Annotated in this window: 52 protein-coding genes, 1 tRNA gene and 1 pseudogene (1 of these 54 cut by a window edge); 17 read left to right on the top strand and 37 right to left on the bottom strand. The window is 65.0% G+C overall.

Annotated elements, in window-relative coordinates:
- Positions 1–687, top strand: the 3' portion of a protein-coding gene (locus tag ACLQ62_RS07190) for an SURF1 family protein (protein ID WP_411720965.1). Its footprint begins 159 nt before the window's first position; the window shows 687 of its 846 coding nt (coding positions 160–846); its start codon lies beyond the left edge, outside the window; its stop codon occupies positions 685–687.
- Between the two features lie 142 nt (positions 688–829).
- On the opposite strand, the gene ACLQ62_RS07185 is transcribed toward ACLQ62_RS07190, so the two are convergent.
- The 7 genes from ACLQ62_RS07185 to sufB all read right to left on the bottom strand — a co-directional run bounded on the left by ACLQ62_RS07185 (position 830) and on the right by sufB (position 7802).
- On the bottom strand, positions 830–2428 hold the full coding sequence (locus ACLQ62_RS07185; protein WP_411720964.1) for an ABC-F family ATP-binding cassette domain-containing protein: 1599 nt from the start codon (positions 2426–2428) through the stop codon (positions 830–832).
- Positions 2429–2492: 64 nt separating this feature from the next.
- Positions 2493–3704, bottom strand: a complete 1212-nt coding sequence (locus tag ACLQ62_RS07180; RefSeq protein ID WP_411720963.1) for a MalY/PatB family protein — start codon at positions 3702–3704, stop codon at positions 2493–2495.
- A 27-nt stretch (positions 3705–3731) separates the two neighbouring features.
- Positions 3732–4061 (bottom strand): metal-sulfur cluster assembly factor, encoded by a 330-nt coding sequence (locus ACLQ62_RS07175; protein WP_411720962.1) that lies wholly within the window; start codon positions 4059–4061, stop codon positions 3732–3734.
- Positions 4062–4070: 9 nt separating this feature from the next.
- Positions 4071–4835 (bottom strand): Fe-S cluster assembly ATPase SufC, encoded by a 765-nt coding sequence (sufC, locus tag ACLQ62_RS07170; protein ID WP_411720961.1) that lies wholly within the window; start codon positions 4833–4835, stop codon positions 4071–4073.
- Between the two features lie 4 nt (positions 4836–4839).
- Positions 4840–5163, bottom strand: a complete 324-nt coding sequence (locus tag ACLQ62_RS07165) for a non-heme iron oxygenase ferredoxin subunit (protein WP_411720960.1) — start codon at positions 5161–5163, stop codon at positions 4840–4842.
- Positions 5164–5165: 2 nt separating this feature from the next.
- The gene (gene sufD, locus ACLQ62_RS07160; RefSeq protein WP_411720984.1) at positions 5166–6377 is read right to left on the bottom strand and encodes a Fe-S cluster assembly protein SufD; all 1212 of its coding nucleotides are present in this window, start codon (positions 6375–6377) and stop codon (positions 5166–5168) included.
- A gap of 6 nt (positions 6378–6383) precedes the next feature.
- Positions 6384–7802: a Fe-S cluster assembly protein SufB gene (gene sufB, locus ACLQ62_RS07155; RefSeq protein WP_411720959.1), complete on the bottom strand. Its 1419-nt coding sequence runs from the start codon at positions 7800–7802 to the stop codon at positions 6384–6386.
- Positions 7803–8074: 272 nt separating this feature from the next.
- On the opposite strand from sufB, the gene ACLQ62_RS07150 reads away from it, so the two are divergent.
- Positions 8075–9034, top strand: coding sequence for a COX15/CtaA family protein (locus ACLQ62_RS07150; RefSeq protein ID WP_411720958.1), 960 nt, complete (start codon positions 8075–8077; stop codon positions 9032–9034).
- A 196-nt stretch (positions 9035–9230) separates the two neighbouring features.
- Here the strand turns inward: ACLQ62_RS07150 and ACLQ62_RS07145 are convergent, their stop codons facing one another.
- Positions 9231–10151: a heme o synthase gene (locus tag ACLQ62_RS07145; protein WP_411720957.1), complete on the bottom strand. Its 921-nt coding sequence runs from the start codon at positions 10149–10151 to the stop codon at positions 9231–9233.
- Positions 10152–10431: 280 nt separating this feature from the next.
- Here ACLQ62_RS07145 and tkt point away from each other — a divergent pair, with 280 nt between their 5' ends.
- From tkt to pgl, 6 genes are read left to right on the top strand one after another with little or no spacing between them, the layout of a single operon-like run.
- Positions 10432–12522, top strand: coding sequence for a transketolase (gene tkt, locus ACLQ62_RS07140; RefSeq protein WP_411720956.1), 2091 nt, complete (start codon positions 10432–10434; stop codon positions 12520–12522).
- Positions 12523–12543: 21 nt separating this feature from the next.
- On the top strand, positions 12544–13656 hold the full coding sequence (tal, locus tag ACLQ62_RS07135; RefSeq protein ID WP_411720955.1) for a transaldolase: 1113 nt from the start codon (positions 12544–12546) through the stop codon (positions 13654–13656).
- On the top strand, positions 13653–15263 hold the full coding sequence (locus ACLQ62_RS07130; RefSeq protein WP_411720954.1) for a glucose-6-phosphate isomerase: 1611 nt from the start codon (positions 13653–13655) through the stop codon (positions 15261–15263). The genes tal and ACLQ62_RS07130 overlap by 4 nt, the downstream gene beginning before the upstream one ends.
- A gap of 32 nt (positions 15264–15295) precedes the next feature.
- Entirely contained in the window at positions 15296–16840 is a 1545-nt protein-coding gene (gene zwf, locus ACLQ62_RS07125; RefSeq protein WP_411720953.1) for a glucose-6-phosphate dehydrogenase, read from the top strand.
- The gene (locus tag ACLQ62_RS07120; protein ID WP_411720952.1) at positions 16837–17799 is read left to right on the top strand and encodes a glucose-6-phosphate dehydrogenase assembly protein OpcA; all 963 of its coding nucleotides are present in this window, start codon (positions 16837–16839) and stop codon (positions 17797–17799) included. The genes zwf and ACLQ62_RS07120 overlap by 4 nt, the downstream gene beginning before the upstream one ends.
- Positions 17796–18566 carry a 6-phosphogluconolactonase gene (pgl, locus tag ACLQ62_RS07115; RefSeq protein WP_411720951.1) on the top strand — a complete coding sequence of 257 codons (771 nt, stop codon included), beginning with the start codon at positions 17796–17798 and terminating at the stop codon, positions 18564–18566. The genes ACLQ62_RS07120 and pgl overlap by 4 nt, the downstream gene beginning before the upstream one ends.
- Positions 18567–18646: 80 nt before the next feature.
- Here pgl and ACLQ62_RS07110 read toward each other — a convergent pair whose 3' ends face one another.
- From ACLQ62_RS07110 to uvrA, 10 genes are all read right to left on the bottom strand, one after another.
- Positions 18647–19006, bottom strand: coding sequence for an RNA polymerase-binding protein RbpA (locus ACLQ62_RS07110; RefSeq protein ID WP_411720950.1), 360 nt, complete (start codon positions 19004–19006; stop codon positions 18647–18649).
- A 9-nt stretch (positions 19007–19015) separates the two neighbouring features.
- A complete protein-coding gene (secG, locus tag ACLQ62_RS07105; RefSeq protein ID WP_411720949.1) occupies positions 19016–19267 on the bottom strand; it encodes a preprotein translocase subunit SecG in 252 nt (83 codons plus the stop codon).
- 70 nt (positions 19268–19337) lie between these two features.
- Positions 19338–20132 carry a triose-phosphate isomerase gene (tpiA, locus tag ACLQ62_RS07100; RefSeq protein WP_411720948.1) on the bottom strand — a complete coding sequence of 265 codons (795 nt, stop codon included), beginning with the start codon at positions 20130–20132 and terminating at the stop codon, positions 19338–19340.
- On the bottom strand, positions 20129–21346 hold the full coding sequence (locus ACLQ62_RS07095) for a phosphoglycerate kinase (RefSeq protein WP_411720947.1): 1218 nt from the start codon (positions 21344–21346) through the stop codon (positions 20129–20131). Before ACLQ62_RS07095 ends, tpiA begins: the two co-directional genes overlap by 4 nt.
- 10 nt (positions 21347–21356) lie before the next feature.
- Complete coding sequence (gene gap / locus ACLQ62_RS07090) at positions 21357–22361, bottom strand: type I glyceraldehyde-3-phosphate dehydrogenase (protein WP_411720946.1); 1005 nt, start codon at positions 22359–22361, stop codon at positions 21357–21359.
- 102 nt (positions 22362–22463) lie between these two features.
- Positions 22464–23090, bottom strand: coding sequence for a superoxide dismutase (locus tag ACLQ62_RS07085; protein ID WP_411720945.1), 627 nt, complete (start codon positions 23088–23090; stop codon positions 22464–22466).
- 105 nt (positions 23091–23195) lie between these two features.
- On the bottom strand, positions 23196–24176 hold the full coding sequence (whiA, locus tag ACLQ62_RS07080) for a DNA-binding protein WhiA (RefSeq protein ID WP_411720944.1): 981 nt from the start codon (positions 24174–24176) through the stop codon (positions 23196–23198).
- 48 nt (positions 24177–24224) lie between these two features.
- Positions 24225–25097: an RNase adapter RapZ gene (gene rapZ / locus ACLQ62_RS07075; RefSeq protein ID WP_411720943.1), complete on the bottom strand. Its 873-nt coding sequence runs from the start codon at positions 25095–25097 to the stop codon at positions 24225–24227.
- Between the two features lie 54 nt (positions 25098–25151).
- Positions 25152–27053, bottom strand: a complete 1902-nt coding sequence (uvrC, locus tag ACLQ62_RS07070) for an excinuclease ABC subunit UvrC (RefSeq protein ID WP_411720942.1) — start codon at positions 27051–27053, stop codon at positions 25152–25154.
- Positions 27054–29945: an excinuclease ABC subunit UvrA gene (uvrA, locus tag ACLQ62_RS07065; protein WP_411720941.1), complete on the bottom strand. Its 2892-nt coding sequence runs from the start codon at positions 29943–29945 to the stop codon at positions 27054–27056.
- A 58-nt stretch (positions 29946–30003) separates the two neighbouring features.
- Between uvrA and ACLQ62_RS07060 the strand changes: the two genes are divergently transcribed.
- Positions 30004–30678 carry a protein-L-isoaspartate(D-aspartate) O-methyltransferase gene (locus tag ACLQ62_RS07060; protein ID WP_411720940.1) on the top strand — a complete coding sequence of 225 codons (675 nt, stop codon included), beginning with the start codon at positions 30004–30006 and terminating at the stop codon, positions 30676–30678.
- A 7-nt stretch (positions 30679–30685) separates the two neighbouring features.
- On the opposite strand, the gene uvrB is transcribed toward ACLQ62_RS07060, so the two are convergent.
- The 5 genes from uvrB to ACLQ62_RS07035 all read right to left on the bottom strand — a co-directional run bounded on the left by uvrB (position 30686) and on the right by ACLQ62_RS07035 (position 36803).
- The gene (gene uvrB, locus ACLQ62_RS07055) at positions 30686–32752 is read right to left on the bottom strand and encodes an excinuclease ABC subunit UvrB (protein WP_411720939.1); all 2067 of its coding nucleotides are present in this window, start codon (positions 32750–32752) and stop codon (positions 30686–30688) included.
- A gap of 43 nt (positions 32753–32795) precedes the next feature.
- Complete coding sequence (gene coaE, locus ACLQ62_RS07050) at positions 32796–33404, bottom strand: dephospho-CoA kinase (protein WP_411720938.1); 609 nt, start codon at positions 33402–33404, stop codon at positions 32796–32798.
- A 13-nt stretch (positions 33405–33417) separates the two neighbouring features.
- Entirely contained in the window at positions 33418–34077 is a 660-nt protein-coding gene (locus ACLQ62_RS07045; RefSeq protein ID WP_411720937.1) for a TetR/AcrR family transcriptional regulator, read from the bottom strand.
- 184 nt (positions 34078–34261) lie between these two features.
- Positions 34262–35707: a 30S ribosomal protein S1 gene (gene rpsA / locus ACLQ62_RS07040; RefSeq protein ID WP_411720936.1), complete on the bottom strand. Its 1446-nt coding sequence runs from the start codon at positions 35705–35707 to the stop codon at positions 34262–34264.
- A gap of 175 nt (positions 35708–35882) precedes the next feature.
- Positions 35883–36803 (bottom strand): ATP-grasp domain-containing protein, encoded by a 921-nt coding sequence (locus ACLQ62_RS07035; RefSeq protein WP_411720935.1) that lies wholly within the window; start codon positions 36801–36803, stop codon positions 35883–35885.
- A 538-nt stretch (positions 36804–37341) separates the two neighbouring features.
- On the opposite strand from ACLQ62_RS07035, the gene ACLQ62_RS07030 reads away from it, so the two are divergent.
- Positions 37342–37467, top strand: coding sequence for a hypothetical protein (locus ACLQ62_RS07030; protein WP_411720934.1), 126 nt, complete (start codon positions 37342–37344; stop codon positions 37465–37467).
- A gap of 243 nt (positions 37468–37710) precedes the next feature.
- Here the strand turns inward: ACLQ62_RS07030 and ACLQ62_RS07025 are convergent, their stop codons facing one another.
- Positions 37711–37860, bottom strand: coding sequence for a DUF885 family protein (locus ACLQ62_RS07025; RefSeq protein WP_411720983.1), 150 nt, complete (start codon positions 37858–37860; stop codon positions 37711–37713).
- 125 nt (positions 37861–37985) lie between these two features.
- Between ACLQ62_RS07025 and ACLQ62_RS07020 the strand changes: the two genes are divergently transcribed.
- Together ACLQ62_RS07020 and ACLQ62_RS07015 are read left to right on the top strand one after the other, a co-directional pair.
- Positions 37986–39140 (top strand): DUF1611 domain-containing protein, encoded by a 1155-nt coding sequence (locus ACLQ62_RS07020; RefSeq protein ID WP_411720933.1) that lies wholly within the window; start codon positions 37986–37988, stop codon positions 39138–39140.
- 17 nt (positions 39141–39157) lie between these two features.
- The gene (locus ACLQ62_RS07015) at positions 39158–40873 is read left to right on the top strand and encodes an ABC transporter transmembrane domain-containing protein (RefSeq protein WP_411720932.1); all 1716 of its coding nucleotides are present in this window, start codon (positions 39158–39160) and stop codon (positions 40871–40873) included.
- A 55-nt stretch (positions 40874–40928) separates the two neighbouring features.
- Here ACLQ62_RS07015 and ACLQ62_RS07010 read toward each other — a convergent pair whose 3' ends face one another.
- Complete coding sequence (locus ACLQ62_RS07010) at positions 40929–42605, bottom strand: DUF885 domain-containing protein (protein ID WP_411720931.1); 1677 nt, start codon at positions 42603–42605, stop codon at positions 40929–40931.
- Positions 42606–42646: 41 nt separating this feature from the next.
- Complete coding sequence (gene polA, locus ACLQ62_RS07005; RefSeq protein WP_411720930.1) at positions 42647–45310, bottom strand: DNA polymerase I; 2664 nt, start codon at positions 45308–45310, stop codon at positions 42647–42649.
- Between the two features lie 57 nt (positions 45311–45367).
- Here polA and ACLQ62_RS07000 point away from each other — a divergent pair, with 57 nt between their 5' ends.
- Positions 45368–45790, top strand: coding sequence for a hotdog fold thioesterase (locus ACLQ62_RS07000; RefSeq protein ID WP_411720929.1), 423 nt, complete (start codon positions 45368–45370; stop codon positions 45788–45790).
- A gap of 307 nt (positions 45791–46097) precedes the next feature.
- Here the strand turns inward: ACLQ62_RS07000 and ACLQ62_RS06995 are convergent, their stop codons facing one another.
- The gene (locus tag ACLQ62_RS06995; protein ID WP_090712872.1) at positions 46098–46703 is read right to left on the bottom strand and encodes an ANTAR domain-containing response regulator; all 606 of its coding nucleotides are present in this window, start codon (positions 46701–46703) and stop codon (positions 46098–46100) included.
- A gap of 38 nt (positions 46704–46741) precedes the next feature.
- Here ACLQ62_RS06995 and ACLQ62_RS06990 point away from each other — a divergent pair.
- Positions 46742–46824: transfer RNA gene (locus ACLQ62_RS06990), tRNA-Leu, on the top strand.
- Positions 46825–46937: 113 nt separating this feature from the next.
- Here ACLQ62_RS06990 and ACLQ62_RS06985 read toward each other — a convergent pair.
- Positions 46938–47261 (bottom strand): annotated as a pseudogene (locus ACLQ62_RS06985) (UDP-galactopyranose mutase); the annotation flags it as partial.
- A 141-nt stretch (positions 47262–47402) separates the two neighbouring features.
- On the bottom strand, positions 47403–47879 hold the full coding sequence (locus ACLQ62_RS06980) for a DUF6194 family protein (protein ID WP_411720928.1): 477 nt from the start codon (positions 47877–47879) through the stop codon (positions 47403–47405).
- Positions 47880–47948: 69 nt separating this feature from the next.
- On the opposite strand from ACLQ62_RS06980, the gene ACLQ62_RS06975 reads away from it, so the two are divergent.
- Positions 47949–48413, top strand: a complete 465-nt coding sequence (locus ACLQ62_RS06975; protein WP_411720927.1) for a hypothetical protein — start codon at positions 47949–47951, stop codon at positions 48411–48413.
- Positions 48414–48432: 19 nt separating this feature from the next.
- Here ACLQ62_RS06975 and ACLQ62_RS06970 read toward each other — a convergent pair whose 3' ends face one another.
- From ACLQ62_RS06970 to ACLQ62_RS06945, 6 genes are all read right to left on the bottom strand, one after another.
- Positions 48433–49530, bottom strand: a complete 1098-nt coding sequence (locus ACLQ62_RS06970) for a fatty acid desaturase family protein (protein WP_411720926.1) — start codon at positions 49528–49530, stop codon at positions 48433–48435.
- Between the two features lie 123 nt (positions 49531–49653).
- The gene (locus tag ACLQ62_RS06965) at positions 49654–49965 is read right to left on the bottom strand and encodes an ATP-dependent DNA ligase (RefSeq protein WP_411720925.1); all 312 of its coding nucleotides are present in this window, start codon (positions 49963–49965) and stop codon (positions 49654–49656) included.
- 113 nt (positions 49966–50078) lie between these two features.
- Positions 50079–50945: a hypothetical protein gene (locus ACLQ62_RS06960; protein ID WP_411720924.1), complete on the bottom strand. Its 867-nt coding sequence runs from the start codon at positions 50943–50945 to the stop codon at positions 50079–50081.
- A 100-nt stretch (positions 50946–51045) separates the two neighbouring features.
- Positions 51046–51561 carry a CinA family protein gene (locus ACLQ62_RS06955; RefSeq protein ID WP_411720923.1) on the bottom strand — a complete coding sequence of 172 codons (516 nt, stop codon included), beginning with the start codon at positions 51559–51561 and terminating at the stop codon, positions 51046–51048.
- Between the two features lie 48 nt (positions 51562–51609).
- Entirely contained in the window at positions 51610–52587 is a 978-nt protein-coding gene (locus tag ACLQ62_RS06950; RefSeq protein ID WP_411720922.1) for a DNA topoisomerase IB, read from the bottom strand.
- A 32-nt stretch (positions 52588–52619) separates the two neighbouring features.
- On the bottom strand, positions 52620–53495 hold the full coding sequence (locus ACLQ62_RS06945; protein ID WP_411720921.1) for an SDR family oxidoreductase: 876 nt from the start codon (positions 53493–53495) through the stop codon (positions 52620–52622).
- 193 nt (positions 53496–53688) lie between these two features.
- Between ACLQ62_RS06945 and ACLQ62_RS06940 the strand changes: the two genes are divergently transcribed.
- The gene (locus ACLQ62_RS06940; RefSeq protein WP_411720920.1) at positions 53689–55182 is read left to right on the top strand and encodes an FAD-dependent oxidoreductase; all 1494 of its coding nucleotides are present in this window, start codon (positions 53689–53691) and stop codon (positions 55180–55182) included.
- An 8-nt stretch (positions 55183–55190) separates the two neighbouring features.
- Here ACLQ62_RS06940 and ACLQ62_RS06935 read toward each other — a convergent pair whose 3' ends face one another.
- Both ACLQ62_RS06935 and ACLQ62_RS06930 read right to left on the bottom strand, forming a co-directional pair.
- Positions 55191–56033, bottom strand: coding sequence for a Ku protein (locus ACLQ62_RS06935; RefSeq protein ID WP_411720919.1), 843 nt, complete (start codon positions 56031–56033; stop codon positions 55191–55193).
- 33 nt (positions 56034–56066) lie between these two features.
- Complete coding sequence (locus ACLQ62_RS06930) at positions 56067–56609, bottom strand: DUF6328 family protein (protein WP_411720918.1); 543 nt, start codon at positions 56607–56609, stop codon at positions 56067–56069.
- Positions 56610–56777: 168 nt separating this feature from the next.
- On the opposite strand from ACLQ62_RS06930, the gene ACLQ62_RS06925 reads away from it, so the two are divergent.
- Positions 56778–56945, top strand: coding sequence for a hypothetical protein (locus ACLQ62_RS06925; protein WP_411720917.1), 168 nt, complete (start codon positions 56778–56780; stop codon positions 56943–56945).
- Positions 56946–57001: the final 56 nt, after the last annotated feature.

The following is a 57001-nucleotide window of genomic DNA, read 5'->3' as shown; positions in this document are numbered from 1 at the left end:
GATCCGATTCCGCTCGACAACGTCCTGCCCTCCACCGATGCCTGGGACGACGACCTGGAATGGACCCCCGTCACTGTCACCGGCAGCTACCTGGTCGAAGACCAGGTCCTCGTGCGCAACCGGCCCCGTAACGGGCAGCCGGGTTTCGAGGTGCTCACTCCGCTGCAGGTGTCGGACGGCAGCGTCTTCATCGTCGATCGGGGATGGCTTCCGACCGGCAATGCGCAGGATCTGCCCGACGTTGTGCCCGCCCCACCGACCGGTGAGGTGACGGTGACGGCACGCCTGAAGCCGGGTGAACCGGCCCTGCAGGGACGAAGCGCCGCTGAGGGCCAGATCGCGACCGTTGAGCTGTCCCAGTTCGACGACCGGCTCGATACCCCGGTCTACACCGGTGCATACGGGTTGATGGCATCCGAGACGCCGGCTCCCGTCGACGCGCGTCCGCTTCCGGCGCTCAAGCCGGAACTCGACGAGGGGTCACACCTGTCGTATGCCCTGCAGTGGATCGTCTTCGGCCTGCTCGGGTTCGCTTTCCTCGGCTACGCGATCCGTGAGGAATACCGTCACCTCAATGCCGACGACCCTGCAGAGCAGGCTCGCGCGGCGGAGCGGGAACGAAAGCGCGTCGCGAAACGCTCGGACGCCGACGTGGAGGACGACATCCTCGACGCATCCGTTCGCTGACCACATCGTCAGGCCAGCTCGATGAGTTCCAGGTAGTCTGTGCTTCCGGTGGTCGGCTACACCGTCGCGGAGGACTCAGGCCAGCTCGATGAGTTCCAGGTAGTCGGTGCTTCCGGTGGTCGGCTACACCGGCGGGGAGGACTCAGGCCAGCTCGATGAGTTCCAGGTAGTCCTTGTTCCAGTGGTCCTCCACACCGTCGGGCAGGATGAGGACCCGCTCCGGGTTGAGCGCCTGAACGGCACCCTCATCGTGGCTGACCAGGACGACAGCGCCCGTGAAATGTGCCAGTGCGTCGAGGATCTCGGCGCGGCTGGCTGGGTCGAGGTTGTTCGTGGGCTCATCCAGCAGAAGCACGTTCGCCCCGGAGACGACGATCATGGCGAGTGCCAGTCGCGTCTTCTCTCCGCCGGAGAGCACTCCGGCCGGCTTATGTGAGTCGTCACCGGTGAACAGGAACGATCCGAGGACCTTGCGTGCTTCGGTCTCGGTGATGTTCGGTGAACTCGACACCATGTTCTCGAGCACGCTGCGCTTGACGTCGAGCGTTTCGTGCTCCTGCGCGAAGTAGCCGATCCGAAGACCGTGGCCTGGTTCGACCTGCCCGGTGTCCGGTTTGTCGACGCCCGCGAGGATCCGCAGCAGCGTCGTCTTCCCGGCGCCGTTGAGGCCGAGAACGACGACCTTGGAGCCGCGGTCAACGGCAAGATCGACAGCGGTGAAGATCTCCAGCGAGCCGTAGCTGCGCGACAGGTTCGACGCCATCAGCGGTGTCCGGCCGCACGGAGCTGGGTCGGGGAAACGCAGTTTGGCGACCCGCTCGACGGTGCGCACCTCGTCGAGCCCCGAGAGCATCTTCTCGGCACGCGCGACCATCTGGTGCGCTGAGGCAGCCTTGGACGCCTTGGCGCCGAATCGCGCAGCCTGGAGCTGAAGCGACGTCGCCTTCTTCTCAACGTTGACGCGTTCCTTCTTGCGTCGTTCCTCGTCGGCTTCGCGCTGGCGCTGGTAGTTCTTCCAATTCATGTTGTAGACGTCGATGACCTGACGGTTGCCGTCGAGGTAGAACACCTTGTTGACGGTCTCGCCGACGAGTTCCACGTCGTGGGTGATCACGATGAACCCGCCGGTGTAGGTCTTGAGGAACTCACGAAGCCAGGTCACCGAGTCGGCATCGAGGTGGTTTGTCGGTTCGTCGAGGATCATCGTGCGGGCGTCGGAGAACAGGATCCGGGCGAGTTCGATCCGTCGGCGCTGGCCGCCAGACAGAGTCTTCAGCTGCTGGTCGAGGATCCGGTCCGGCAGGTTGAGGTTGCTCGCGATCGACGCGGCCTCCGCTTCGGCCGCATAGCCGCCGAGCATCTGGAACCGCTCTTCGAGGTTGCCGTACTTCTTCATCGCGGCGGCGCTGATCGCGGCATCCGTCGACGCCATGCCCATGGTGGCTTCCTGCATGCCGAGCACCAGGCTGCCGAGCCCGCGGGCGTTGAGAATGCGAGTCCGCGCGAGCTCCTCGGGGTCGCCGGAGCGTGGGTCCTGCGGAAGGTAGCCCAGTTCGCCTGAACGTTCGACTTTGCCGTTCGATGGCTGAAGTTCTCCGGCGAGGACCTTGGTCAGCGTGGTCTTGCCTGCGCCGTTGCGGCCGACCAGGCCGATCTTGTCGCCGTCGGAGACGCGGAAGTTGACGTCGTCCATGAGAACCCGTGCCCCGACGCGAATTTCGAGATCGTGCACACTCAGCAAAGCAGGTCCAATTCTTGACGGCGCGCCAAAAAACGGCGCAAAACAAAGGGGTCGACCCAACAGTCTACGTTGTCGGGGCTGGAAGCTCGCCCGGACCGGTTCGGGCACCGGGCTCTGCGGCGCTCGCTCCGGGTGGGATGGAGGCGATCCGTCGGATCGCCTGCTCGAGCAACTCAGGGGAGCAGGCGATGTTCATCCGCGCGAACCCGGCGCCGGGTTCACCGAAGCCCGGCCCCGGGCTGAGGGCGACTTTCGCCTCTCGGAGGATCCGTTCGGCGGGATCGCTCCCCCACCCGCGGCCCCGGAAGTCGAGCCAGGCCAGGTAACTCGCGTCGGGTCGGCGCCAGGTCACTTCCGGCAGGTGCTCCCGGAGCAGGCGGTCGAGCAGGTCGAGGTTGCGGGCGATCGCCTCAAGCACGCCGTCGAGCCACTCCTGACCGTCGGTGTACGCCGCCACGCTGGCCAGCATGCCGAACTGGCCCGTCCGCCAGGCAACCTCGAACGGCATCCGGTCGAGGACTTTGACCGGCCCCTCCCCCTCGGCCACCATAATGGCGCACTTGAGGCCCGCGATGTTCCATGCCTTACTGGCCGAGTGCACGGCAAACCCCGAAGCGCGCGCGGACGCCGAGACGCTGAGGTACGGCGTGAAGGTCGCGTCCGGCTGGGTCAGCGGTGCGTGGATCTCGTCGCTGATCACGGTCACACCGTAGGAGGCCGCGAGGTCGGCCACCCGCTCGAGCTCGTTCCTGCTGTGCGGGGAACCGAGCGGGTTGTGAGGGTTGCAGAGAAGGAATGCGCGTGCTCCGGCCGCGAACGCCGACTCCAGAGCGGCGAAGTCGAGCCTCAGACCGTCGCCGGCGTCGCGCAAGGGAACGGCAGCGACGGATGCGCCGGCTTCAGCCAGGAGGTCGAAGAACGGCGGATACACCGGCGGGGTGATCACCACAGGGCTGCCGGGCATCGTGACGCGCCGGAGGATCTCGACGATCCCCATGCTCACGTCGGCCGTTGTCAGAAGGGTGGCCGACGACAGGTCCCAGTGCCATCGTCGGCGGGTGTAGCCCCTGAAAGCGTCGGGCAGTGGGTTTGCTGACGCGACGTAGCCCGCATCTCCCCGATCGACCGCCGCGTGCAGGGCGCGGCGGATCGGCTCGGCGAGCGGATAATCCATCTCTGCGACGAACATCGGCAGAACGTCGGAGTGGTGTTCAGCCCACTTCTCGCTCGTCCGGGAACGCAGGACGTCGATCGGGTCGGAGGAGACAGCTGTCATGCTCCGACGATATCTTCTGGAACCGGGTCAGATCGAGAAGCCGAGCGCCCGCATCATGTCGCGGCCGTCATCGGTGATTTTCTCGGGACCCCACGGCGGCATCCAGACCCAGTTGATCCGGAACGCCTCGACGACGCCGTCAAGCGCCTGGGCGGTCTGTTCCTCGAGAACATCGGTGAGTGGGCATCCGGCGGAGGTCAACGTCATGTGGATGATGAGCGCGTCGTTCTCGTCGTCCCAGCCGAGGTCGTAGATCAACCCGAGGTCGACGATGTTGATCCCGAGCTCGGGATCCATCACTTCCTTGAGGGCTTCTTCGACTTCGTCGAAGCGCTGAGGGCTCAGTGTGGTCACCATGATCGAAGCTTACGCCGTCGCTTCGTTGCCGAGGAAGCGGTCGTAGCCCTCGTCCTCGAGACGGTCGGCCAGCTCAGGGCCACCCTGTTCGGCGATGCGGCCGTCAACGAAGACGTGCACGAAGTCCGGTTTGATGTAGCGGAGGATGCGCGTGTAGTGGGTGATCAGGAGGACGCCGAGGTTGGTATTTTCCTTGGCACGGTTCACGCCCTCGGAGACGATCTTGAGCGCATCAACGTCGAGGCCGGAGTCCGTCTCGTCGAGAACGGCGAAGGTCGGCTTGAGCAGCTCCATCTGGAGGATCTCGTGGCGCTTCTTCTCGCCACCCGAGAAGCCCTCGTTGACGTTGCGCTCGGCGAAGGTCGAGTCCATCCGAAGGTTCTTCATCGAGGATCTGACGTCCTTGATCCAGTGACGGATGGGCGGTGCTTCACCGTCGATGGCGGTCTTGGCGGTGCGAAGGAAGTTCGTGACAGTGACACCGGGGATCTCCACCGGGTACTGCATGGCGAGGAAAAGACCGGCGCGGGCGCGTTCGTCGACGGTCATCGCGAGAACGTCCTGGCCGTCGAGGGTGATCGACCCGGAGTCGACCGTGTACTTCGGGTGGCCGGCGATGGTGTACGCGAGCGTCGACTTGCCGGAGCCGTTGGGGCCCATGATGGCGTGGGTCTCGCCCTTCTTGATGGTGAGGTCGACGCCGCGCAGGATGGGCTTGGATCCCTGTTCGGTCTGGACACTGACGTGCAGGTCGCGGATTTCAAGTACAGCCATGAGCTCAGATCTCTTTCGTTACGGTCGGGTCGATGAAAATGTTGCCGTCGGTCAGCTCCACGAGGTAGACCGGGACGGGTTCGTAGGCGGGAAGCGACAGTGGCTTGCCCGTGAGCAGGGAGAATTGGGAGCCGTGCGCCCAGCACTCAAGGGTGTCGTTCTCGACGAACCCCTCCGAGAGCGAGATGTCACCGTGGGTGCAGGTGTCACCGATTGCGTGGACATCCCCGTTGCCGTCGAGCACAAGGGCGATCGACTTGCCGCCGACGACGACGCGTTTAGCCTCGTTGACCTTGAGGTCGCGGAGGGCGCAGACAAGTTCAGCCACGCTTAGCGTCCGTCCGTCGACAGGCTGGTTCCGTTCAGTTCTTCCTCGATGGCGATTTCAAGCCGTTCCTCGAGCGCGGCGTCACCGATCTGCTGCACGATCTCGGTGAGGAATCCGCGCACGACGAGGCGGCGTGCCTCTTCTTCAGGGATGCCGCGAGCCTGCAGGTAGAACAACTGTTCGTCATCGAAACGGCCGGTCGCGCTTGCGTGGCCGGCACCGGCGATGTCACCGGTCTCGATTTCGAGGTTGGGTACGGAGTCTGCACGGGTTCCGTCGGTGAGGACGAGGTTACGGTTCTGTTCGTAGCTGTCCGTGCCCGTCGCTGTCTGGCGGATGAGCACGTCGCCGATCCACACGGTGCGTGCGCCCGCACCCTGGAGGGCGCCCTTGTAGGTGACGCGGCTGCGGGTGTGCGGTGCGTCGTGGTCGACGTAAACCTGCTGTTCGAGGTGCTGACCGGCATCCGCGAAATAGAGACCGAGAGCTTCGACCTCTCCGCCCTGGGCGTTGAGGTGTGTCGAGGGGTTCACGCGGACGACGCTGCCGCCAAGAGTGACGACGACGTGCTTGATGCGAGCGTCGCGGCCGACGGTGGTGAAATGCGACGCGAGGTGCACGGCGTCATCGTCCCACTGCTGCACGGTGACGACCGTGAGGTTGGCGCCGTCGCCGACGAGAATCTCGACGTTCTCGGTCAGTTGTGCCTGACCGCTGTTGGCGAGGATGACGAGGCCGGTGCTGAACGGCTTGGCTTCGATGATCACGTGCGCAGCGCGTGCGCCGGTGCCGAGCGCGGAGCGGCGGACGCGGAGGGTGCTCGTCTCTTCGCCGGAGACGGTGATGGCCAGGGCTTTGTCGAACTGTGTCCAGGCGTTCGCCGATGCGCGCTCTTCAGGTGTGCCTGCTGTGCCGATCCGAGCGTCGGTGCGGTCAACCCAGCTCACGTCGAAGCCGGCGGCCAGGGTCGCGTCGACGTCGTACTCGCTGCCGTCGAGCGGCCCGTCGATCAGGCCGGCCACCCGGTCGATCGGGGTGAGCTTCCAGACCGCTTCACGACCGGTGACGGCGGGGAAATCGTCGACGTTCGTCGATGCGAACCGTTCGGAACGGGTTTGGATCGGGACGAGTCCCCATCCGCCGTCGGTGTGCTTCTTGTACCCCAGTTGCCCGGTGTTCTCGAGCTTCGTGGTTGTTGCTTCCGGCGCGGAGATCGTCATTTAGCCGACCGATCCTTCCATGCCCATTTCGATGAGCTTGTTGAGTTCGAGTGCGTATTCCATCGGGAGTTCACGAGCGATGGGCTCGATGAAACCACGGACGATCATCGCCATGGCTTCGTCCTCGGGCATGCCGCGGCTCATCAGGTAGAAGAGCTGCTCTTCACTCACCTTGGAGACGGTGGCCTCGTGGCCGAGTTGAACATCGTCGACGCGGATGTCGATGGCGGGGTAGGTGTCGCTGCGCGAGATGGTGTCGACCAGGAGGGCGTCACAGCGCACGGTGTTCGCTGAGTGGTGCGCGTTGGCATCCACCCGGACCTCGCCGCGGTATCCGGCGCGACCGCCACCGCGGGCGATCGACTTGGAGACGATCGACGACTGCGTGTACGGAGCCATGTGGATCATCTTGGCGCCGGCGTCCTGGTGCTGGCCGGGGCCGGCGAAGGCGACGGAGAGGGTCTCGCCCTTGGCGTGCTCGCCCATGAGGAAGATCGACGGGTACTTCATGGTGACCTTGGAGCCGATGTTTCCGTCGATCCACTCCATCGTCGCGCCTTCTGCTGCGGTGGCGCGCTTGGTGACCAGGTTGTAGACGTTGTTCGACCAGTTCTGAATCGTCGTGTACCGAACGCGGGCGTTCTTCTTCACGATGATCTCGACGACCGCGGAGTGCAGAGAGTCGGACTTGTAGATCGGTGCGGTGCAGCCCTCGATGTAGTGGACGTAGCTGCCCTCGTCGGCGATGATCAGGGTGCGCTCGAACTGGCCCATGTTCTCGGTGTTGATCCGGAAGTAGGCCTGCAGTGGGATTTCGACGTGCACGCCTGGCGGCACGTAGACGAACGATCCGCCCGACCAGACGGCGGTGTTCAGCGCGGCGAACTTGTTGTCGCCGGCCGGGATCACCGTGCCGAAGTACTCCTCGAAGAACTCCGGGTGCTCCTTGAGAGCCGTGTCGGTGTCCATGAAGATGACGCCCTGGCGTTCAAGGTCCTCGTTGATCTGGTGGTAGACGACTTCGGACTCGTACTGTGCGGCGACGCCGGAGACGAGGCGCTGGCGCTCAGCTTCGGGGATGCCGAGCTTCTCGTAGGTGTTCTTGATGTCGTCGGGGAGGTCTTCCCAGGTCTGTGCCTGCTTCTCCGTGGAGCGGACGAAGTACTTGATGTTGTCGAAGTCGATCTCGGAGAGGTCCGCTCCCCAGGTCGGCATCGGCTTGCGCTCGAACAGGGCAAGGCCCTTGAGCCGGCGCTGCAGCATCCAGTCGGCTTCATTCTTCAGGTTGGAGATGTCGGTGACGACCTCTGGCGAGACACCGCGGCGGGCAGAAGCACCCGCGGCGTCAGAGTCCGCCCAGCCGAATTCGTACTGCCCAAGGCTTGCGAGTTCGGGGCGGTCAATCAGAACGTCTGACATGTCAACCTCTTTCCTTCTCAGCTGCGTAACAGGATTTCTGCGCGTCGCATTCCCACGCACGCCGGAACAACAGGTGTTGCTCAGGAATGTGCGGGCGGCTGATTTGCGTATCTACAATTGTTCAAGGACGGGGGCCGCGCTGCTCCCGCGCCGTTCGCTGGCGAGCGCCAGACTTAAATGCTTGAACCCTTCGATTCTACAGGTTGTGGCGGCAAATAGCAGCAGGCGACGACCCAGTCACAGTAACAACTCACGTAGAGGAACACCCGACAGTGAATACGATCGCTCAGGCCGCCAGACGCTTCTGGAACTGGCTCCCGACAAACGTCGACCGTCGGGTCCGTGTGGTGGCGTGGTTGAACCTCGCGGCGCAGACCACGCTCGTCGGCACAGGGGGCGCCGTGCGGCTCACCGGTTCAGGACTCGGCTGCCCCACGTGGCCGAGGTGCACAGCCGAATCCTTCGTCTCGACGCCCGAGATGGGCATCCACGGGGTGATCGAATTCGGCAACCGCACCCTGTTCTTCGTGCTCCAGATCATTGCGATCTTCGCGCTCCTGTTCGTGCTGAAGTACCGCAAGCAGCGCAAGGATCTCTTCATCCTCACCGTCATCCCGGCGTGCAGCGTGCTGTTCCAGGCCGTCGTCGGCGGCATCACCGTGCTCAGCGGACTCAACCCATACGTCGTGGGTCTGCACTTCGTGCTCAGCATTGTGCTCGTCGTGCTCGCCGCCGTACTCGTCTTCCGGGTGTATCGCGGCAACGGCCAGCGGGTTCTGGCTGCGCCGGTTTGGCTTGCAGCGACCACGCACGCGGCCTCGTTCTTCGTCGCGGTGACCATCCTTGTCGGCATCCTCACCACTGGGTCAGGTCCGCATGCCGGAGACAAGGGTGCCGCGCGCAACGGCCTCGACCCCGAATCGCTGCAGCATGTGCACTCCTGGCCGGCTTACATCACCCTGGCACTGACCGTGGTGATCGTCGCGGCCGCCTGGCTGCTCCCGGTGCAGGGTCTCCGTTTCCCGTCGACGCTCCTGCTCGCCGTTGAGGGCGTACAGATTGTTGTCGGTGTGGCCCAGTCGAGGATGGGGCTCCCCGAGATCCTCGTCGGCCTGCACATGGTCCTGGCCTGTGTGCTCGCGGCCGCCATGACGGTGACCGTGCTCAACCTCAAGACGTCGACCGCTGTACCCGCTGGTGTGGAGCCGGCTGAGGCGCTTCGGGCGTCGTAGATCGCTCGGCCGGCGTGGTCCGGTAGCACTTTGAGGAGTCCCCACGTGTCGTTCGCGGAATTGAGGGGGTCCCGAATTGTCATTCCCGAACAGGCGGAACGGCACTTGGGGTCCCCTCAGTTACTCGAGTCGCGTCACAAACCTCTCCACCGGTAACGGGAACGGAGCCTCAGCAGCGAGCACCCAATTCAGTCGATCAGAACGGAAGCAGGGGGTCGATGCCCACGGCCAGGAACAGCAGAGTGAGATAGCTGATCGACCCGTGGAAGACGCGCATCGGCGAAACCTTCTCGTGTCGGATCGCCAGGTTGTACAGGCGGTGGGTCTCGAAGACGAACCAGCCACCGGATGCCACGGCGACGACCGTGTAGACGATCCCCATCGAGGCGACCGGGATAAGAAGCAGCGAGCAGGCCACCGTTGCCCAGGCGTACAGAATGACCTGAAGTCCCACCTGCGCGCGGCCGCGGACCACGGAGAGCATCGGAACCCCGGCCGACTTGTAATCGTCGCGGTACTTCATCGACAGCGGCCAGTAGTGCGGCGGCGTCCACAGGAACACCACGGCAAAAAGGATGAACGGTGCCCAGTTCAGTGAGTTCGCGACCGCGGACCAGCCGATGAGCACCGGGAAGCAGCCCGCGATGCCGCCCCAGATGATGTTTTGCGGAGTCCAGCGCTTGAGCCAGAGCGTGTAAACCACGACGTAGAAGAAGATGGCACCGACCGAGAGCGCCGCTGTGAGCGGGTTCGTGGTCAGATACAGCCACACGGTGGATGCCACCGCGAGCGCCCAGGAGAAAACGAGCGCTTCGCGGGGGCTCAGCACGCCGGTGACCAGCGGGCGGTTGCTCGTGCGCTTCATCACCTTGTCGATGTCGCGGTCGATGTAACAGTTGAACGCACCGGCGGATCCGGCGCTGAGCGATCCGCCGATGACCGTTGCGAGGACGAGCCAGAGATCGGGGATGCCGCCCTGCGCGAGGATCATCACGGGGATGGTCGTCACCAGGAGAAGTTCCATCACACGGGGTTTCGTGAGGGAGATGTACCCCTTGACCTTGTCGACGGCGTTCACGCGTTGTGGCGTGACGCGGTCTTCTACAGCAATGTTCATCGCTCCTCTAACCGGTGGCTTGCCTCCCCATTCTAGGCGAGAACTCCGCGAGGGCATGGCCGCCGGCGGGCTCGCCGTTCGACGTAACCATCACGCCACCGGGATGCGGGGTTCCCTATACTGGAGACGCTCGCCTTAACCGTTCGCGGCGCTATGTTCTTCCTGCTCTCCTTGCGGGACGGGTCGCGTCCGGCGGAGCCAATGAAGCCAATGTGCGTGTTACGCGCCTCATCGGCGGGCCAGAGATGGCCCGACGATTTCGATCAGAAGGGTCACTAAAGTGGCAGCTTTGCAATGGGATTCCATTGACAACACGGCGGTAGACACCGCCCGCCTCCTCGCAGCGGATGCGGTCGAGAAGGTTGGGAACGGCCACCCGGGCACGGCAATGAGCCTCGCCCCCGCCGCTTACCTGCTCTTCCAAAAGGTCATGCGGCGCGATCCACGTGATCAGCACTGGCTCGGCCGGGACCGCTTCGTGCTCTCCGTCGGCCACAGCTCGCTGACGCAGTACGTCCAGCTGTACCTGGGTGGTTACGGACTCGAACTCGACGACCTCAAGGCGCTGCGCACCTGGGGCTCACTCACCCCGGGTCACCCCGAATTCGGTCACACCGACGGCGTGGAAATCACCACAGGCCCGCTCGGTCAGGGACTCGCCTCAGCCGTTGGCTTCGCCTACGCGGCGCGCTACGAGCGCGGCCTGCTCGACCCCGACACGGCGGTCGGCAAGAGCCCGTTCGACCACTTCGTCTACGTCGTCGCCGGTGACGGCGACCTGCAGGAAGGCATCACCAGCGAGGCATCCTCGCTCGCCGGCCACCAGCAGCTCGGCAACCTGATTGCCATCTACGACAGCAACCAGATTTCGATCGAAGACGACACCAACATTGCTTTCACCGAAGACGTCGCCAAGCGGTACGAGGCGTACAACTGGCACGTGCAGACGGTTGACTGGAAGAAGACCGGCGACTACGTCGAGGACATTCATGCCCTCAACGACGCCATCGAGGCGGCGAAGGCCGAAACCGACCGCCCCTCGCTGATCATCCTCAAGACGATCATCGGCTGGCCCAGCCCGAAGAAGCAGAACACCGGAAAGATCCACGGTTCAGCACTCGGTGCAGACGAACTCGCCGCGGTGAAGGAAGTCCTCGGCTTCGACCCGGCTGAAAGCTTCGTCGTCTCGGATGAGGTCCTCGCCCACACCCGCAAGGCCGTCGATCGCGGCGCAGCCGACCGGGCGGAATGGCAGAAGGGCTTCGACGCCTGGAAGACCGCAAACCCGGAAAAGGGTGCCCTGCTCGACCGCCTGCTCACCGGTGAACTTCCGGACGGCGTCGAAGACGCGCTTCCGGTCTTCGAACCAGGCAAGGACGTGTCAACGCGTGCGGCATCCGGAAAGGTGCTCAACGCTCTCGGACCAGTCATCCCCGAACTCTGGGGTGGTTCAGCGGACCTCGCGGAATCCAACAACACCACCATCGAAGGTGCCGCCTCATTCGTTCCGAGCGAGCACTCCACCGGTGAATGGACCGGCAACGAGTACGGCCGCGTGCTGCACTTCGGCATCCGCGAGCACGCCATGGCCGCGATCCTCAACGGCATCGTCCTGCACGGTCCCACCCGCGCCTACGGTGGAACGTTCCTCATCTTCAGCGACTACATGCGTCCGGCCGTCCGGCTCGCAGCTCTGATGAACGTGCCCTCGATCTTCGTCTGGACGCACGACTCCGTCGCGCTCGGCGAAGACGGCCCGACACACCAGCCGATCGAGCAGCTCGCTACCCTCCGCGCCATCCCGAACCTCGCGGTCGTCCGCCCCGGCGACGCCAACGAGGTCGGCTACGCCTGGCAGGAGATCCTCACCCGCCGCGGCGGCCCGGCCGGCATCGCGCTGACCCGCCAGAACATCCCGGTGTTCGAACGGGGTACCGGCGAAGCAACCGGCGAGACCTTCGCCGCTGCGTCAAACGTCGCAAAGGGTGCGTACATCCTCGCCGAAGCTCCCAACGGAACCCCCGACGTGATCCTCATCGCCACCGGGTCTGAGGTGCAGCTGGCCGTGAACGCCCGCGAAGCGCTCAAGGCCGACGGTGTGAACGCCCGCGTCGTCTCGGTGCCCTGTCTCGAATGGTTCGAGGAGCAGGATGCCGCGTATCAGGAGAAGGTTCTCCCCGCGGAGATCACCGCGCGGGTTTCGGTCGAGGCCGGACTTGCCCTGACCTGGAAGAGCATCGTCGGCGACGCCGGCCGCTCCGTGTCGATCGAACACTTCGGCGCATCCGCCGACTACAAGACCCTGTTCCGCGAGTTCGGCATCACCACTGAAGCCGTCGTCGCCGCCGCCAAAGAAACGCTCGGCAAGTAACGCCGGGCACAAGGAGAAATCATGACTGAGAACACCCCCACCGCCCAGCTTTCCGCCGCCGGCGTCAGCATCTGGCTCGACGACCTTTCCCGAGGCCGCATGGACTCGGGCAGCCTGCAGCAACTCATCGACACCCGCAACGTCGTCGGGGTCACCACCAACCCGACCATCTTCGCCGGTGCGCTCAGCAACGGTGAAAGCTACGCCGAGCAGGTTTCCGAACTCGCGGCTGCCGGCAAGGATGTCACCGAGGCGGTCTTCGAGATCACCACCGCCGACGTCGCCCGCGCCGCCGACCTGTTCCGCCCGATCTACGACGCCACCCACGGTTTCGACGGCCGGGTGTCGATCGAGGTCGAGCCGCGCCTCGCCAACGACGCCGCAGCGACCATCGCGGAAGCAAAGTCACTCTGGGCGAAGATCGACAAGCCCAACGTGATGATCAAGATTCCGGCAACTGTTGAGGGCCTCGAAGCCATCACCGCGGCGATCGGCGCAGGCATCAGCGTCAACGTGACACTCATCTTCAGCCTGCAGCGTTACCGCGAGGTCATGAACGCCTACCTCACCGGTCTCGAGCAGGCCAAGGCCGCAGGCATCGACCTGTCCACCATCCACTCCGTCGCCTCCTTCTTCGTGTCGCGTGTCGACACGGAGATCGACAAGCGCCTCGTGGCCGTCGGCACGGACGAAGCGCTCGCGCTCAAGAGCAAGGCGGGCGTCGCCAACGCCCAGCTGGCGTACGAGGCCTTCGAGCAGACGTTCGCATCAGAGCGCGCAGCGGGCCTGCTCGCCGCCGGCGCGAACAAGCAGCGTCCGCTCTGGGCGTCGACCGGTGTTAAGGACCCGAGCCTGCCCGACACCCTGTACGTGACCCAGCTTGTCGCCGAGGGCGTCGTCAACACGATGCCTGAGAAGACCCTCGAGGCCACCTTCGACCACGGCAAGATCGATGGCGACACCGTCACCGGTTCGTATGACGAGGCCAACAAGGTCATGGACGCCATCGCAGGCCTCGGTATTTCGTATGACGATGTCACCGCGCTCCTCGAGAAGGAGGGCGTTGAGAAGTTCATCGTCTCCTGGAACGAACTCCTCGACACCGTCACCCAGTCGCTGGCGGCCGCAAAATGAGCTTCAAGATCCACGTCTCCGGCGCCGCACAGGCTGCCGTGGACGCGGTCATGCCCACTCTCGTGGCCGACATGGTTGCCTCGGGGATCACGGGTCAGGACGCCGCTTTGTGGGGTCCTGACTCGGAGGATGAAGCGTCCAGACGTCTCGGCTGGACCGAGGCAACCACGGTCTCGCGTCCTCTGATTCCCCAGATCGAGGCGCTTCGCGCCGAACTGACGGAAGCAGGAGTGGAGCACATCGTCCTCGCCGGGATGGGCGGCTCGTCGCTCGCGCCCGAGGTCATCACCCGCACCCTGGGCGGCAACCTCACGGTTCTCGACTCGACAGCCCCAGGACAGGTCCTCGCGGCCCTCGCCGACCGGCTTGAGGCATCCGCCCTCGTCGTCTCGTCGAAGTCCGGATCGACCGTGGAGACCGACAGCCAGCGTCGCGCGTACGAAAAGGCGTTCACCGACGCCGGAATCGACCCGCGCGGCCGCATCATCGTCGTGACCGACCCGGGCTCGCCGCTCGATGCATCCGCCCGTGAAGCCGGCTACCGCGTCTTCAACGCCGACCCGAACGTCGGAGGCCGGTACTCAGCGCTCACCGCCTTCGGCCTCGTGCCGTCAGGGCTGGCGGGCGTCGACGTCGGTGCGCTTCTTGACGAGGCCGATTCGGTCGCCGTCGAGCTGTCGATCGATGACAAGCACAACCCGGGCCTGATCCTCGGCGCGGCGATCGCCGGAACGAGCCCGCTTCGCGACAAGCTGGCCATCGTCGCCGACGGCACGCACATCGTCGGATTTCCCGACTGGGCAGAACAGCTTCTGGCCGAGTCCACCGGTAAGCAGGGCACAGGACTGCTCCCCGTCGTCGTCGACACGTTCGCCCCGGAACTCTCCGGCGAATACGCCGACGTCCAGGTGGTCCGGCTGGTCGATGACGCGACCCAGCTGCACCTGTTCCCGCGCGACCGCCACGAGGGCGAGATCCTCGTGTCCGGCACGCTCGGCGCACAGATCCTGGTCTGGGAATACGCGACAGTGATTGCCGGACGGATCCTCGGCATCAACCCCTTCGACCAGCCCGACGTCGAATCTGCCAAGATCGCAACCCGCGGCCTCCTCGACGCGCGCCCCGAGTCGACAGCGCCGCTGTTCGCCGAGAACGGCATCGACGTACGCGGCGACGCGACGGTACTGGGCCAGGCGACGACGGTGAAGCAGGCGATCGACGCGTTGATCGCTCAGCTCGACGACAACGGCTACCTCGCGGTGCAGGCCTACGTCGACCGGGTCGCGCTCCCCCAGCTGGAAGGCATCCGCAGCATGCTCGCGGGCGTGGCCGGACGGCCGGTCACCTTCGGGTGGGGCCCCAGGTTCCTGCACTCCACCGGTCAGTTCCACAAGGGCGGTCCAGCGGTAGGCGTGTTCCTGCAGATCACCCAGGACTCCCCCATCGACCTGGACGTTCCTGGTCGCCCGTTCACCTTCGGCCAGCTGATCCAGGCACAGGCGCAGGGCGACGCGAGCGTGCTCGCGGATGCCGGTCGGCCGGTCGTCACGCTTCACCTGACGGACCCGGAGAACAACATCGTGTCACTGTTTGAGGCCATCAACTAGCGGTCGCTGGTTGGCCGTTACCTAGGAGCTGCATGTCCCCGGTGGATATCACCCCCGAATTCAACCCACTGCGGCTGGATTCTGATCGTCGTTTGAACCGCATCGCCGGGCCGAGCGGGCTCATCATTTTCGGTGTGACAGGTGACCTGTCGCGCAAGAAGCTGATGCCTGCCGTGTATGACCTCGCGAACCGAGGACTGCTTCCTCCCGGTTTCTCCCTGGTTGGTTTCGCCAGGAGGGACTGGGAGGATCAGGACTTCATGGAGGTCGTTCATGAAGCGGTGAAGTCGTACGCGCGCACGGAATACCGGGAAGAGGTCTGGAATCAGCTCGCCCAGGGCATCCGTTTCGTCCCGGGTGAATTCAGTGACGACCAGGCTTTCGAGCACCTCAAGGAGACCGTCGAGCAGCTGGACGCCGAACGGGGCACCATGGGCAACCATGCGTTCTACCTGTCGATCCCGCCGAAGGCGTTCCCCGCGGTCACCGAACAGCTGCGACGTTCCGGGCTGGCAGACGCCAGCGAGGGCCAGTGGCGCCGTGTGGTCATCGAGAAGCCGTTCGGGTCCAACCTGAAGACCGCTCGTGAGCTGAACACCGTCGTCGAATCGGTCTTCCCGCCGGACTCCGTCTTCCGGATCGACCACTATCTGGGCAAGGAGACGGTGCAGAACATCCTCGCGCTGCGCTTCGCCAACCAGATGTTCGAGCCGATCTGGAACTCGCACTACGTCGACCACGTCCAGATCAGCATGGCCGAGGACATCGGCGTCGGTGGACGTGCCGGGTATTACGACGGGATCGGGGCGGCGCGCGACGTCATTCAGAACCACATCCTGCAGCTCCTCGCCCTCACGGCGATGGAGGAGCCGCTCTCCTTCGACGCGAAGGACCTGCGCGCTGAGAAGGAGAAGGTGCTCGCGGCGGTCAGCCTGCCGGAGGACCTCGGGACAGCGACCGCTCGGGGACAGTACGCGGGCGGCTGGCAGGGCGGCGAGAAGGTCCCAGGGTTCCTCGAGGAAGACGGCATGTCGCCTGAATCGACGACCGAGACCTACGCGGCCATGCGTCTTGACATCAAGACACGACGCTGGGACGGGGTTCCGTTCTACCTGCGTGCAGGCAAGCGCCTCGGCCGCCGGGTGACCGAGATCGCCGTCGTGTTCAAACGGGCGCCACAGTTCCTCTTCGCCGAAAGCCAGACGTCTGAGCTTGGCCAGAACGCGCTCGTGATCCGTGTGCAGCCCGATGAGGGTGTCACCATCCGCTTCGGATCGAAGGTTCCAGGGGCAGGCACCCAGGTTCGTGACGTGACGATGGACTTCGGCTACGGCCACGCCTTCACCGAGGCGAGTCCTGAGGCCTACGAACGGCTCATCCTCGACGTGCTGCTCGGAGACCCGCCGCTGTTCCCGCGTCATGCGGAGGTCGAACTGTCGTGGAAGATCCTCGACCCGATCGAAGAATACTGGGCCGCTCAGGGCGGTCCTCTCGAACAGTACCTGCCGGGCTCCTGGGGCCCGAATTCCGCCGACGAGCTTCTCGCCCGCGACGGACGCACCTGGAGGCGACCATGATTGTCGATCTGCCCGACACCACCATCAGCAAACTGTCGAAGCGACTTGTCACCCTGCGGGAAGACGGCGGGGCGGTCGCGCTCGGGCGCGTGCTCACTCTCGTCATCGTGTCCCAGCTCGGCGAGGAGGAAGAAGCGATCGAAGCAGCGAACGACGCTTCACGCGAACATCCCATGCGTGTGCTCGTCTTCTCCCGCATCCCGGGCACTGCCGACGACACCGCGAGGATCGACGCCCAGATCCGGGTCGGCGGAGACGCCGGAGCGAGCGAAGTGATCATTTTGCGCGCCTACGGTGAAGCAGCCGACAACGAAGTGAGCCTCATCAACGGCCTGCTCCTGCCGGACGCACCGGTGGTCGCCTGGTGGCCGATCGAGGCGCCGGCCGATGTGGCGAAGACCGCGATCGGTCAAATCGCCCAGCGGCGGATAACGGATGCCTCCGAGCACGAGGACCCGCATGCCGCCCTTCTCGCCCTCTCCGATTCGTACGCACCGGGCGACACCGACTTCGCCTGGACGAGGTTGACCCTCTGGCGGGCCCAGCTCGCCGCGGTGCTCGACCAGCCACCGTACGAGCCAGTGACCGGTGTCACCGTCGCCGGTGCCGCCGACTCGGCGTCCACCGTCCTGCTCGCGGCCTGGTTGCAGATGCAGCTGCAGGTACCTGTTGTGCAGGAGTTGACCCCGCGTGGTTCAGGCGACACCGGGATCCACGGAGTGCGACTGACCCGAGCCACCGGCGACATCGTCCTCGAGCGCCCGCACGACACCATTGCGAAGCTCACCCAGCCGAACCAGCCGACTCACGAACTGAGCCTGCCGAGGCGGAGCCTCCGCGACTGCCTCGCCGAGGAGCTGCGCCGACTCGACCCCGATTCGTTGTACGGTGAGGTGATCACCAAGGGTGTGCGCCAGCTCGGAGTGGAGAGCGCCACCGGGGAAGGTAAAACTCAATGACGAACGAACGACGCGTGCTCGTGCACGCCGACAGCGACGCCCTCGCCGCCTCCATCACAGCACGGTTCCTGACCAAGACGGTCGACCTGCTCGACGAGCTTGACCGGGTCAACATCGTGCTCGAAGGCGGCCGCGTCGCGGTGAAGATCCTCGGTGCCATCAACGCGTCGCCCGCCCGGGACAGCGTCGACTGGTCACGCGTGCACTTCTGGTGGGGTGACGAACGGTGGCTCCCGGCCGGAGACCCTGAGCGTAACGAAGTGAAAGCGCGTGAGGCCCTGCTCGATCACCTCGACATCCCCGCCGCCAATATCCACGCCTGCCCGTCCTCGGACGGCGCGCTCGACCTCGATGCGGCAGCGGCCGCCTATGCGGGCGAACTTGCGGCGAACGCCGACGGCGAGAACGCGTTGCCCCGATTCGACATCACCTTCCTCGGCGTCGGTCCTGACGGACACACGGCATCCCTGTTCCCGGACCGTCCCGAGGTCCTCGAGCGGGAGGCGACGGTCGTGGCAGTGCGCAATTCCCCCAAACCGCCGCCCGAGCGTATCAGCCTGACCCGCCCGGCGATTAACTCGTCACAGCGGATCTGGGTCGCGCTCTCCGGTGCGGATAAAGCATCGGTCCTCGGCCTTGCCCTCGCCGGCGCCGCGTACACCGAAGTCCCGATCGCCGGGATGAAGGGCCGCAAACGGACGGTCTTCTTCGTCGACTCAGACGCCGCATCCGAGGTCCCTGAGAACCTCATCGCCAATACCTACTGAGCCAGCTCGCTGAAAAGCAGGAAGCCCCCGTCGGAATCGACGAGGGCTTCCTGGTTCCGGTCACACCGGAGCATAATGATCTACTGAGCGGTTCCGCGCCGCGCACGTAGCTGCTGAAGCGCCTCATCGAGAAGGGCTTCGGCCTCTTCCTCGGTGCGACGCTCTTTCACGTATGCGAGGTGGGTCTTGTACGGCTCCAGTTTGGCCACCTCAGGCGGGCTGGCCTGGTTGCGGCCGGCCGGGAGACCGGACGACGGGCTGTCGATCGTCTCGGGGATCTCGTCGTCGGGAAGGCTGGCAGAGAAATGCCGAACCGTCTCGTTGCCGAGGATGTCCCAGTATGAGACCGCGATGCGATCAGCATGGAAGCCATGGTCCTGCTCACCCATCGGGCCTGCACCCACACGTGAACCACGAATTGCGCTACCTCCGGCAGCCATATGTTCCTCCTACACGCCCGCGGAGAACTTGGTGATGAGACCAAGCGCAACGATCGAGCTGAACCAAACGAGAGCGAGTACGACGGTGAACCGGTTGAGGTTACGTTCAGCAACACCGGACGAGCCGATGCTCGAACCCATGCCGCCGCCGAACATATCCGACAATCCACCTCCGCGCCCCTTGTGCAAGAGGATGAGGAATGTGAGCAGGAGGCTCGTGATTCCGAGCACTACCTGCAGAACGACCTGAAGTATCTCCACAAAGGACCTTTCATGTGGCGGCCATGGAGTTCCATGAACCGCCCTCAATTATAGCGTGAGCGTGCGGCCGTCAGAGTCCGACGTGCTTCTGGTACCGCACAATGCTCGAGAACTCGGTCAGGTCGAGGCTGGCACCGCCGACAAGTGCACCGTCGACGTTGGGTTCGCGCATGAACCCCGCGATGTTCGACGACTTGACCGACCCGCCGTACAGGATGCGCGTCTTCTGGGCGACGTCCTCCCCCAGAGTCTCGACGAGCACGGCGCGCAGAGCCGCCGCCACCTGCTCGGCCTGCTCGGGGGTAGCCGCCTGGCCCGATCCGATTGCCCAGACCGGCTCATAGGCCACGACGATGTCGACGGTCGATGAGATGCCGGCGAGTGCCGCCTTCAACTGTGCGACGGGCACGGCGCTCGGACCGTGCTGTTCAAGATCCTCAGCGGTCTCGCCCACGCAGATGATCGGCACGAGGTTGTGCCTCAGCGCGGCACGGACTTTGCCGGAGACCTGCTCGTCCGACTCGGCATGCAGGGTGCGTCGTTCGGAGTGCCCGATGAGAACGTAGCTGCAGTCGAGGGCGGCGAGGAACGCACCGGAGATTTCTCCCGTGTACGCGCCCGAGTCGTGCTCGGACAGGTCTTGCGCGCCGAACGCGATCGGCAGCTTGTCGGCCGCGACGAGCGTCTGCACGCTGCGCAGGTCGGTGAACGGCGGGAAGACCGCAACCTCCACGCTGGCCACGTCGTGTTTGGCATCTGCCAGACCCCACGCGAGTTTCTGCACGAAAGCGATGGACTGGAGGTGATCCAGGTTCATCTTCCAGTTGCCCGCGATGAGCGGCGTCCGTCGAACGGATAATGTCATTGTTGCCATCCTAAAATCTCGAGACCGGGAAGCCGCTTGCCCTCGAGGAACTCAAGGCTCGCGCCGCCACCGGTCGATATGTGTCCGAATTGACCGTCTTCGAAACCGAGCGCGCGCACAGCGGCTGCTGAGTCGCCACCGCCGACGACGCTGAGCCCATCGACCTCGGTGAGTGCCTGCGCGACAGCCTGAGTTCCCGCAGCGAACGGCGCGAGTTCGAAAACGCCCATCGGGCCGTTCCAGAACACGGTCTTCGATGCGCGGATGATGTCGGCGAAGCGGGCGGACGTCTCAGGTCCGATGTCCAGGCCGAGGCCGGATGCACCGAATGGGGTGTCCTCGATGGCGTCCGCGGGCTGGACGACGTGCTCCGCGTCCGCGCTGAACGACGCCGCGACGACGACATCCGTTGGCAGCACGATGTCGACGCCACGCTTTTCGGCTTCGGCGAGGTAGCCCTTCACCGTGTCGAGCTGGTCCTGTTCGAGGAGGCTCAAGCCCACCCGGTGCCCCTGGGCGGCCAGGAAGGTGAAGAGCATGCCGCCTCCGATGAGGAGCGTGTCGACGCGCGGCAGCAGGTGGCCGATGACGCCGAGCTTGTCCGAGACCTTCGATCCGCCGAGGACGACGGTGTAAGGGCGCTCGGGCGACTCGGTGAGTCGGTCGAGGACCTCGAGCTCAGTGGAGATGAGCAGCCCGGCTGCGCTCGGCAGGAGCTTCGCGAGCTCGTAGACGCTCGCCTGCTTGCGGTGCACGACGCCAAATCCGTCGGAGACGAACGCGTCACCGAAGGCAGCAAGCTGCTCCGCGAACGCGGTACGTTCGGCGTCATCCTTGCTGGTCTCCCCCGGGTTGAAGCGGAGGTTCTCCAAAACGGCGACCTGGCCGTCCTCGAGGGCGTCGACGACCTTCTGTGCCCGAGGCCCGACGGTGTCTGAGGCGAACGGAACGGCGGAGCCGAGAAGCTCCGAGAGCCGCTGGGCCACGGGAGCAAGGCTGTACCGGGCATCGGGGGCGCCGTCGGGGCGGCCGAGGTGCGAGATCACGAGAACTCGCGCACCGTTGTCGAGTAGGGCTTTCAGCGTGGGCAGCGATGCGCGCACGCGCCCGTCGTCGGTAATGACCCCGTCCTGGAGAGGAACGTTGAGGTCACACCGAACGACGATGCGCGTGCCGGCGAGCGAGCCCAGCGATTCGAGAGTGCGAAGCGACACGGCTGCGTTTCTAGAGACGGTCTGCGACGTACTCGGTGAGGTCGACGAGGCGGTTGGAGTAACCCCACTCGTTGTCGTACCAGCTCACCAGCTTGACCTGGTTGCCCATCACGCGCAGGAGGCCGGCGTCGAAGATCGACGAGTGCGGGTCCGAGACGATGTCGCTCGAAACGATCTCGTCTTCGGTGTACTTGAGGATGCCCTTGAGCGGGCCCTCGGCAGCAGCCTTGTAAGCAGCCTTGACCTCGTCGACCGTGACCGGACGCGAAGCCTCAACCGTGAGGTCGGTGATCGAGCCGGTCGGAACCGGAACCCGGAGCGCGAAGCCGTCGAGCTTGCCCTTCAGCTCGGGGAGGACAAGGCCGATGGCCTTGGCCGCGCCGGTGGAGGTCGGGACGATGTTGACTGCTGCTGCGCGGGCGCGGCGGAGGTCGCTGTGTGGGCCGTCCTGCAGATTCTGGTCGGCGGTGTACGCGTGCACAGTGGTCATCAGACCGCGTTCGATGCCGAACTCGTCGTTGAAGACCTTCGCGAGCGGAGCGAGGCAGTTCGTGGTGCACGACGCGTTGGAGATGATGTGGTGGTTCTCCGGGTCGTACAGGTCCTCGTTGACGCCCATGACGAAGGTTGCGTCTTCGCCGGTGGCCGGAGCCGAGATCAGGACCTTCTTCGCGCCGGCGTCGATGTGCTTCTTCGCGTCGACGGCTTTGGTGAAGAAACCGGTGGACTCGATGACGATGTCAACGCCCAGTTCGCCCCAGGGCAGGTTGGCGGGGTCACGCTCGGCGAACACCTTGATGGCCTTGCCGTCGACGGTGATCTGCTCTCCGTCGAACTCAACGGTGGCGTCGAGACGGCCGTTGATGGAGTCGTACTTGAGAAGGTGCGCAAGAGTCTTGTTGTCGGTGAGGTCGTTGACCGCGACAATTTCGAGGTCGCTGCCCTTGGCAAGAGCTGCGCGGAAGTAGTTGCGGCCGATGCGGCCGAACCCGTTGATACCGATCTTTACGGACAAGGATCTCTCCTGTTTCTGTGGCGCCGAAGCGCGTTTTTTGTGTTGAACCTGTGGGGTGGAAGAAGGAAATGGTCGTCCGGGTAACCCGGACGACCATGTCGGTTATGACAGTAGCAGCAGCCCGGCGGTCTTCTCGCGGGCGGTGAGGAAACGCTGTTCGACGTTCTCCCAGTTGGTGATGTTCCAGAACGCCTTGACGTAGTCGGCTCGGACGTTCTTGTAGTCGAGGTAGTAGGCGTGCTCCCAGACATCGAGCATCAGCACCGGAACGGTGCCGGCGGCGAAGTTGGACTGCTGGTCGAAGAATTGCTGGACGATGAGCTTCTGGCCGATCGAGTCCCAGGCGAGCACAGCCCAGCCGGAACCCTGGACGCCGAGGGCGGCTGCGGTGAAGTGCGCGCGGAACTTGTCGAATGAGCCGAAGAACTCGTCGATCGCGGCAGCGAGCTCACCGGTCGGCTTGTCGCCCCCGTTCGGCGAGAGGTTGGTCCAGAAGATCGAGTGGTTGACGTGGCCACCGAGGTTGAAGGCGAGGTCCTTCTCAAGTTTGTTCACGTTGGCGAGGTTGTCGGAGTCCCGTGCCTCAGCCAGCTGTGCGAGGGCGGTGTTCGCCCCGGTCACATAGGTCTGGTGGTGCTTCGAGTGGTGCAGTTCCATGATGGCCCCAGAGATACTCGGCTCAAGTGCCGAGTAGTCGTACGCGAGGTCAGGGAGGGTGTATTCAGCCATTGTTTGTCTCCTCTTCTTGTGCCGCCGGCCGCTTGTGATGCGGCACAGGCCGACATTTCCAGTCTAGTCAGGTCGCCTGAGCCGTTGGGGCGAGGCTCGGACAGATCAGACGTCGTCGAGCCCGGGCGGGAGGTTGGCGTCGGTCCCGGGAAGCCCGAGATCCTGGGCGCGTTTGTCCGCCATCGCGAGGAGTCGGCGGATCCGCCCGGCGATGGCATCCTTCGTCATGGGAGGGTCTGCGTGGTGACCGAGCTCGTCGAGGCTGGCGTCTCGGAAACGCAGCCGGAGCTCCCCCGCATAGCGGAGGTGTTCCGGGATGTCGTCGCTGAGGATTTCCATGGCTCGTTCGACCCGGGCGCAGGCGGCGACGGCGGCCTGCGCCCCCCGGCGCAGGTTGGCGTCGTCGAAGTTGACCAGCCGGTTCGCCGTCGCGCGGACCTCCCGGCGCTGGCGCAATTCCTCCCAGGCCTTCACCGTGCCGTGTGCCCCCATGAGGACGAGCATGGCGCTGATCGCCTCGCCGTCGCGGACGACAACACGGTGAACGCCACGGACTTCCCGTGCCTTCGCTGCGACACCGAGGCGGCCGGCCGCGCCGACGAGTGCCATCGCCGATTCGTTGCCCGGGCAGGTGATCTCCAGGGCCGCTGAGCGACCCGGATCGGTGAGACTCCCCGCTGCGAGGAACGCGCCCCGCCAGACGGCAGCGAGTTCCGCTTTGGTTCCCGTCGTGAGGCGGTTCGGCAGGCCGCGGATCGGGCGGCGCCTGGCGTCGAGCAGGCCGGTCTGGCGGGCGAGGGTCTCGCCGCCTTCCTGGACCCGAACAAGGTAGGACTCTCCCCTGCGGGTGCCGGAACCACTGGTCATGCTGACGTCGCTGCGCACACCATACAGCTCGGCGAGGTCCTTGCGGATACGACGGGCGAGCTGCGGGGTCTCCAGTTCGGATTCGATGGCGATGCGGCTCGAGATGAGGTGGAGCCCACCGCTGAAGCGGAGGATCGAGGTCAGCTCAGCAGCTCGGACGGCTGTCTTCGGTTCCACGATCCCGGCCAGTTCTTCTTTGACCTCAGCAGTCAGTGCCAATCGTTGTCCTATCTCGTGTGTTGCAGTCGAATGTCGGACCGGGCGCTGCTATTCGCGTCCCAGATCCCTGTGTTTGACGCTCGTGGCCACTCCGGGCAGCTCGGCGAGCTTGTCCGCGAGCTGAAGTGCCAGGGCGACGGAGCGATGTTTCCCGCCCGTGCAGCCGATGGCGAACGTGGCGAAACGTTTGTTCTCCCGCTGATACCCGGCCAAAACCGGGGCGAGTGCAGTCGCATAGCTGTCCAGGAACTCCCGGGCGCCAGGCTGATCCAGCACGAAGTCGCTGACTTCGGCGTCCAGTCCAGTATGCGGCCGTAGCTCCGGAACCCAAAACGGGTTGGGCAGGAATCGGGCGTCAGCGACGGTGTCGGCATCCGATGGGAGCCCGTATTTGAAGCCGAAGCTCATGACGGTGAGCCGGACGCCCGGTGTGCCCTCGGCGGCGAACAGATCGCCCGTCTTGGTGGCCAGCTGGTGCACGTTGAGGCTGGAGGTATCGATGATGATGTCACTGGATTCTCGGATCGCGGCAGTACGGGCGCGCTCGCGCGCGATGCCGTCGAGGATGGTTCCTTCGCCTTGCAGCGGGTGAGGTCGTCTGACGGCATCGAAGCGGCGGACCAGTGCGTCATCCGTTGCGTCGAGAAAAACCACGCGGAGTTTCGTGCCGGCGCGAAGTTTCTGGATCATCTGCTGAAAGTCGCTGAAGAAGTCACGCCCGCGGACGTCGACGACCGCGGCGATGCGTGGCAGCTCTCCCCCGGCTCGTTCGGCCAGGTCGACGAGCGGACGGAGCATCTGTGGCGGGAGGTTGTCGACGACGTACCAGTCGAGGTCCTCCAGTGCGTTCGCTACCGTTGAGCGGCCGGCTCCCGACATGCCCGTGACGATCAGTACTTCCTGAGGGATCGGCTGTTCCACCGTTTCCTGCACTTTCCATCGGGCAACCGGCTCGGTCCGGCTGCCCTCCACAGCCTACCGACTGTTCAACTGAGCGTGGATGGCCGTCGCCAGGGCAGGGCCGATACCGGCGACTTCGGTGATCGCCTCTGGCGTGGCCTGTTTGAGCTTCGCGACGGAGCCGAAATGCCGCAGCAGCGCCTTCACTCTCGCAGGCCCGAGCCCGGGGATATCGGCGAGAACGCTGGAAATGTCTGCCCGGCGTTTCGACCGCTGGTAGGTGATGGCGAAGCGGTGTGCTTCGTCTCTCACCCGCTGAAGGAGGAACAGCGCCTCGGAATTGCGCGGAAGGATGACGGGGTAGTCGCTGTCCGGTAGCCAGATTTCTTCAAGCCGCTTGGCCATCCCGACGAGCTGGATGTCTGTTCGACCTGCTTCGAGAAGGGCTCGGCGGGCTGCCTGAACCTGGGGTTGCCCGCCGTCGACGATGAGCAGTTGCGGCGGGTATGCGAATTTGCGGGGCTTCGCGACCCCCTCCGACGCCGGATCCGTATCCGCTGCCGCATCCTCCTCCTGCGCCGTCACCGGTTCACTGAGGTACGCGAGACGCCTCGACAGGACCTGGTAGATCGATTCGGTGTCGTCGGTCGACTCCGCGATGCTGAACCTGCGGTACTGGTCTTTCCGCGGCAGGCCGTCCTCGAACACGACCATCGATGCGACGATGTTCGTCCCGGACAGGTGGGAGACGTCGAAGCATTCGATCCGCAGTGGTGCCTGCTCCATCCCGATCGCCCCCTGAATATCGGTCAGCGCTTGCGAGCGGGCGACGAAATCGGCGCTGCGCCTGGTCTTGTACAGCATGAGCGAATTCTTTGCGTTGATTTCCGCCGTCTGCATGAGGGCCGCCTTTTCGCCGCGTTGCGCGGTGTGGAGCCGCACCTTGCCCTTGCCGCGGAGCCCGGCGAGCCAGGTCTCCAGTTCGGCGGCGTCTTCAGGCAACTCGGGGACCAGAATTTCTTTCGGGATGTCGGCGACGCCGCCCGAGTCGTATGCGCGCTGCAGGACGCTGTCGACGAGTTCAGCGGTGGAGAGGTCGAGCTCCTTGTCGACCGTCCACGAGCGAACACCGCGGATCCGCCCTCCCCGGACGATGAACTGCTGGACGGCTGCGGAAAGCTCGTCATGGGCGAGCCCGAACAGGTCGGCGTCGACGGAATCCTTGAGGACGACGGCGCTCTTGTCGAGAACCGATTCGAGCGCTTTGAGCCGGTCGCGGTAACGGGCGGCCGCTTCATAGTCCTGCACGGCGGCGGCCTCACGCATCTGCTGCGTCGCTTCGGTGACGAACCGTTTGTCGTTGCCGTTCAGGAAGCTGACGAAGTCGTTGACCATGGCGCGGTGTTCTTCGATCGTGGCCCGGCCGGAGCAGGGACCGCCGCAGCGCCCGATCTGCCCGGGGAAGCACGGCCGCCCGGACTGCATGGCGCGTTTGTAGCTCGAGTCCGAGCAGGTGCGGATCGGAAACGCTTTGATCATCAGATCGATGGTTTCGTGAACCGCCCAGATCTTCGGGTACGGGCCGAAGTATTTCGCTCCGCGGATCCGCGGGTTCCGAGTGACGAGCACCCGCGGGGCTTCGTCGGCGAGGGTCACCGCGAGGTACGGGTAGGTTTTGTCGTCGCGGAACTTGACGTTGAACGGCGGCTCGAACTCCTTGATCCAGGTGTACTCGAGCTGCAGGGCGTCGATGTCGCTGCCGACGACGGTCCACTCCACGCTCCGCGCCGTGGTGACCATTCGACGTGTACGCTCATGCAGGCTCGGCAGAGGGGCGAAATAGTTGCTGAGCCGGGCACGCAGATTCTTCGCTTTGCCCACGTACAGGACCCGCGAGTTCTCGTCGCGGAATCGGTACACGCCAGGGCTCGTCGGGATTTCGCCCGGGCGCGGCCGGTAGCTGAGGGTTCTGCCCACTTACCCCGCCTTACGGGCAACGATCTGGCCCGCCTCCAGTACTTCCTTGAGGTAGTACCCGGTGTGGCTCTTCTTGACGGTGGCCAGCTTCTCGGGGGTTCCTGTGGCCAGGACCTTGCCGCCGCCGGCTCCTCCCTCCGGGCCCAGGTCGATCAGCCAGTCAGCCGACTTGATCACGTCGAGGTTGTGCTCAATCACGATGACGGTGTTGCCCTTGTCGACGAGGCTGTTGAGCACGAGCAGGAGTTTGCGTACGTCTTCGAAGTGCAACCCGGTGGTCGGTTCGTCGAGCACGTAGATGCTCCGGCCGTTCGTCCGCCGCTGAAGTTCTGTGGCAAGCTTCACCCGCTGTGCCTCGCCGCCGGACAGCGTCGTGGCACTCTGGCCGAGCCGGACGTACCCGAGTCCGACCTCGACGAGGGTCTTGAGGTACCGGTGGATCGCCGTGATGGGCTCGAAGAAGTCAGCGGCTTCCGCGATCGGCATGTCGAGGACTTCCGCAATGTTCTTGCCCTTGTAGTGCACCGAGAGCGTGTCGCGGTTGTACCGCGCTCCCCCGCAGACTTCGCACGCGACGTAGACATCGGGGAGGAAGTTCATCTCGATCTTGATCGTGCCGTCGCCCGAGCAGGCCTCGCAGCGCCCGCCCTTGACGTTGAAACTGAACCGCCCGGGAAGGTAGCCGCGGGTCTTCGCCTCGATCGTCTCGGAGAACAGGTTGCGGATGCGATCGAAGACACCCGTGTAGGTGGCCGGGTTTGAGCGCGGGGTACGCCCGATCGGTGCCTGGTCGACGTGGATCACCTTGTCCAGTTGCTCCACACCGGTCACGCGGGTGTGCTTCCCGGGCAGCTTCCTCGCGCCGTTGAGCTTGTTGGCGAGCACGCGGTACAGGACGTCGTTCACGAGCGAGGACTTGCCCGATCCGCTGACCCCGGTCACCGCGGTGAAGATTCCGAGGGGGAATTCGACGGTCACCTTACGGAGATTGTTCGCCTCAGCGCCGACGACGGTGACGATCCGCTCCGGATCCACCGGCCGGCGGGTTTCGGGCACTTCGATTTCCTTGCGCCCGGAGAGGTAATCGCCTGTGAGTGACCGCGTGTTCGCGAGCAGGTCGTCATAGGAACCCGAATGCACCACGGTGCCACCGTTGACTCCAGCGCCTGGGCCGATGTCGACGATCCAGTCGGCTGTCCGGATGGTGTCCTCGTCGTGCTCGACGACGATGAGCGTGTTCCCCAGGTCGCGCAGGGTGACGAGGGTCTGGATGAGGCGGCGGTTGTCGCGCTGGTGAAGCCCGATGCTCGGTTCGTCGAGGACGTAGAGAACACCGGTCAGCCCCGACCCGATCTGGGTCGCCAGCCGGATGCGCTGCGCCTCGCCGCCGGAGAGCGAGCCGGCGGTGCGCGAGAGGTTGAGGTAGTTCAACCCGACCTGGATCAAAAAGTCGAGTCGGACCTTGATCTCGCGGAGCACCTGCGCGGCGATCATTCCTTCGCGGTCGGTCAGGTCCATCTGATCCATGAACTCGCGTGCGTCGGTGAGGCTCAGTGAGGCGACATCCGCGATGTTGGCGCCGTGGATGAGCACGCTGAGCACCTCGGGTTTGAGCCGCTTGCCGTCGCAGACAGGGCAGGGGATCTCGCGGAGGTACTCCCCCCAGCGGGCGCGCTGGACGTCGGTTTCGGCCTGGGCGTACTGACGTTCGATGTAGGGCATGACGCCCTCGAAGCCGGAGGTGTAACTGACCTCACGGCCGTACCGGTTCTTCCACTTGACCTTCACCTTGAAATTCTCACCGCGCAGAACGGCTTCCTGTACTTTCGCCGGAAGTTTCTTCCACGGGGTCCGAAGGGAGAAGTCGAGGTCTCGGGCGAGGCCCTCGAGGAGCTTCTCGTAGTACTGGTAAAGCCCCTTGCCCTGTGTGGTCCACGGAATGATCACGCCGTCGTCGATGCTGAGGTCCTCATCGCCGATGAGCAGGTCCTGGTCGACCGACATGCGGGTCCCGAGCCCCGAACACTCCGGGCAGGCGCCGAACGGCGCGTTGAAGCTGAAGGTGCGCGGCTCGATTTCGGTGAGCTGGACCGGGTGGTTGTTCGGGCAGGAGAGCTTCTCGCTGTACGAGCGCACCGCGTCAGGGCCGTCCTCGTCGACGAGTTTGATCTGGACCACGCCGTCGGTGAGTCCCAGAGCGGTTTCGAGCGAGTCGGTGAGCCGGGTGAGGGCGTCCGGGCCGGCGACGAGCCGGTCGACGACAACCGAGATGTCGTGCTTGTACGACTTCTTGAGCGTGGGTGGCTCGTTGAGCTGGACCTGCTCGCCGTCGACGAGGGCTCGGGCGTAACCCTTGGCTGCCAGCTCCTTGAACAGGTCGACGAACTCGCCCTTCTTCTGCGACACGATGGGGCTCATCACCATGTAGCGGGTGCCTGCCTCGAGCTCCATCAGCTGGTCGGCGATCTGCTGCACGGTCTGTCGTTCGATCGGCTCACCGCATTCCGGGCAGTGGGGCACGCCGATACGCGCCCAGAGAAGCCGCATGTAGTCGTAGACCTCGGTGATCGTGCCGACGGTGGAGCGCGGGTTGCGGTTGGTCGATTTCTGGTCGATCGACACCGCTGGGCTGAGGCCCTCGATGAAGTCGACGTCTGGTCGGTCGACCTGGCCGAGGAACTGGCGGGCATACGCCGACAATGATTCGACATAGCGGCGCTGGCCTTCAGCGAAGATCGTGTCGAAGGCGAGCGACGACTTTCCTGAGCCGGACAAACCGGTGAAGACCACGAGGGAGTCTCGGGGGATGTCGAGGTCGACATTGTGCAGGTTGTGCACACGGGCGCCGCGAACGCTGAGTTTTGACGTGGAGTTGACCTTCGAGATTGACACCTCACGAGTCTACTTTGACCCACTGACATCACCTTCCCCGGGGTGCACAATGAGGGCTATGGACGCCTACGCTGCGAAGAGGGAACGGATGGTGGCGGACCAGATCGCTGCTCGTGGCATCCGGGATCCCCGTGTCCTCGACGCGATGCGGCGTGTGCCTCGCGAGGAGTTCGTTCGCCGGCTGTCGCGGTCGAGCGCCTATGAGGATCACCCGTTGCCGATCGGCGCAGGGCAGACGATTTCGCAGCCGTACATCGTCGCCCTCACGGTGGAAGCTGCGCAAGTCGGTGAGCGCAGTTCCGTGCTCGATGTCGGCACCGGTTCGGGCTATGCGGCCGCGGTTCTGGCCGAGATCGTGGCGGACGTGGTGTCGATCGAACGGCATCCGGAGCTGGCGGACGGGGCGCGCGAAGTGCTCGAACGGCTCGGCTACTCGAACGTTTCGGTGGTGACCGGAGACGGGACGCTTGGGTGGCCGGATGCCGCCCCGTATGATGCGATCGTCGTCGCCGCGGCGGCGCCGCGGGTCCCCGACCCGTGGCTGGAGCAGTTGAAGGACGGTGGGCGGCTCGTGATGCCCCTCGGCACGCCCGGTTTCGGCCAGAAGCTGAAACGCTTCACCCTTGGGCCGGACCGATTGCCCCGGATGGATGACCTCGGCGGCGTCACTTTCGTTCCCCTAATCGGTGAGCACGGGCTCGGCGCCCCGCTCTTCGAAGAGAACGACGACTGACCCTGGCTCAGCCGAGATGCCCGGCCTTCTCCATTTGGCGCAGGTCTCGTTTCAGATCGGACAGCTCGTCACGCAACCGGCCGGCGAGTTCGAATTTGAGCTCGGCCGCAGCCGCCAGCATTTGCGTGTTGAGGTCGGCGATGATCGACTCGAGTTCAGCGGCACCCTCCGATGCGATTCCCTCACGGCGCAGTCGCGGCGTCGGGCTCTTCTTCCTGCCGTCGCGGTGGGCGAGCATCTGGGCGGTGTCAGCTCCCTCTCGTGCGAGGGCATCCGTGATGTCGGCGATCTTCTTTCGCAGCGGTGTGGGGTCGATGCCGTGCTCGAGGTTGTACGCCACCTGAGTCTCCCGGCGTCTCGTCGTCTCCTCGATCGCCCGATTCATCGAATCTGTCAGCACATCTGCGTACATGTGCACTTCACCTGACACGTTGCGTGCGGCGCGACCGATCGTCTGGATGAGTGACGTCGACGAGCGAAGGAAGCCCTCCTTGTCGGCGTCGAGGATGGCCACGAGCGAGACCTCCGGAAGGTCGAGGCCCTCACGGAGCAGGTTGATGCCGACGAGGACGTCGTAGAGTCCCGATCGCAGCTCGCTGAGCAGCTCGACCCGGCGGAGGGTGTCGACATCGGAGTGCAGGTAGCGCACGCGCACGCCGGCTTCGGTGAGGAAGTCGGTGAGCTCTTCCGCCATCTTCTTCGTGAGAGTTGTGACCAGGACGCGTTCGTCCCGCCCGGCCCGAAACCGGATCTCCTCGAGCAGATCGTCGATCTGGCCTTTCGACGGCTTGACGATGATCTGAGGATCAACGAGCCCGGTCGGGCGGATGATCTGCTCGACCACGCCGTCGGCGACCCCCATCTCGTATCGCCCCGGCGTTGCGGAGAGGTACACCGCCTGCCCGACCCGGTCCTTGAATTCGTTCCACTTGAGCGGTCGGTTGTCGAGTGCGCTCGGGAGACGAAACCCGTGTTCGACGAGGGTGCGCTTGCGCGAGGAATCGCCTTCGTACATCGCCCCGATCTGCGGAACGGTGACATGCGATTCGTCGATCACGACGAGGAAATCATCGGGGAAATAATCGATCAGGCAGTGCGGGGCCTGACCGGGCGCCCGACCGTCCATGTGCCTGGAGTAATTCTCGATACCCGAACAAAAGCCGATCTGCTGCATCATCTCGAGATCGAAGGTCGTACGCATCCGCAGCCGCTGGGCTTCGAGAAGTTTGCCCTGCCGTTCCAGCTCGGCGAGGCGCTCCTCGAGTTCCACCTGGATGGTGCCAACGGCGCGCTGCATCACGTCGGTGCTCGCGACGTAGTGGGACCCGGGGAAGACGGACACCGATTCGAGTTTGCGGACGATGTCGCCGGTCAGCGGGTGCAGTGAGTACAACCCTTCGATCTCGTCGCCGAACATTTCGATCCGGATGGCGAGTTCTTCGTAGACGGGAATGATCTCGATGGTGTCGCCGCGGACCCGGAAGTTGCCGCGGGAGAAATCGACGTCGTTGCGGTTGTACTGCATCGAAATGAACTTGCGGATCAGCCAGTCCCGGTCGACGCGCTGGCCGACCTGCAGCGCCATCATGGCGTTGAGATACTCCTCGGGCTTGCCGAGTCCGTAGATGCAGGAGACGGTCGAAACGACGATGACGTCGCGGCGGCTCAGCAGGGAGTTGGTGGTCGAGTGCCGCAACCGCTCCACTTCGGCGTTGACGGACGAGTCCTTCTCGATGAAGGTGTCGGTCTGGGGGACGTACGCCTCGGGCTGGTAGTAGTCGTAGTAGGAGACGAAGTACTCGACGGCGTTGTTCGGCATCAGCTCGCGGAACTCGTTGGCCAGCTGGGCGGCGAGGGTTTTGTTGTGCGCAAGAACGAGGGTGGGGCGCTGGACGGCTTCGATCAGCCACGCGGTCGTCGCCGACTTGCCGGTTCCTGTGGCGCCGAGCAGCACGACATCCGTCTCGCCGGCGTTGATTCGGGCGCTGAGCTCGGCGATCGCTTTGGGTTGGTCGCCGCTCGGGGTGTATTCGCTGATGACCTCGAAGGGATGCACGGAGCGGGTGGGTTGCATACGTCGAGTCTAAGCAGGTGCACCGACAATGAAGCGGGGAACCCTATCGGGCCTTCTCCGTCTGGATTCTCTCCCACAGCCGGTCCGCCTGCGCGATCGTGTTTTCCAGGCTGCCGTCGGTGTCGATGATCACGTCGGCGACGGCGAGGCGCTCGTCATCGCTCGCCTGCGCGTCGATCCGTCGACGTGACTCGTCTGCGGGCATACCGCGCGTTTCGGTGAGGCGCGCCATCCGGGTGGCAGGAGTGGCCTGCGCGACCACGATGAGGTCGAAGGGGTACTCGTTGCGCGACTCGACGAGCAGGGGGATGTCGTAAACGACGACCGCCGCAGGGTCAGCGCGTTCCGCCTCGGCGATGCGCTGGGAGCTGAGGGACCGGACGGCGGGGTGCACGATCTCGTTGAGCGTTGCCAGGGCGTCGGGGTCGGAGAACACGATGTCGCCGAGCGCGGCGCGGTTGAGGCTGCCGTCCGGGTTCAGAACGTGCCTGCCGAATCGTTCGACGATTGCAGCCAGCGCGGGCGTTCCGGATTCGACGGCTTCTCGCGACAACTGGTCGGCGTCGACGAGGATAGCGCCGTGTTCTGTCAGGCGTCTCGCGATGGTGGACTTGCCTGACGCGATGCCGCCGGTCAGGCCGATCAGGTACACGATGTCCGCGCTGTCAGGCGACCGGGACGAGGTGGCCCTCGAGGTAACCGATCGGGACGGAGCGCGCCTCGGCCAGGAGCCACGCGTCGCCATCCGGTGACGCGTCGAAGGCGAGCCGCTGCAGGGCGCGGGAAAGCTCAACCGCGACGTTGAGGTGAACCAGCCACCGCTCGTCTGTCGGGAAATCGAACTGGGCAAGGAGGCCGGCGACGGCTGCGACGAATCCCTTCGATCCCTTGAGGTACTGTTCCTGAGCTTCCTCGTCACCGAGGATCCGGTACTGGGTTGCCTTGAAACCGGGAATGGTGCGGCGGGCGAGCACAGAGGTGTCGGTCATGATCCCCAGCGTCTCCTGCCACGTGGCGGGGTTCGCTTCGAGCAGCTTCTCGATGCACAGGGCGACGTACTGGTCCTGCATGTACTGGTAGACGCCGAGCATGAGGGCGATCCGGTCGGGGAAGAAACGGTAGACCGTTCCGATGGCCATCTCGGCGCGTTTTGCAACTTCGGCGGTCGTCACACCTGCGTGCCCTGACTCGTCGATGATCTCGCCGCAAACCCGAAGGACCGTTTCGAGACTCTGGCGGCTTCGTTCCTGCTGGGGACTGTTCCTCAGAGACTTCTCGTTCGAGATGTCCGTCGCCAGGTATTGCCTTAGAGAACCAACGTCCACGTCGCGCCTTCTGTAGTTAGTTTGAACAGGGAGCCGCCCCCAACTCGCAGCATTCACGCCCAACGTTAGCAGTCGGACGGATCAGCTCGCCCCCCTACTTGCGGGGGAATGGATGGGGTGGGCATGGGACCACGACGACTGGCCGGCCCCTGTTCGGTACCGGCCTGTCGTCGTGAGATGGTGCTTAAGAGTTGCTGGTCAGCTTCTCGCGAAGAGCCGCAAGCGACTCGTCGTCTGCGAGGGTGCCGCTGCCTGCGGTCTCGCTCGAGAAGGTCGAACCCGCGGCAGGGGCGGACGCTGCTGCGGCCTCTTCCGTCGCGGCGGTCGCAACCTGCTTCTTGTGAGCTTCCCAGCGAGCCTGGGCTGCAGCGTAGTCCTGCTCCCACTTCTCGCGCTGGGTGTCGAAGCCCTCTTTCCACTCGTTGGTCTCCGGGTCGAAGCCTTCAGGGTACTTGTAGTTGCCCTGGTCGTCGTACTCGGTGAGCATTCCGTAGAGTGCCGGGTCGAACTCGGTGCCCTCGGGGTCGACGCCTTCGTTGGCCTGCTTGAGGCTCAGCGAGATGCGGCGGCGTTCGAGGTCGATGTCGATGACCTTGACGAAGACCTCGTCACTGACCGAGACAACCTGCTCGGCGAGTTCGACGTGCTTGCCGCTGAGCTCGGAGATGTGAACGAGCCCCTCGATGCCGTCTGCGACGCGAACGAACGCACCGAACGGAACGAGCTTGGTGACCTTGCCCGGTGCAACCTGGCCGATGGCGTGGGTGCGGGCGAAAACCTGCCACGGGTCTTCCTGCGTCGCCTTGAGCGACAGGGAGACACGCTCACGGTCGAGGTCCACTTCGAGGATCTCGACGGTGACCTCCTGGCCAACCTCGACGACCTCAGAAGCGTGCTCAATGTGCTTCCAGCTGAGCTCTGAGACGTGGACGAGACCATCGACGCCACCGAGGTCGACGAACGCACCGAAGTTGACGATCGACGAGACGACGCCCTTGCGGACCTGCCCCTTCTGGAGGTTGTTCAGGAACGTGGTGCGGCTCTCAGACTGGGTCTGCTCGAGCAGCGCGCGACGCGAAAGCACAACGTTGTTGCGGTTCTTGTCAAGTTCGAGGATCTTGGCTTCGATCTCCTGGCCGAGGTACGGCGTGAGGTCGCGAACCCGGCGCAGCTCGATGAGCGATGCGGGCAGGAAGCCACGGAGGCCGATGTCGACGATGAGGCCGCCCTTGACGACCTCGATGACCGAACCGGTCACGACGCCATCGGTTTCCTTGATCTTCTCAACGTCGCCCCACGCGCGCTCGTACTGTGCGCGCTTCTTGGACAGGATGAGACGACCTTCTTTGTCTTCCTTCTGGAGGACGAGGGCTTCGACCATGTCGCCGACCTGGACGACCTCGCTGGGGTCCACGTCGTGCTTGATCGAAAGTTCGCGCGAGGGAATAACACCCTCGGTCTTGTAGCCGACATCGAGGAGGACCTCGTCGCGATCGATCTTGACGACGGTACCTTCGATGAGGTCTCCGTCGTTGAAGAACTTCAGTGTTTTCTCGACCGCGGCCAGGAAGTCTTCAGCCGATCCGATGTCGTTGATAGCGACCTGCTTGGCGGTCGTTGCGGTTGTCATGTAGTGGTTGCTCCAGTGAGGACTGATTTCGGGCCGACACGATCCTGCCAATCGTGAATTGTCAGGGTGTTTTCCGTGCACGGCGAACGGATAGAACGTCACAAAAGTGACATGTCAGTCTATCGGGAATCTCGGGCGAGCCGCAAATGAGTATCTTGGCCGACAAACGGACGCCTCAAACCGGCTCGGGAGCGAGTCGCTCCCGCACGGCCGCGACGAAATTGCCGACGGCATCCGGCGCGGAGCCGAGAAACAACGACGGTTCGAAGAGCTCGGCTTCGAGCACGAGCGGCCCGAGGACGGGGTCGTCGACGATATCGATCCGGGCATAAAGAGGAACGGCATCGGATTCGGACAACCCGCGCCCGAGGAGGACCGTGACGGCCGCAGCGATGAGGGCGTCACCGACGGCACGTTCGGCCGGCTCGGCGTTGATCGAGTGGATCGTCTCGACGTACGTTCCGCCGAGCAGTCCCCCGCCCACGGCCAGCAGCGGGCCCTTGGAGATCGCGTGGCTGAACCGGCCGTTGAAGTAGAGGAGGGCACGCTCCCCGCGCTCCTGCACCCCGTCGATCGCCGGCTGAACCATCACAACCTTGCCGAGGGCGAGGATCTGCCGTGCGAGGAGGAGCACGGAGGGATCGCCGGCTTCGAACAACCCGGTGTTCTGCGAACCCGCGGACACCGACGGCTTGATCACAACGCGACCCGGCCGAAGGACTGCCAGCGCTGTCACCACTTCGCCGAGCGTGGTGCAGAACGTCGTCGGCACCAGCGGAACGGTGGAGGCGGCGGCGATTTCGCGGAGGTACGTCTTGTCGATGTTCCAGCGGACCAGTGCCGGCGCGTTCAGCACGCGAACAACGGATGCCACGCGGTCGAGCCAGGCAAGGAACTCCGGAGCGGCGTCGGGGTAGTCCCACGGCGAACGGAGAACCACGAGGCCGAAGTCCTCCCAGCGCACCGACGGGTCGGTCCAGAGCGCCACCTGCGCCGGCAGGCCCGCCTGCGTGAGACCGTCGACGAGGAGCGGAAGGTCGTCATCACGAAGAGCGGGATCGGTCAGGCCATGGCTGACGAGGGCGATCTGAGTCATTCAGCGGTCTCCGGTTCAGGGGCGGACGGGGGCGGTCGGATGCCTGCGATGGCAACGTGTTAGCTCACGACATCCGCCTCGCTGCCGACGGAGTAGGTGAATGCTCCGCCGTACCTGTAGAGCCTACCGATGACGGGTGCGGCGATCGTGACGTGCGCCCGTCGGCACAGTCTGCACCGTCGACACCCGCCGGCATCGTCGAACCCCCCGGAATGGAGCACCGGTGAAGGAGCGGATGGCGCTGACCGTGCACGCTGGGTGTTGAGTCATGGCACGCCGCAGCGTAGCGTCGCCATCAAAGATCAGGTCACTGAGTTGAGTGGTACATGACCGATGAATGGCAGCTGCCGCCGGAACCGCGTTGTTCGTGGGAGCGGCGCTATGGGCTGTCGCCTGTGCGCGTCGTGGTCGGCGGATCGAGGAATTCGCCCGAGGCGAACTTCCGGCGGGGCCGTGGTTGGGGTACGTCTGGCTCACACTTCCGGGCCTGGCACTACTCGGTATGGCCAGCCTTTAGCATGAGACGTGGATCGGAGTCTTGCTGCTCAGTGCGACCGCGGCCTTCACCGCCCTGTTCGTGATCGCCCACGACATTCCGCCTTTCGTCTTCTACCTCGCGCTCTCGGTGTTCGGCGTCTGGAACGTGGTGGCCACACCGACGTAGGAGTACTGACCTGGACATCATTTCGGCGCTTCCTGCTCGACGAGTGCCCTGAAATTGTCGAGTTCCATCCGCGCCTCCGCGCGGCCGAGGATGGCAAGCTCCACAAGTTTGCCGATAAGACAGGTCCCATCTCCACCACCTCCCGGCGTTTCTGACTCCTGGACCGTCTCAGGTTGATGAAGCACCCCGTTGGCACCATGCCAGCGGTGGGGACGTCGACGAGGCGACCGGGCGGGAGGCCGTTCAGCCGGCCAGCAGGGTGCGCTTCAGGGTGTCGACACCGACGCCGCCGAGGTCCAGCGACTTCTTGTGGAACTCCTTGATGTCGAAGGCGTCGCCCTGGCGGCGCGAGTACTCGTCCCGGAGCTGCTCCCAGTCGTAATCCCGAAACAGTACATCCGTGGTTTGTTCACCTGCCGCTTACTTTGGCGATGCAGGCTGGGGAGCAATGCAAGGCATTGTGCTTGCGGCCGAAGCGGGGCGGCATGGAGTTCCTGGCACTGAGAAGGATTACCGATATGAGCATCAGCCCCAGCCTCGACACCGATGACCTCGATGCACGTGAGGTTACTGACGGCCGATACACCCGCGTACAGATTGGGGCGGAGCGGGCGGTGAAGGTCCGGGCCGCCTACACCACGCGTTTTGTCGCCACCGAATTCACCAAGCGACCTGAGGACTTCCACATGCTGGCCGGGTCCGAGGTTCACCCCGAAGCCGGAGATGTCGTCATTGCGCGCGTCACAGAACTGGGCAAGCACACGCGGCTGGAATCTCCGACCTCCCGCCGCCAGCTCTTGTTCGTCGGCCAGGAGATCATGGTCGCATACGGCAACCGCTACGCCCCTGACCAGTTTCTGGCACACGTGCCGGATTCCCTCGAGCCCTGCCACCTCGTCGCAGGCGGCGGGCTCGCCGGATACGTGATCGAGACACACGCTTCGATCGGAGCCGCCACCGCGATCGAACCGATCGGCCTCCTGGCAACCAGGGAGGGCGTAGTGAACCTGCGCGACTTCTCTCCCCTGCAGGTCGGCAGCCCGTCACTGGCCGCGGTCGCCGCGCTGGGCTCCCGGCGCCCGCCGGTCATCGCCGTTCTGGGCACATCGATGAACTCGGGCAAGTCCACCACGCTCGCCTGCCTGGTCAACGGGCTGTCCAACGCCGGTCTCACTGTGGCAGCGGGCAAGGCGACCGGAACTGGCGCGGGCAACGACCCCAACCTGTTCATCGACGCCGGTGCGTTTCCGGTCTGCGACTTCACCGACTTCGGATACCCCACCACCTTCAAGCTCGCCTACGAAGAGGTTCGCAACCTGCTCGCCGCGATGATCGACGAGCAGGCTGCCTTTGGCGCCGATGTGGTGGTCATCGAGATCGCCGACGGGCTTTACCAGGGCGAAACCTCCAGACTGCTGCGCGACCCGCTCTTCGCCACCTATGTGGACACCGTCGTGTTCGCAGCTCAGGATGCTCTGGGCGCCCGCGCCGGACTGGACCTGCTGCATGACGCCGCGGTGCCGGTGGCAGCCGTCTCCGGCCTGCTCACCGCTTCGCCCCTGGCCGCCGCGGAGGCCTCGGCCTGGATCGACGTCCCCGTCATCGTCACCTACGACCTGTGCCGTCCCGAAGTCGCCGCCGCCCTGATCCCGGTGCGCGCCGCCTTGCTGTGAGCGCTGCAGGTGCACGGATGGGCGGCACGCGGGAAGGTGCGGCAGAACCGGTGGATTCCGCGAAGGACACCGGTATTCGGGGTCGCGCAGCGCGGCTGCCGAAGCTCATCACCGGGAGGCGCCGTGCGCTGTTTGCCGCGCTGCTGGCCATTGCCACACTGTGCGGTGCGCTTGGTGTGACGATCGCCCTCCTGGTCGGAAGCCTCGTGAACGGCGGCGCGAAGCTCCCCGTCGTCGCCGGCATCGGCGCGCTGATTCTGGTGCTCGGCTACGGTCGATACCTGGAGCGGGTGTTCGCCGAGAAGCTCGGACAGCATTACGTGGCACAGTTGCGCGTTTCGCTGATCTCTCACTCGCTGCTGGCACGGAAGGCCCCCTCTGTGGGCATCACCGTGGCCAGGGCGAGCAACGACCTGTCCTCGGTGCGCAACTGGGTGGCTCAGGGAATCGCCCCGATGCTGGCCGGTATCCCTCTGGTTCTCATCTCGATGGTCGGCCTCTGGGTGCTGAATCCCCTTCTGGCGCCGGCGCTTGGGCTTCCGGTGCTGGTGCTGGGCGCCGCGCTGCTCCTGCTCGCCAGACCCGCCTTTCAACGTGCCCGGGTTCTGCGGCGGCACCGCGGCAACCTTGCCGCGCGTATCGCCGACACCGTCGCCGCTTCGTCCGCGGTGGTCGCGTCCGGCGGCGTGGCACGAGAGCTGGCACGGGTGGAAGTCAGCGGCCATAAGGTTATGGACGCGGCAGTACACCGGGCGCGCCTGGCCGGTGTGTTGCGCGCCTGCTCCCTGGGCATGCCGCTGGTGGCCGCCGCCATTGCGGTGGTCATCGCCAGGAGCGTGGCTTTGGACGCCGGACAGATCGCCACGGCCTTGACCCTACTGGGACTGTGCGCGGCGCCAGTGGGTGAGTGGGGGCGCATCGTGGAATACCGGCAGAACTACCGGGCCGCCCGACGCATTCTTGCCCCGTTGCTCGACGAGGAAACCACGCTGAGGTCCGGAGAGGACATAACGATCAGGATGGTTTCGCGACCGGAGACCCTGAGCCCGGCCCGACCCGTCGGCGGGGTGTGGCTGTGCGGAGTCGAGATCGACTCGCACCCCATCCCTGAGTTGGACGCCGAACCGGGCGCCCGCATTCGCATGGTCGGCGGCGATGCGCGGCGGCGCGGCGAGCTGTTCAACATACTGGCCACCGCGCGCACGGACGCGGGCCCCATCGTCGGTGACCTGGGACAGGACGCTGCAGGCCGGGCATGGGACTATGTCGTGGCCGGGGTGATCCCGGGCGCCGTGGGAGAGAAGAAACGACGCCGGCTCATCGGCGCGGCATACTCCGCAATGGTGCCCGAACGCGGCACCGTGCTGCGCGCGCTGCGGTACCGGCACCCAGACGCGAACCGGGACCTGGCCCTTGCAGTCGCGGGGCGGCTGGGGCTGTGCATCGATTCGCTGGATCACGGTGCGAAAACGCAGCTGCGCCGCGGCGGGATTCCGCTGGACGCGGCACAGGTCGCGGGGCTCATGGTGGCCCGTGCGATGCTCGGATCCCCGGCATTGCTGCTGCTTGACGACATCGACGGTCGGCTTGATTCCGCGGCCCAGGGCCAGCTCGAAGCCATGCTCGACGGGTACCCAGGCGTCGTCATCGTGTCGTCCGAGTCCGCGTGGTGCTCGGGATACCAGGAGTGGAACGTGGGCTCGCCGGACGCCGCAACCGCTGTGCAGCGCTGACGGCAGCGTCGAGAAAACCGAACCCCGGCGATGACCACACGATCGCCCCCCGGGATCAGCCGGCAAGGAGGGAGCGCTTCAGGGTGTCGAGACCGACGCCGCCGAGGTCCAGCGCCTTCCTATGGAACTCCCTGATGTCGAACGCGTCACCTTCGCGGCGTGCGTATTCGTCGCGGAGCTGTTCCCAGATCCGCTGTCCGACCTTGTACGACGGGGCCTGGCCCGGCCAGCCGAGATAGCGGTTGACCTCGAAGCGCACGAAGCCCTCGTTCATGTTCACGTTCTTGCCGAGGAACGCGAACGCGTCGTCTGCGGTCCACGTCCCGCTGCCGTCCGGGTGCGGTTTGCCGAGGTGCACACCGATGTCGAGCACCACGCGCGCCGCACGCATCCGCTGACCGTCGAGCATCCCGAGCCGGTCTGCGGGGTCGTCGAGGTAACCGAGCTGCTCCATCAGCCTCTCGGCGTAAAGCGCCCAGCCTTCCGCATGGCCTGACGTTCCGGCCAGCTGCCTCCGCCAGGTGTTGAGCTTCGCCCGGTTGTACACCGCCTGGCCGATCTGCAGGTGGTGACCGGGGACGCCCTCGTGGTAGACGGTCGTGAGTTCACGCCAGGTATCGAACTCGGTGACACCCTCGGGCACCGACCACCACATCCGGCCCGGGCGTGAGAAGTCATCTGTGGGGCCGGTGTAATAGATGCCGCCCTCCTGGGTGGGAGCGATCATGCATTCGATCGTCCGGATCTCTTCGGGGATGTCGAAATGGCTCTTCCCGAGTTCGGCGACCGCGCGGTCGCTGGTTTCCTGCATCCACTTCTGAAGTGCGTCCGTGCCGTGCAGTTTGCGGCTGGGCTCGCCGTCGAGGAACGCGATGGCTTCCTCGACGCTCGCGCCGGCTTTGATTTCACGGGCGATGGATTCCTGCTCGTCCACCATGCTGGCGAGCTCGCCGATGCCCCATTCGTACGTTTCGTCGAGGTCGATGGTGGCGCCGAGGAACCTGCGTGACTGAAGGGCGTAGAGTTCGCGGCCGACGGCATCCTGTTCCTGGGCGACCGGCTCAAGCTCATGGGCGAGGAAATCGGCGAGGGAGCGGTAGGCGACGGCGGCCTGCCCGGCGTTCGCTGAGAGGTCGGAGGCAAGGGAGGCTGGAAGCTGGCCTTCAGCCGGAGATGCCGTGGCGGCCAGTCCGAGGAAGAATCCTTCGTCTGCGCCGTACTTCTTGGCCTGTTCGAAGACCTCGCGCACCTGCCGCTTGGCGGGGGTGACTCCGCGTTCGATGCCGAGGCGGAGGGTCTCGATGTAGCCGGCGACGGCTCCAGGGAGGGCCTTCAGCCGTGTGGAGATGTCGTCCCAGTCGTCGACGGTCGCTGTCGGCATGATGTCGAAGATCTCCCGGATGCCCTGAGCCGGCGATGCGATGACGTTGAGGTCGCGCAGGTGAAGCTGGGCCTCCGCGCTCTCCAGGTCGAGGCGCAGCTCGCTGGCAAGATCCGTTTTGGTGACCTCATCGATGCCGTCGGCGGGCTGTGCCGCCTCGAGCGCGGCCAGTGTCCGCTTCGCCTCGGCGACGTACCGGTCATGCCCGGCTGGGGAGAAGTCGCCGAACCTGCTGTTCGCCTCAGCGCGTCCGATGTACGTTCCGACCAGCGGGTCGAGGTCGACGAGCGTGTCGACCCAGTCCTCGGCGATGGCATCGACGGCAGACGGGGCGCGCGTGGGTTCAGTCATGGAGTCGAGCATAGGACAGTGGCGCCCGCCCGTCACGGAGTTCAGTGCGCGGCGGCGTCCCAGTTGTGACCCCGACCGACGTGGACGTCGAGCGGCACGGTCAGGTCCGCGGCGCCCGCCATCCGGGTGCGGACAATCGCCTCGAGGGCGTCCCACTCCCCCTCGACCACTTCGAAGATCAGTTCATCATGCACCTGCATGAGCATGCGTGACCCCAGATTCTGAGCCGCAGTGTCGGCTTCGATGTTGATCATGGCGATCTTCATGATGTCGGCGGCGGAGCCCTGGATGGGAGCGTTGAGGGCTGCTCGTTGCGCGTTGTCGCGCAGCACCCGGTTGGGGCTCTTCAAGTCTGGGAACGGCCGGCGGCGGCCGAAGAGGGTTGTCGTGTAGCCGTCTTCGACGGCCTGTTCGACGACATTGCGGAGGTAGTCGCGCACGGCGCCGAAACGGGCGAAGTAGTCGCTCATGAGCGCCTTCGCCTCGGAGGAGTCGATCCGCAATTGTTTCGACAGCCCGAACGCACTGAGCCCGTAGGCCAGGCCGTACGACATCGCCTTGACCTTCGTTCGCATCTCGTTCGTCACATCCGCCGGGTCGACACCGAAGATCCGGGAACCGACGAACCGGTGCAGGTCTTCACCTGAACGGAATGCCTCGATCAACCCTTCGTCGCCCGAGAGGTGCGCCATGATGCGCATTTCGATCTGTGAGTAGTCTGCGGTGAGCAGCGTCTCGTAGCCGGCACCTGCCTCGAACGATGCCCGGATGCGGCGTCCCTCTTCGGTGCGAACGGGGATGTTCTGGAGGTTCGGGTCGGTCGACGAGATCCGGCCCGTGGTGGTGCCGGTCTGCACGTAGCTGGTGTGGACCCGGCCGTCGCTCCCGATGGCTTTGTCGACGGTCTCGACGATCTGGCGCAGCTTCGACGCGTCACGGTGTTCGAGGAGGAGCCCGAGGAAAGGATGCGGGTTCGACGCTTGCAGGTCGGCCAGCGCACCGGCATCCGTCGAGAAGCCGGTCTTGTTCGCGCGGGTCTTCGGCATGTCCAATTCGTTGAACAGCACGTCCTGCAGCTGTTTCGGCGAGCCGAGGTTTACTTCGTGCCCGATGATCGCGTATGCCCGGGATGCCAGGTCGGCGGCCTTCGCGGCCAGTTCGGCACTCAATTCGGTGAGTTGGGTGTGGTTGACGGTGACGCCGCGCAGTTCGATGTCGACGATCGTGAGCAGGGTGGGCACCTCGATGGAGGTGAGCACGTTTCGGGAGCCGGAGTCGAGCGCCTCGTTGAGTGCATCGACGAGCCGGAGCGTGTACCAGGCCTCGACGGGTGCGGATGCCGGTTCGTTCACCGGGACGAGCTGGTTCGGGTCGGAGACCGGGAGGGTTTCGTCGAGATAGCGGCTGACGAGGTCGGAGAGGGTCTTGTCCTGGCCGCCGGGGCGGAGCAGCCAGCCGGCGACGTGAGTGTCATAGGCGAGCCCGTCGAACGGAAGTCCGGCGTTCTTGAGCGCCTTGAGCTGCCGCTTGGCGTCGTTCATCAGCTTCGGTGCAGGGCTGGCCAGCCAGTCCTCGAACGGCGCGTAGTCGGCGCGGCCGGGAAGCCAGCCGACGGCCACGCACTCCGTTGGCGTGGAGATGCCCATGCCTGCGGGCTTTCCTTCGTGCACGTCGACGGTGAAGCCGAGACCGTTCGGGTGGGCGGCGACAGCGCGGGTGAGCCAGGCGCCGAGCTCCTCGTCGAGAAGCTGCTGCGGCACCGGGCTGGCGAGTCCGCCGGCGGACGGCGAAACGGATGCTTCGCTCTCCTCATCGACGCCCTCCGCCTTGAACAGGCGGTCCAGCATGGTCCGCAGCTCGAGCCGGCCGAAGATGTCGCGCACCGCCTGCTGATCGATGGGCTTCTTGACGAGCGTGTCGAGGGTCACCGGCAGAGTCACGTCGGTGAGCAGGTGGTTGAGCTTGCGGTTGCGGATGGCGTTGTCTTTGTGCTCGCGGAGGCTCTCGCCGACTTTGCCGCCGATCTTGTCGGCGTTCTCGAGGATGCCGTCGAGCGAGCCGTACAGGTTCAGCCACTTCACCGCGGTCTTCTCGCCGACCTTGGGGACGCCGGGGAGGTTGTCGCTCGTCTCGCCGACGAGCGCGGCGACCTCTGGGTACTGGTGCGGCTGGATGCCGTACCGTTCCATCACCTTGGCGGCGTCGTAGAGGGTGAGGTCGGAGACGCCCATGCGCGACGGGTAAAGCAGGGTGACGTCGTCGTTGACGAGCTGGATTGTGTCGCGGTCGCCGGAGACGACGAGAACGCGGAAGCCCTGCTCCTTACCCTGGACGGAGAGCGTGGCGAGGATGTCGTCGGCCTCGTAGTCCTCGATCGAGATGGTGGTGATGTTCATCGCCGCAAGGGCGTCCTGCAGGAGCGGAACCTGGCCGATGAACTCTGAAGGGGTCTCGCCCCGAGTGCCCTTGTACTCCGGGTACTCGCGGGTGCGGAAACTGGAGCGTGAGATGTCGAAAGCCACCGCGATGTGCGTCGGTTTGTGGTCGCGAAGGAGGTTGATGAGCATCGCGAGAAAGCCATGGATGGCGTTGGTGTGCTGCCCGTCCTTCGTCGAGAAACTGTCGACCGGGAGCGCGTAGAACGCCCGGAATGCTAGGGAATGACCGTCAATGACGAGGAGGGTAGGCTTTTCGTTGTCCGACACCACACCAGCCTACAAGCGACTTGCGACAGTGGGTTTCGAGCAGGAGCAAAGGCGACGATGACCAATACCACACCGAACGATCTCGACTACGTGCTGCGACGTGGCGGGGGTGCGCTTGCGGCAAAGATGGGCATCGAGTTCCTCGAATTCTCCGTCGACCGAGCCGTAGCGACGATGCCGGTGGAGGGCAACACCCAGCCGGCAATGCTGCTCCACGGCGGCGCGTACGTTGTGCTCGGTGAGTCACTCGGTTCGATGTCGGCGAACCTGTGGGCCGGCGCCGGAAAGCTGGCGGTCGGCATCGACATCAACGCGACTCACACCCGGTCAGCCACCTCGGGGATCGTCACCGGGGTCTGCACGCCGATCCACCTGGGTCGGTCGATGACCGTGCACGAGATCGCGGTGACCGACGAACAGGGCCGCAGGTGCTCCACCATCCGGATCACCAACCTGATCAAGGACCTGCCCGCCGGCTGACGGCATCCGCTTCGTCCGTCCCAGATGCCGGTTTTGCGAGCGGGAAGTCGGCATCTGCGACGGATGAGCCGGGTCGGGCGCGATGACGGCGCGTTCGTCTGTCGCGGATGTCGGCTTCGGTGTCCGAAAGTCGACGTTTGCGACGGATGAACCGGCGCGGATCTCAGGACGGTGCGTTCGTCCGTCCCGGATGCCGGTTTTGCGAGCGGGAAGTCGGCATCTGCGACGGATGAGCCTGCGGCATCCGGCACTTAACGACGAACGGGCCGGATAACCGGCCCGTTTCGCGTCAATGCGCTGCTTGGTTCTACTTCTTCGCGGTGAGCTGTTCGACGATCGCCTGGGCGACGTCGTGCATGGTCAGGCGGCGGTCCATCGACGCCTTCTGGATCCAGCGGAACGCTTCCGGTTCGGTGAGGCCCATCTTCTCGTTGAGCAGGCCCTTGGCACGGTCGACGAGCTTGCGGGTCTCGAACCGCTCCACCATGTCGGCGACTTCGGCTTCGAGGGTGATGATCTGCTGGTAACGGCTGAGGGCGATCTCGATCGCGGGGAGAAGATCGTTCGGGGTGAACGGCTTGACGACATACGCGAGTGCGCCCGCTTCGCTGGCGCGCTCGACCAGTTCCTTCTGGCTGAACGCGGTGAGCAGGACAACCGGGGCGATCTGAGCCTTGTTGAGCCGCTCGGCAGCGGAGATGCCATCGAGCTGGGGCATCTTCACGTCCATGATGACCAGGTCGGGCCGGAGTTCGGTGGCGAGGGCCACAGCGGTTTCCCCATCACCGGCTTCTCCGACGACCTCGAAGCCGTTGTCTCGGAGGATCTCGACGATATCGAGTCGAATGAGGGATTCATCTTCGGCTACGACAACTCGGCGCGGGGCTGGGGGTGTTACATCTGGCTCGGTCACGCGTTAATCCTACGGTACTCTTGTCCTCGTTGTTACGCGCCGGTGTGGCGGAATGGCAGACGCGGAGCACTCAAAATGCTTTGTTCGAAAGGACGTGTGGGTTCGAGTCCCACCACCGGTACAACACGATGGCCCTTTGACTTCCCAGCGTCACCGCGGAAGTCGAAGGGTCGTTTTCGCATGGTTCGCGGTCCATCCCTTCCATGGCGCGGTTCGTGATCCGAAGACTGCTGGTCAATTCCCGCCGAGGAGCGCCGACAGTCTGTTGTTCCACATCGAGAGCGCCGAGCCGATGGCCATGTGCATGTCGAGGTACTGGTACGTGCCGAGACGGCCGACGAAGAACAGGTCCTTCTCCCCCGCCTGCAGGTCCCGGTATGCGAGTAGTCGAAGTAGCGGTCGACAGGGCCGGTGTAGAGGACGGGAACCTGGCCGACGACGGCCTTCTTGTTGATGGGCCGGGACTCGTCGAAGAAGTCGGTGTCGAGCCGCACCTCGATGTCGGGTGAGTCGGCCCTCCCAGGTGTCGTCGAAGTACCGGTTCTCGCAGATGTATCGGGCAACCGCGAGATGACTTCCTTCTTCTGCTCGGCACCGTCGATCCGTACGTAGGGCTCGCGCTGGCACTCGTCGCCGCAGGTGGCGCGCGCTCGAGACGCACCGGTACCTCGACTGCCGGCAACGGAAGGCCGGCTGGAGTCAGCGCGACGCCCGGCGCTCGTACCGCCCGGCCGCAAGATCGCGGGCGCGGGTGACGAGCGTCTTCGCCGTCTCCAGCATCCGCACCCCCGGGTTGAGGATCGAAACCCAACCCTGTGCGGCATACACGGGGTGCGGTAACAACACGTCGAGCTGGCTGTAATCGAACTCGCCGGTGTGCTCCGCGTGGGCACTCGGCGCATAGCCGAGCAGATCGAGGAACGCGGCCGAACCGACGGCGACGTTGAGACGGTAGACGCCGGATCGGCCCAGCTCGGACACCTCGTCGAACCCGGTGTAGTTCTTCGTGACGATCGTGGTGAACGGATGCAGCCGGTTTCGTTCGTCGTTCTCCGGGTCGTAGTAGAAGAATGAATCGCCCCACGCGATTTCGGGAGCACCGGATCCTTCACCGACGGTGTCGACGACGACACCTGGAAGCGTCCTCCCGAACGCGATGAGGGCTTCTCCGCACATGCGGCACAGTCTGCCAGATCACCCGCAGGGATGGCGGTTCGTTGTGCCTCGGCGGCATAATGTCTGGCTATGACTTCCTCTGCCTCCGGCCCTGATTCCGCCCACCGACGCCCGGAAGGGGTCAGCGACGCGACCGTTGAAGCGCTGGGCAAACTGTCGGAAGCTCTCGAAGTCGTCGAACACGCCCGGGGACATCTCTATGGGTTCCATCGCCTTACCGGCACCGCTGACCTGGCCCTCGGCGAGGCGATCGAGATGCTGAGGCGGGCAGGGCACGAGGAACTGGCCGCGAAGATGGACCGGGACATCGTCGGCCGCAATGTGATCGAGGGACGGTGGACCTTTCAGATCGTCGAAGATTACGACGCGAATTACTACAGCGCCTTCGTCGCCGCGGAGGAGCAGGCGAGGCAGGAACTCGTCGGCGGCAGGCGCCACCTGTTCGAGGCGGAGATGAAGGAGGACCGTCGCACCCGCGACCGTCGCCACCACGAGGCTCGTCCCGACGGCGTCGGGGAGCACACCGCAGACTGACGCCCTGTGGTTTCCTCGGTCAGAATGACGACCGTTGGGCGACCAGCGGGCACGCAAACGGGTCGCTCTGGCCCAACCCGACCCGATTGATGTACCGCAACACGATCCCGTATGACTCAAACAGCCCGGTCTGTGTGTAGGTCACGCCGCGTTCCCGACAGTATGCCGCGATGATCGGGGCTGCCCTCCGCAGGTGCGGCCGCGGCATTGACGGGAACAGGTGATGTTCGATCTGATAATTGAGCCCGCCGAGCGCGACATCGAGAAATCTCGAGCCACGGACATTCCGGCTCATCAGCACCTGCCTGCGCAGGAAGTCCAGCTTCGCGTCCCGCGGGACCAGCGGCATTCCCTTGTGGTTGGGTGCGAATGCGACACCCATGTACAAGCCGAACAATCCCAGTTGAACCCCAAGGAAGGCGAAAGCGATCCCCGGCGACAGCACGAGGAACACAAGAGTCAGGTAACCGCCCAGTCGAACGAGGAGGAAAAAAATCTCCACCCAGCGCCGGTCGATGTGTTCCCGGCTGAAGACCCGGCGGACGCTGGACGCATGGAGTGACACACCCTCGAGCAGCAGGATGGGAAAGAAAAAAGCGCCCTGGTGCGCGACTGCCCACTCGGTGACCGGGTTGCGGCGTTTCGCCGCCTGTTCGGGGGTGAAGGAGATCACCGGCAGTTCGATGTCCGGATCGCTGTCCACCTTGTTCGGGTTGGCGTGATGCCTGGTGTGCTTGTGCTGCCACCACCCGTAACTCATGCCAACGAACAGGTCGCCGATCACGAGGCTCGTCCAGTCGTTCCACCGGCCGGACCGAAAGATCTGCCGATGCGCGGCGTCATGGCCGAGAAACGCTGTCTGCGTGAACAGAACGGCCAGGCCCGCTGCGACGAGCAACTGCCACCAGGTGTCGCCCACGAGGACGAACACCGTGATCGCGAACCCGAAGGCGATCGGCACGGCGAGCAGTTTGGCCCAGTAGTACGTATATCGGCGATGCATCAGACCGGACGACTGGATCCTGTGCGCCAGTTCGGAGAATTCACTCGTCGGGTTCGGCCGGCTCCGCGGCGGACCCGAGGAGTTGGGAAGGGATGCGGGAACGTCGGATGCCACGGTGTCCTCCAGACCAAGAAGCGGAATGGGGCGACCGGGGTCTCGGGTAGCCGTTCGCGCAAGTTTACGCGTGTGGCCTTCGTCGGTCCAGCCTCATATCTGACCGCAGCGGGGACGCCATTCTCAGGCGTGTTCTCTGGGTTCCGGTGTGAGCCGAAGATTCCCGCCGCTGTTCGCTGCGGACATCAACTCCTCAAGCCATTCCCTGTTGAGCTTCTCCTCGACTGTTCCATCGAATTGGAACTGCAGCGGGATAGAGGGATGTACCCAGAGAATTCGCCGGCCCGTGCCGGCGTTCTCGACCCGGCCGTCCACCGCGAAAGCAAACATCTCGCCGCGCCGAAGTTTGGTGATCATCACGACCCGCAGATGAGCCAGCTCACGATCGCTGGCATCGATCTCAACAGGCGGAAGTCCGTAGAGCAGCTTTCCCATGCTTTCCTCTCCGACGGGTGGCGTGGCCCCTCTAAGCACGATAGTGGGCTCAGGGCCTCCAGATCACGTATTGGCCGAAAACGGTTCAGGCTGTCTGCACTTCTTGCCCGCGGTCAACCCTTCCTCAGCGATCGAAGTCGCTCCACTGCTCGATCCACGGAGCGCGCCGCCACGTCGGCGCGGTGATCGGCGGATGCCGCGGCGCGGCTGAGTACGTCGTCTTCCCTCTCCGCGATCGCCAGTTGCTCGTCGAGCTTCGAAAGCCGGTCGGCGGCCTCCTGTCGTTCCCGCGCGAGCAGGGCACGCTGCTCGGCGAGCGTTGTCCGCTGCTCGCGGATCGCGGCCCGTTCGGCGTCGGCCTCTGCCGCCCTGGCCTTCGCCTCCTCCGCCTTCTTCTCGGCATCCTCGATCCTGCGGGCGGACGGACGGTTCTCGACGACCTGGAGGGTTGGCCTCGGCGCCCGCACGATGTCCACGGACGGCTCGGCAACGGCCCCGTCGATGTCCACGGCTTCGATCCCGCTCGACGACAAAGCCCGAAGGAGCCGTCCGCTTCGCACGGCGTCGGCGGCCGCCGGGTCGGTCATTGCCGCGTGCAGTGTCTGCTCCACGTCGAGCATCGCGGCGGCGCTCACCTTCTGGTCCGCTTCAGCGGCCAGGGCCCTGCCCTGCTGTGCCAGCGCTCGGATGAGCTGCAGTCGCTGTTTTCCGAGCTGGCGCAGATCGCCGGCATCCATGTTCTTCTCGGCGTCACGAATCAGCGTCCCAAGCTCGATGATGTCGTCGACCTCGGTCGAGCGCCTGGCCGCGAGCAGATTGATGAGCCAGGCGGCCGCAGAAGGTTTCGGGAGCCGGCCGATTCGTTTCGCAAGCTCGGCGTCACCGTCGTCTCGGGCCGTTCGGACGCGGGCCGTGCGAATTGCCACGAACTCGGACGGTGACCGCAGGTACAGGTCGGCGAGCACGTCGGTCAATTCCATGGGCGTCCTCCCCCGCTCGTCCTTCGTTCAGGATACGCGGCAGGCGGGTTCGACCGGTCCTCCTGTTTCTGCTTCTCGCCTCCGATCGAGTCGTGCTCGGTCAGTGACTGCGTGCACTGTGCTGGACGAGGGCGTGCACCCGCGCCTCGAGCAGTCGAAGCGCCGCAACGACCGCTGAGTCCACGATCTCCTGTGGACTCCCGCCGAGCTGCCGTTCGGCGACATGGAGCTCGCCGCGTGGCGAATGGATGCCGATGAAGATCGTCCCGACCTCCTGGCCGTCCTGGTCGTCCGGGCCGCCCACCCCGGTCACGGACAGGGAGAGATTGGCGCCGAGCAGTTTCGCTACGCCGGTGGCCATTTGCTCAGCGGCGCGAGCGGAGACGGCCGGTCCAGGACCGACATCGAGCACACGGTGTCTGGTCTCGCTCATGTACGCCACGACTCCCCCGGCGAACCAGTTGGATGAGTTCGGTGCCGCGCCCAACTTCGATGCGAGGAGGCCGCTGGTGAGGGACTCAGCCACCGCGATCCGAAGCGTGGTTCCGTCGACGGCTTCTGCGATGGACTCGGCGAGAGCGGCTGCCTGTGCATCGCTGGGGTCAGGTGACGTCATCCCCTCATTCTTCTCAGGAGCATCAGGCTCCCCAAGGGGTTGACAGTTTCAGTCAGGTCCCGTGCCGAGGATGAGCCGTCGGAGGGCTGTCTCCGGGGCAACGCCGCGGCCGTCGAGCAGGTCCCCGGACTGGTAACGGTCGAGGACCCGTGGGTCGATATAGCTGCTTCGGGCGACCGCCGGGGTGTTGCCGAGCGCGTCTGCTGTCTCCTTCACCGCAATCACCACATTCCTCGCGCACCGCGTCGCATTCGGCGCGACGCCGAGCCGGCGCAATGCCGTCGCGGCGATGATGCTGCCATGCAGGGTGCGAAAATCCTTAGCGGTGAAATCGCCGTTCGTCCGCTCGCGGACGTAGTCGTTGACCTCCTGTGCGCGGAGCGGCCGCCAGGTGCTTCCGCTCTTCCAGGCGAGAAGTCGCGCTCTCGGCCCGCGCGTCTTCAGCGACCGGATGACTGCGGCGAGGTCCACATCCTCGGTATCGCTTGACCACGCCTGGCCGCTCTTGCCCGGGAAGTCGAGCAGCACCCTGTCCCCGCTCACCGTGGCGTGCGCGCAGAGGAGGGTGGTCAACCCGTGAGTGCCGTGTTCGAGCGCGAATCGTTCACTGCCCACCCGGAGCCTGGCGGAGTCCAGGAGCCGGAATCCGGCGGCGAGAGCGCGTTCCCGCGATCCGGTCACGCCTCGCAGGTCCAGCGTCACCATCCGCCGCGCTGAGGGCAGCGCCAGGGCGAGGTCGAGCGCACGGTCGAACTTGCGTTCGGCCTGTTTCCGGGACCATGCCTCGTGGTACAGGTACTGCCTGCGCCCGGCTCCGTCGGTCCCCACCGCCTGGATGTGGGCGTTCGCCTGCGGGGCGATCCAGACATCCGTCCAGGCGGGCGGGATGACGAGGGTCGTGATCCTTTCGATGGTCGCCTCGTCGTGGAGGGGACGGCCAGTCTGATCGACGTATCGGAACCCGGAACGGGTTCTCCTTCGACCGAAACCGGGTCCGGTCGTGTCACTTCTGCGTAGCCGGGGCACCGGGCCTCCCGCCGGGTTCCGTCACGCCGGGGTCACAGGTTCTTGCCGCCGGTGACCGGCAGCACGGCGCCGGACACGTATGACGCCTGGTCGGATGCTAGGAAGACGTAAGCGGGTGCCAGCTCAGCGGGTTGGCCCGCACGCCCCAGTGGAGTGTCCTGCCCGAACGTCACGACTTTGTCGGGCCATGACGTGGCGGGGATGAGTGGCGTCCAGATCGGACCGGGTGCAACGGCGTTGACCCGAACGCCCTTCTCGCCGAGCTGGTCGGCGAGTGCCCGGGTGAACGCCACCTGTGCAGCTTTGGTCATCGCGTAGTCGACCAACTCTGGAGACGGCTGGAATGCCTGGATGGATGACGTGGTGATGATCGACGATCCCGGCTTCAGGTGCCCGATCGCCGCCCGGGCCGTCCACATGAGGGCGTAGAGGTTCGTTTTAAAGACCCGGTCGAACTCAGCGGTGGGGATGTTCTCCAGTCCGCTCCGGTTCTCCTGGTACGCAGCGTTGAGCACGAGGATGTCCAGCTGCCCGAGCTCCTCCACGGTCAGCTCGACGATATCGGTGCTGTATTGCTCTTCGCGCGCGTCCCCGGGCAGGAGCAGAGCGCGGCGGCCGGCTTTCTCGATCCATGTCGCCGTGTCCTCCGCGTCGTCCTGCTCCTCAGGCAGGTAAGCGATCGCCACATCTGCGCCCTCGCGAGCGAAGGCGATGGCGACGGCCCGGCCGATTCCGGAGTCTCCCCCGGTGATCAGCGCCACCTGGCCCTCGAGCTTGCCGCTTCCGACATAGCTGTCCTCGCCGTGGTCCGGGCGTGGTTCGGTTTTGGACGTGAGACCGGGCTGGTCCTGCTCCTGGCGAGGGAAATCGTCTGAACTGTATTTCGTCGTGGGGTCGGGGTTGGTCATTCGGGGCCTTTCGTGTCGGGATCCGTGCACGGCGATCGTCTGGCGAATGGTGCGAGCAACCATACGTTGCTCTGCCGAAGGGCCTCAAGGGGGTGGCGCGACGTCGGACGACCCCAGTAGCGTTGTCCGGCTGCGGCCAGGCAACCCCCCTTTCCGCCCGTCCGTTCCATCTCCCGACCGAAGGATGCAGGCCATGACGTCCCAGCCGCTGCACCGCTCACTCTGGCTCGACCGGCCCGCGCCCATTCCCACCGATGAGTGGCGCTCGCTCGATCCGGTGGACGTCGTCATCCTCGGCGCCGGTCTCTCCGGACTCGCCACGGCGGCGATGCTCGCCGAACAGGGCAGGTCCGTCGTCGTCCTTGAGGCCCGTTCCGTCGGTGCGGTCACCACAGGAAACACGACGGGCAAGGTTTCCCTGCTGCAGGGGTCTCGACTGTCCCAGATCCGGGATGCGGTTTCCCGGGAACTCGCTGAGGCCTACGTCGCCGCGAACAGGGCGGGGCAGGACTGGCTGCTTCGGCACCTGCAGGACAACGGGGTCACGTTTCACGAACGCACCGCGGTGACGTACGCGGCGACCGATGCCGGAGCTCCGATCATTGAGGCGGAACTGGACGCGGCATCCTCTCTCGGGCTTGCCGTGTCGGCGAGACGCACACTCGAGCTTCCGTTCCCGATCACTGCGGCGGTGTCCCTGGCCGGTCAGTACCAGGTTGACGCCCTCGACGTTCTCGACTCTTTGGTCCGCACCGTGCGGAAGCTTGGCGGGCTGGTTATCGAGGGGGTCCGTGCCACTGCGATCGAATCCGGAAGCCCGTGCGTCGTCTCCACCAACCGCGGGGAGGTTCCGGCCGACCGGGTTGTGGTCGCCACAGGCTTCCCCTTTCCCAAGCGCGGCGGCCATTTCACAACCCTTGAACCGCAGCGCTCGTACGCACTCGCCTTCCGCTGGCCGGATCGTTCGCTCGAGGGCATGTACCTCTCGGTCGATGAACCGTCACGAACCATCCGCGACGCCCACCGTGCCGACGAAAGCTTCCTCATCGTCGGCGGCAACGACCACCGGGTCGGAAAGGATGCTCCAACGTCAGCCCACGTGGACGACCTGCTGAGCTGGACCGCCAGCGCGTTCCCCGATGCCGTCGCCTCGCACCGGTGGTCGGCGCAGGACTACCGTTCGACCGATGAGTTGCCGCATTTCGGACCGATCACGGCTGGAGAGCACCGCGTGTTCGTGGCTACCGGGTACGCGAAATGGGGTTTCACGAACGGGGTGGCCGCCGCGATCGCGATCTCATCAGGGGTGGCTGACGCGCGGCCCGCCTGGGCGGAGAGCCTCGAGGATCGGGCGCCGGCGTTCGTCAAGGTCGGGAGCACGCTCGGTGCCGGTGCCAAGGTCGCCGCGGGTCTTGCGCAGGGCTGGGTGGGTGCAGAACTGACGCACGGCCCGAAAAACGATCCGGCTGAGGGCGAAGGCGTTGTGCTTCGCGACGGCATCGCACCGGTCGCGGTGTGCACCGTCGACGGTGTCACCCGTCGCCGCTCCGCCGTGTGCACCCACCTGGGTGGAATCGTCACCTGGAACAACGCGGAAACATCCTGGGACTGCCCTCTCCACGGTTCCCGGTTCAGCGCCGACGGAGACGTGCTCGAGGGGCCGGCGGTCAAACCGCTCGCGGACTGAGCGGCGCCTCAGGCGGGCTTGCTCGTCTTCTTCGCCGGTGTCTTGGTGGACTTCTTCTTCGCGTCCCGTGACTTCTCCACGCTGCGTCGGAGTGCCTCCATCAGGTCGATGACCTCCCCGCTCTCACCGGCTTCCTCTCCGCTCTCGCCGAAGGTGGCATCCGTGTCAACGGCGTCGCCCTGATCCAGTTTCGCCTCGATCAGCTTCTTGAGCTGATCCTGGTAGTTGTCCGAGAACTTTTCAGGCGTGAAGTCGTCGGCGAAGCTGTCCACGAGCGACGACGACAACTCCAGCTCCTTGGCCGAAATTCTGACGGTCTCGTTCAGCGCGGGGAATTCGGCCTTCCTCACCTCGTCTTCCCAGAGAAGCGTCTGGATGAGGAGGACGCCGTCGCGCGAACGCAACGCGCCCAGGCGGGTCTTCTGACGCAGGGCGAACTGCACGATAGCGGTCCGGTCGGTGGCTTCAAGGGTCCGGCGGAGCAGAACGTACGCTTTCGGCGACGATGAGTCGGGTTCGAGGTAATAGCTGCGGTCGTACATGATCGGATCGACCTGGTCGCTCGGCACGAACTCGACGACCTCGATCTCGCGGCTTTTCTCCTCGGGCAGGGACGCCATGTCCTCGGCGCTGAGGATGACGGTTCGGTCGCCGTCCTCGTACGCTTTGTCGATGTTCTCGTACTTGACGATCTTGCCGCAGATCTCACAGCGACGCTGATAGCGGATGCGGCCGCCGTCTTTGTCATGCACCTGGTGCAGCGGCAGGTCGTGGTCTTCCGTCGCGCTGTACACCTTCACCGGCACGTTCACGAGCCCGAAGGTGATCGCGCCCTTCCAGATTGCTCTCATGCAACCAGTGAACACCAGGCGAGGGGATGGCGCCTAGCCCTTGCGGACCCCGTCCGCGTCCAGCCTGGACACGGCGTTCCGCACCGTGAGCGGGACCAGAACGCCGAGCGCCACGACGATAATGGCGACGGCTACCGCGGCGAGGATACCGGCCTCCCGGCTGATCACGAAGTCGAAGATGAGCATCGCTGTGCCGATCATGGAGAGGGAGACGCCGACGAGAACCGCTCGAAGCATCCGGTCGCCGATCTGGACGGTGGCTTCCTTCACGAGGTGCTGGAACATGATGCGGTGGGCGCTCACCGGAAGGAGGCTGAGAACCGTGGTGACGATGGAAACCGAGACGAGGGTCAGGTACAGGATGAGCTGGAAATCGTCGAGCTCGGTGAATCGAGGTTGGAAGGCGATCGCGAGGAGGAAGGCGGTGAGGATCTGCGTCCCCGCCTGCAGGACCCGCAATTCCTGGAGGACATCCGCCCAGTTACGGTCCAACCGTTCCGACTCGGTCTCGTTGCGGGCACCAGAAACCTGATCTGCTCGCACGCCGTGCACATCCGATCCGTTGTCCGTTGCCATCTGTCCGCCTCCACTCGATGAGCCGGGTTGCGTCCCGTGCTGCGTGTTAACACCGTGTTCTGGAACCGGTCAAGGGCTACCGAACAGTTCCTCGCCAGCCTAGTGTTTTCCCCGATGACGGGGGTGCGGAACGGTCACCCCTGCGCGAAAGGGGAGAGAGATCGCACCATGACGAACCTGAGACCAGACGACGACCCGGTGGAGTACGACGAGGACGAAGACCTGGCGGTGCTGCCCGATGAGGACGAGGACCTCGACGTCCTCCCAGACGACGAGCGGCCCATCGACGACATCGACTTCGAATCCGACGATGACATCGTTTCGGAGGACCTGTAGCGTCCCCGAACGACATCAGCGCGGGTCCGGAGATCCGGACCCGCGCTGAATAGAAA

Source organism: Mycetocola sp., from assembly GCF_046716805.1.
GTDB lineage: Bacteria > Actinomycetota > Actinomycetes > Actinomycetales > Microbacteriaceae > Mycetocola_A.
The sequence above is the reverse complement of the archived record's forward strand: the minus strand, read 5'-3'. Positions and strand labels throughout refer to the sequence as shown.

Coding starts and splice junctions, on each gene's coding strand:
- ACLQ62_RS06945 (WP_411720921.1), bottom strand. CDS start 53,495: ATGACCAACCCCGACCCCACGACGAAATACAGTTCAGACGATTTCCCT.
- tpiA (WP_411720948.1), bottom strand. CDS start 20,132: ATGACATTATCCGTTCGACGGACGCCGCTCATCGCGGGCAACTGGAAG.
- uvrB (WP_411720939.1), bottom strand. CDS start 32,752: ATGCAACCCACCCGCTCCGTGCATCCCTTCGAGGTCATCAGCGAATAC.
- ACLQ62_RS06935 (WP_411720919.1), bottom strand. CDS start 56,033: ATGAGAGCAATCTGGAAGGGCGCGATCACCTTCGGGCTCGTGAACGTG.
- tal (WP_411720955.1), top strand. CDS start 12,544: ATGACTGAGAACACCCCCACCGCCCAGCTTTCCGCCGCCGGCGTCAGC.
- ACLQ62_RS06930 (WP_411720918.1), bottom strand. CDS start 56,609: ATGGCAACGGACAACGGATCGGATGTGCACGGCGTGCGAGCAGATCAG.
- ACLQ62_RS07000 (WP_411720929.1), top strand. CDS start 45,368: ATGACCAATACCACACCGAACGATCTCGACTACGTGCTGCGACGTGGC.
- ACLQ62_RS06940 (WP_411720920.1), top strand. CDS start 53,689: ATGACGTCCCAGCCGCTGCACCGCTCACTCTGGCTCGACCGGCCCGCG.
- ACLQ62_RS07020 (WP_411720933.1), top strand. CDS start 37,986: ATGAGCATCAGCCCCAGCCTCGACACCGATGACCTCGATGCACGTGAG.
- ACLQ62_RS07015 (WP_411720932.1), top strand. CDS start 39,158: ATGGGCGGCACGCGGGAAGGTGCGGCAGAACCGGTGGATTCCGCGAAG.
- ACLQ62_RS06955 (WP_411720923.1), bottom strand. CDS start 51,561: ATGACGTCACCTGACCCCAGCGATGCACAGGCAGCCGCTCTCGCCGAG.
- ACLQ62_RS07180 (WP_411720963.1), bottom strand. CDS start 3,704: ATGACAGCTGTCTCCTCCGACCCGATCGACGTCCTGCGTTCCCGGACG.
- pgl (WP_411720951.1), top strand. CDS start 17,796: ATGACGAACGAACGACGCGTGCTCGTGCACGCCGACAGCGACGCCCTC.
- ACLQ62_RS06925 (WP_411720917.1), top strand. CDS start 56,778: ATGACGAACCTGAGACCAGACGACGACCCGGTGGAGTACGACGAGGAC.
- ACLQ62_RS07060 (WP_411720940.1), top strand. CDS start 30,004: ATGGACGCCTACGCTGCGAAGAGGGAACGGATGGTGGCGGACCAGATC.
- ACLQ62_RS07085 (WP_411720945.1), bottom strand. CDS start 23,090: ATGGCTGAATACACCCTCCCTGACCTCGCGTACGACTACTCGGCACTT.
- ACLQ62_RS06960 (WP_411720924.1), bottom strand. CDS start 50,945: ATGGAATTGACCGACGTGCTCGCCGACCTGTACCTGCGGTCACCGTCC.
- rpsA (WP_411720936.1), bottom strand. CDS start 35,707: ATGACAACCGCAACGACCGCCAAGCAGGTCGCTATCAACGACATCGGA.
- ACLQ62_RS07035 (WP_411720935.1), bottom strand. CDS start 36,803: ATGACTCAGATCGCCCTCGTCAGCCATGGCCTGACCGATCCCGCTCTT.
- ACLQ62_RS07145 (WP_411720957.1), bottom strand. CDS start 10,151: ATGAACATTGCTGTAGAAGACCGCGTCACGCCACAACGCGTGAACGCC.
- sufC (WP_411720961.1), bottom strand. CDS start 4,835: ATGGCTGTACTTGAAATCCGCGACCTGCACGTCAGTGTCCAGACCGAA.
- ACLQ62_RS06980 (WP_411720928.1), bottom strand. CDS start 47,879: ATGTGCGGAGAAGCCCTCATCGCGTTCGGGAGGACGCTTCCAGGTGTC.
- ACLQ62_RS07130 (WP_411720954.1), top strand. CDS start 13,653: ATGAGCTTCAAGATCCACGTCTCCGGCGCCGCACAGGCTGCCGTGGAC.
- ACLQ62_RS06965 (WP_411720925.1), bottom strand. CDS start 49,965: ATGGGAAAGCTGCTCTACGGACTTCCGCCTGTTGAGATCGATGCCAGC.
- ACLQ62_RS07010 (WP_411720931.1), bottom strand. CDS start 42,605: ATGACTGAACCCACGCGCGCCCCGTCTGCCGTCGATGCCATCGCCGAG.
- ACLQ62_RS06975 (WP_411720927.1), top strand. CDS start 47,949: ATGACTTCCTCTGCCTCCGGCCCTGATTCCGCCCACCGACGCCCGGAA.
- ACLQ62_RS07175 (WP_411720962.1), bottom strand. CDS start 4,061: ATGGTGACCACACTGAGCCCTCAGCGCTTCGACGAAGTCGAAGAAGCC.
- sufB (WP_411720959.1), bottom strand. CDS start 7,802: ATGTCAGACGTTCTGATTGACCGCCCCGAACTCGCAAGCCTTGGGCAG.
- ACLQ62_RS07120 (WP_411720952.1), top strand. CDS start 16,837: ATGATTGTCGATCTGCCCGACACCACCATCAGCAAACTGTCGAAGCGA.
- zwf (WP_411720953.1), top strand. CDS start 15,296: ATGTCCCCGGTGGATATCACCCCCGAATTCAACCCACTGCGGCTGGAT.
- ACLQ62_RS07110 (WP_411720950.1), bottom strand. CDS start 19,006: ATGGCTGCCGGAGGTAGCGCAATTCGTGGTTCACGTGTGGGTGCAGGC.